Origin of the sequence: Streptomyces sp. NRRL B-1347 (assembly GCF_000720325.1) — a bacterium.
In the GTDB taxonomy this organism is placed as follows: Bacteria; Actinomycetota; Actinomycetes; order Streptomycetales; family Streptomycetaceae; genus Streptomyces.
The window spans coordinates 115343-169224 of record NZ_JOJM01000017.1; the positions used below are offsets into that span (position 1 = coordinate 115343).

The window sequence follows — 53882 nt, forward strand, 5'->3', positions numbered from 1 at the left end:
TGGCGCGGCGAGACGAACTGCATCAGATAGACGGTCGGCAGGGTCGGCGAAGCGGCCCGCACGCGTTGCAGCGAACGCGCCGAGAAGCTCATCACGCGGACCGGCGAGTGCTCCTCCGGAGAGGGCGCGTCCAGACCGAAGCGCTTCAGGAGGTGCAGCAGCCGCTCCTCGACCTGGCCCGCCCAGCGCGTGGGGTGCTTGGTCTCGATGGCGAGCTGGACGCGACGCCCGGAGGCGTGGTTTTCGGCCACGAGCTCCAGGAGGCGCTCCAGGGTGAGGACCGAGGTGTCCTCCGGAGCCGGTCCCTCCTCCCAGTCGGGGTCCTCGGCGTACGGGCCCTGCTCGCGGTTCTTCCAGGAGCCGAAGTCGAGCGCGGCCAGCTCGGCGAGCTCAAGGGCCGAGACGGCGCCGCGGCCGTTCGACGTGCGGTTGACGCGGCGGTCGTGGACGCAGACGAGGTGCCCGTCCGCGGTGAGCCGGACGTCGCATTCGAGGGCGTCCGCGCCGTCCTCGACGGCCTTCTTGTAGGCGGCCAGTGTGTGCTCCGGGGCGTCCTCGGAGGCCCCTCGGTGGGCGACGACCTGGATGAGGTGCTGTCGTGCGTGGGTCACCGCGTCATGGTGCCACCGTCCGGGGGCGGGGGCCCGCGGGGGCGGGGGCGGACGGGTCGGCTCTGGTCGGCTCTGGTCGGGGTGGGCCGGGGCGCGGCCTTTCTCAGCTTCCTCTCACGTTGCCTTCAGCTGGCTCTGTGACTCGGCTGTGAACCTTCGGATGAGCTTTCCGGAGCGCCCGGGGGCCTTCGGAGGGTGCACGAGGCCTTCCGGAGCCTTCCGAAGCTTTCCGAATGTGGCGGTTTCGCCCGCCGTGAACGCACAGCGTCGGCTTATGGTGACCTGACAGCCCATGGGAAAAGCTGACTGGGACAACTGAACGGTTGACCGGGTGTCCGACCTGTGCCGCCCCGGGCCGATCTCTGGCCGTGACCGAGTACGACAGCGTGGACCGAGGAGAAGAAAGCTGTGAGCACCGAGAACGAGGGCACTGAGGTCCCCCCGGCCCCGTCCGCACCTCCCGTGCCGGTGGACACTCCCGCTGCTCCCGCCCCCACCGCCGCCACGCCGCCCGGCCCTCCTGGACCGGAGGCGTCCGCGAGGCCGGAGCCCGAGCACGCGCCGCGGGACACCGCGCCCGCGCCGGAGCCGGCCCCGGCGCAGCCGCAGGCCCCCGCCGCGCCGCCAGCGCCCGCGCCCCAGGTCCCCGACCCGTACGCACACACGACGGGCACGCACACCACGGGCACGCACGCGACGGCCGCGCACCCCGCCGCGCACGCCCAGGCCCCGGCTCCCGCGTCCGTGGCCGCGTCCGGCGGCTCCTGGCCGCCGCCCCCGCCGCCCGCCGTGCCGTCGTACGCGCAGGGCGGAGGCTCCGGCTGGGGCACCTCCTGGACGGCCGAGCAGCCGTCGGCTCCCAAGCCGGGCGGTCGCCGTCGCGGCGGCCTGGTCGCGGCCGTGCTCGCGGCGGCCCTCGTCGCGGGCGGCGTGGGCGGCGGCATCGGCTACTGGGCGGCGGAGCGCAACGACGACAACAGCACGGACTCCACGACAGTCTCCGCGTCGGACGCCCCGGCCGACCTCAAGCGCGAGCCCGGCTCGGTCGCCGGCATCGCGGGCAAGGCGCTGCCGAGCGTGGTCACCCTGGAGGCCCAGAGCGGCAGCGGCGAGGGCGGCACGGGCACCGGCTTCGTGTACGACAAGGAAGGCCACATCCTCACCAACAACCACGTGGTGGCGTCGGCCGCCGAGGGCGGCAAGCTGTCGGCCACGTTCTCGAACGGCAAGAAGTACGACGCCGAAGTGGTCGGCCGCGCGCAGGGGTACGACGTGGCGGTCATCAAGCTCAAGAACAAGCCGTCGAACCTGCGTCCGCTCCCGCTCGCCGACTCCGACAAGGTCGCCGTCGGCGACTCCACCATCGCGATCGGGGCCCCCTTCGGCCTGTCCAACACGGTCACGACGGGCATCGTCAGCGCCAAGAACCGCCCGGTGACGTCCAGCGACGGCGCCAGCAGCAAGAGCTCGTACATGAGCGCCCTGCAGACCGACGCCTCCATCAACCCGGGCAACTCCGGCGGCCCCCTCCTGGACGCGGGCGGCGCCGTCATCGGCATCAACTCCGCCATCAAGCCCGCCGACAGCGGCGGCGGCCTCGGCGGCGGCCAGTCCGGCTCCATCGGCCTCGGCTTCGCCATCCCGGTGAACCAGGCGAAGAACGTGGCGCAGCAGTTGATCAAGACCGGCCAGGCCACGTACCCGATGATCGGCGCCTCGGTCTCCCTTGCCGACGCCTCGGGCGGCGCGGTGATCTCCGACCGCGGCGCCACCGGTTCGGGCCCCGCGGTCGAGCCGAACGGCCCCGCGGCCAAGGCGGGCCTGAAGTCCGGTGACGTCATCACGAAGCTCGACGACACGGTCATCGACAGCGGCCCGACCCTCATCGGCCAGATCTGGACCCACAAGCCCGGCGACACCGTCAAGATCACCTACGAGCGCGACGGCAAGGAGCGCACGGCCGACGTGACCTTGGGCGAGCGCAAGGGCGACAGCTGACCCGCTACTCTTGACCCCGCGCAAGCCCGCCCGATCACACGGCGGCAGCGCGGGGTGGGTTGCCCGAGCGGCCTAAGGGAACGGTCTTGAAAACCGTCGTGGCGCGAGTCACCGTGGGTTCAAATCCCACACCCACCGCGGCAAGTCAGCGCATGCGCTGGTGAGAAGGGGCGTTCCGGTTTCGGAGCGCCCCTTCGCGTGAACAGGCCCTGTCGCCGGGAGCTTTGGGTCCGCGGGCGAGGGCGCCCGATGCTCGTACCGGAGTGGGCGCACTCAGTCTGGTACCGCGTCTCGTCTTCCGCCCCGACTCGGGCGGTCCTACTCTCGGTGATGTAGTCGGCTGCCTGCGACGCAGGCGCCCTTGCGGTCCCAGTCCCCGGCCGTGTCAGGTACGCGCCTCCCCTTGAGGGCAGAGGGGTACCGCACCTACGAATCTCGCGTCCCGTTGAGTTCCCCTGAGGGCTGAGCGTCCATGACTGACGGAATCCGCAGGGCAGGCTTCGGGAATCAAGCCTTCGTAGTGATCGACCCGCAATGGCGTCCCGTACGGGAGCGGGCGGAGGACGTCCGGGACCGTGCCTACGAACTGGTGGACACGGCTCGGCGGCTGGTCGAGGAACGCCGTCGCCTGCTGGAGGAGAGTCATCGTCTGAGGCGCCGACGAGCCCGTCCCGCGGGGAGCGGTCCGCCGTGCGACGTGCGTGATCAAGAGCTGGTGCGGCCGGACCTCGCCGCGGTGGTCTCGCTGCGCGGGAGCGCGGTGTCGGTCAGACGCAGACGTCAGGTGCGCGATGCGCAGGGCGCCGACTGATGGTCGGCCGGAGCCGCGCCGACGGCAGCGCGCACGGCTCCGGCCCTGCCCTTCCGGCCTGTTCCGACCGGGGTCTTCTCCCGCAGGCCCCGGCGCCTGAAGGGCGACCGCGCCGATGCCGTGGTGGGGAGCCGCGGCATCGGCGCTCACGCGGCCGTCGCCGGTACCAGCGCCCACGCCCCGGCGGCGGCCGTCACGCATCCACTCCCGCAGCTTCATTGAAATGCGCGTCGGCGCCCATGAGAAGACGCGTGCTGCAAGATTCCCTCCGTTGTGCCTTGGGGCCGGGTGAGCGCCACGTACGCGTGGGGCACGCGCGCGTGGGGTCAGGCGTGGCCGGTCAGACGGGCCGCTGAGGCGATGGTGGAGCGGGCCTCCCGGAGGGTGAGCCCGACGCGCAGGGCCGCTTCGGTGAGGGGGCCGGTGAGGGCTTCGCCGAGGCCGTTCTCGTAGGCGCGGCAAGCGGCCCAGAACAGGCGGGTGTTGCGCTGCCCCTCGTGCGCGGCGAGGACGAACTGGACCAGGCCCTGGCCCTGTTGGACGGCCGCGCGCGGGGGTGCCGTCGCCGGGCGTCGGCGCAGCGGGGGCACGAGCAGCCGCAGGAGGGCCTCGGGGCACGCGGCCGGGGGCAGGTGGGCGGTGCCCGGCACGGTGCTGTACACGCCCTGCTCGGTGCGCGAGCCGGGGCCGACCAGATAGCCGCCCGCGCCGCGGATGTCGATGCCGGGGGCCAGGCGGCCGGCCGAGTTGGGCACGACGACGTCCGGTGGCCCGGACAGCCAGACGTGGCGGCCGCCGCTGGGGGTGGTGACGACGACCGTCTCCGGGATGGTGAACAGGTGCCGCAGCGCCAGCTCGCGCAGCGCGGCCGGGGCGTCGGCGCCGGTCTTGGTGTCCAGGTCGATGCCGATCAGGTGGTACGGCGGCAGGCCGCAGGCGATGCCGTAGCCCGAGGCCCAGGGAGCGGCGGCGAACAGCTCGCGGATGCGCACCGGGTCGGTGGACGCGTCGTACACGCCGTGCCCCGGGCGCCCGCACTCGCCGTGGCACGGCGAGGGGTGCGGGTCGTCGTGGTGCGGCGAGCGCAGCGCGGGGAGCTTGCCGCGGGACAGGGGGATGACGGCGAGCCCCCGCTCGGCGGCCGACAGGGCGTGGGCCAGCGCGAGCGTGGCGGTGTGGCGTTCGGCGGGGTGACGTGCCCGCGCGCGGGGTGCCTGGTCGTGGGCGCGCGGTGCCGGGGCCCGTGCTTCGTGGCCGGACGGATCGCGGCCGGACGGATCGCGGGCCCACGGATCGTGGGCGGCCGGTTGCTCGGCGGCGGGTTGTTCGGCGGCCGGTTCGTGGAGGCCGTCGTGAGTGGGGCGGTCGTCGGCATGACGGTCGTCGGCTTCGCGGTCGTCTGCTTCGTGGTCGTCTGCTTCGCGGTCATCGGCATGGCGGTCGCTGGGGGCCATGACTTCAGTTTCGTACTGACGTTCGATGAAGGGAAGAGGGGGAGGCCCGCGCGGCGGCCGAAGAGGGGCAGCGCCCCCTTTTGCCGGGGTTTTGGCGGAACGCTTCAGCCCGTGCGGCGTCTGGGATCAGCTGGGGCAAGGGTGCTGAGCTGGGGCGTTGATGGAGCGAAGCGGGTTTATCGACTTGTCCTCACGCTTGCGGGGGAATAGTGCCTTCCGGGGTAGTTCTGCGGGGATTCGGTGGGCAACTCTTGATGCGCGACGTCGTGCAGATGTCCAGGGCGGTCGGCCAACTGCCTTGGAACAAGCCGTATTTGAGGTGGGCCCGGCCGGGCCGGCGCCCACCACCCGTTCTGGAGGAAATAGACATGGCAAGCATCCGTACCGCCCGTGCCCTCGCCGCCGTCGCCGCCCTGCCGCTGGCCGCCGCCCTCTTCTCGGGTGTCGCGATGGCCGACAACGGCTCGTTCGCGGACAACGGATCGAACGCGGGTGTTGCGGTCGTCGACGGCAGCGGTGTCGGCGATGACAACAACGGCAACTCCTCGACCACCCAGCAGCAGGCGGTCGGCAACGGCGCCTCCAACCAGAGCAACACCGCTCAGGTGAACGGCTCCGCGTTCACGGAGATCGACCAGTCGAACGCCAACGTCGCCGTCAACTTCAGCGAACTGTGGTGAGCCGGGGCCTCGTTGGGGAGTGATCCTCGGGGCCTGCTCTGTGGGGTGATGTGACAGTTTGCGCGGCGGTGCCTCGGGCGTCGCCGCGCAGCTGCGTTCGCGGCCCAGTTCCCGCGGCACCTCCGCTCCGCGTCTTGACACCCGTACGAGAACTGACGGACAGTCAGAAATCAGCGCGTGGCGGCGGCGCATCCATGGGAACCGATGCGGCGGCTGCGGTGTACCGAATATGTCAGGAGCTCACGGGGGCGGTTGATCGGGGCGGCGGAGGGGACGACGGTGACGGGCAGCGCACGGAGCAGGGCGGAGACGGGGCCGGACGGATCCGACGGGTGGTACGGACGGCTGAAGGCGTACGAGGGCCGGTCCGCGGCCGAGTCCGGCCGCGGCAGGGACCCGGTCAACGCGCCGATGATCCGGCACTGGTGCGAGGCCCTCGGCGACACCAGTCCTGCGTACGAGGGGCCCGGCGCGATCGCCCCGCCGACCATGCTCCAGGCCTGGACGATGGGCGGACTCTCGGGCCACGCGGCCCGCTCCGACGCGTACGACGAGCTGCTGGCGCTGCTCGACGACGCCGGGTGCACCTCGGTGGTCGCCACCGACTGCGAGCAGGAGTATCTGCGCCCGCTGCGGCCCGGTGCCGAGATCACGTTCGACGCGGTGATCGAGTCGGTGTCGGACCGCAAGACGACCAAGCTCGGCGCGGGGTATTTCGTGACGACCCGGATGGACGTCCACGCGGACGGGGAGCTCGCGGGCACGCACCGCTTCCGGATCCTCAAGTACCGCCCCGCGAGGCGGAGACCGACGGCCCCGGCCGCCGCCCGGACGCCGGACGCGGACGCGGCCACCCGCCCCCGCCCGGTGGTGAACAGGGACAACGCCGGGTTCTGGGAGGGCGTGGCCCGGCACCGGCTGCTCATCCAGCGCTGCGGGGGCTGCGGCACGCTCCGCTTCCCCTGGCTGCCGGGCTGCGGTGCCTGCGGCTCCCCCGAGTGGGACACGGTCGAGGCGAGCGGCGAGGGCACGGTCTATTCGTACGTGGTGATGCACCACCCTCCGTTCCCCGCCTTCACGGCGTCGGACGGGGCTTCCGGAGGGGCCGCCGGCGGGGCTGGTCCGTACGCGGTGGTGCTCGTCGAGCTCGCTGAGGGCGTGCGGATCATCAGCAATGTGGTGGGCGTGCCGTACCGGGCCGTGCGGATCGGGATGCCGGTGCGGCTGGAGTTCCAGCGGGTGGACGAGGACTTGGAGCTGCCGGTGTTCCGGGTCCTGGAGGGGGCGGTCGTGGAGGCGGCGGGTGTTGCGGCCGTGGCAGCCGTGGCCGTGCCGGAAGGGGGTGCGGGCCGATGAGCCGCGCGGAGACGGGCCGTGCGGAGGGAGGCCGCGCGGGGGCGGGCCGCGCCGCAGGAGTGGGCCGCTTCCCGAAGGGCGCGGCCGCCGTGAAGGCCGGTGACGCGCTGCCGCCGCTGGAGATCCCGGTCACGCGCACACTGATCGTCGCGGGAGCCATCGCGTCCAGGGACTACCAGGACGTGCACCACGACGTGGAGCTCGCGAAGGAGAAGGGCTCCCCCGACATCTTCATGAACATCCTCACCACCAACGGCCTGGTGGGGCGCTACATCACCGACCACTTCGGACCGAGCGCCGTCCTCCGCACCGTGAGGATCAGGCTGGGCGCGCCCAACTACCCCGGGGACACGATGGTGTTGACGGGCTCGATAGAGGAGGTCGCCCGGACCCCGGAGGGCACCACGGCGACGGTCAGGGTCGTCGGCGCCAACGGCATAGGCAAGCACGTCACCGGCATGGTGACGGTGACCGTGCCCGCCGTGCCAGCCGTGCCAGCCGTGCCAGCCGCGCCCACCGTGCCCGCCGTGCCAGCCGCGCCCGCCGTGCCAGCCGCGCCCACCGTGCCGACCACGGCGGTCGAGGCGGACGGCACGGTCTCAGGCGGCACCGCCTCAGGCGGCACCGCCTCAGGTGGCGAGGCCTCAGCCGGCGAGGCCCCGACGGCGGCGGGAGGTGCGGCATGAGCGTGCGGACGCGGGACGACCTCGGCGGCAGGGCGGCGGTCGCCGGGATCGGCGCCACCGAGTTCTCCAAGGACTCCGGGCGCAGCGAGCTGACGCTGGCCGTGGAGGCGGTGCGGGCGGCGCTCGACGACGCGGGCCTCGCCCCGGCCGACGTCGACGGCCTGGTCACCTTCACGATGGACACCAGCCCGGAGATCACGGTCGCCCAGGCGGCGGGCATCGGCGAGCTCTCCTTCTTCTCCCGCGTGCACTACGGCGGCGGCGCGGCCTGCGCCACCGTGCAGCAGGCGGCGCTCGCGATAGCCGCGGGAGTGGCCGAAGTGGTCGTCTGCTACCGGGCGTTCAACGAGCGGTCCGGCCGCCGCTTCGGCGCCGGGGTGAGCCGTCGCGAGCCGTCGGCGGAGGGCGTGGCGCTCGGCTGGGCACTGCCGTTCGGGCTGCTCACCCCCGCGTCCTGGGTGGCGATGGCCGCGCAGCGCTATCTGCACGCCCATGGACTGACCCCGGAGGTCTTCGGCCACGTCGCGGTAACCGACCGGAAGTACGCGGCGACCAACCCGGCCGCGTACTTCCACGGCAGACCCATCACGCTGGAGGAGCACGCCGCCTCCCGCTGGATCGTGGAGCCGCTGCGGCTCCTGGACTGCTGCCAGGAGACGGACGGCGGGCAGGCCCTCGTCGTCACCAGCGTGGAGCGGGCCAGGGACCTGCCGAAGCCGCCCGCGGTGATCGCCGCCGCCGCGCAGGGCGCGGGCCGCGCCCAGGAGCAGATGACCAGCTACTACCGCGACGACCTCACGGGCCTGCCGGAAATGGGCGTCGTGGCACGGCAGTTGTGGCGCACCTCGGGGCTCGCCCCCGGTGATGTCGACGTCGGGATCCTCTACGACCACTTCACGCCGTTCGTGCTGATGCAGCTGGAGGAGTTCGGGTTCTGCGCGCCGGGCGAGGCGGCGGAGTTCGTCGCCAAGGAGCGGCTGCCGCTGAACACCCACGGCGGACAGCTGGGCGAGGCCTATCTCCACGGGATGAACGGCATAGCGGAGGCCGTGCGCCAGCTGCGCGGCACGGCGGTGAACCAGATACCCGGCGCCGGGCACGCCCTGGTCACGGCGGGCACCGGCGTCCCCACATCGGGGCTGATTCTGGCGGCGGACGGCTGAACGCGCGCGTGTCCCGGGCCCAGCACCCGCCCCGGCCCGTTCACTCGCCGTATGCGCCACCGGAAGACGATCACTGGCCTTGTCCTCGCCCTGTCCCTGGCGACGCTCGCCCTGGACACCTCGGCTCCCCTCGAGGGACCCGCGCGCCGGGCGGTCCCCGCGCACCCGGAGGGCCACGGCCCGGGCCGCCCCGGAGCGGCGGCGGAGCCCGATGTCTTCGAGGGCCGGGCCTTCGACACCTGTCTGACACCCCCGGCCGACACCATGCGGCGCTGGCTCGAATCGCCGTACCGCGCGGTGGGCGTCTACTACGCCGGGCGCGGCCGGGCCTGTCAGGACCAGCCGCAGCTGAGCCGGGCCTGGCTGACGGCGGTCGACGAGATGGGCTGGGGCGTGCTGCCGGTGTACGTCGGCTCGCAGTCCCCGTGCGTACGGGCCGGGAACAAGCAGCACGTCCGCATCGGAAGCGAGCCCGGACCCCAGGGCACCCGGGAGGGACACGACGCCGTCGTCAGGGCCGAGGCGCTCGGCATGGGACCGGACAGTCCGCTCTACCTGGACATGGAGGCGTACGCGCACCAGAACGAGAAATGCGCCACGGCCACGCTCGGCTTCGTACGGGCCTGGAGCCGCGAAGTGCGCAGCCACGGCTACGTACCGGGCTTCTACAGCAGTGCCGACTCCGGCGTAACGCACCTGGAGTCGGCGCGCCGGGCGGGGGTCGAGGACCTGCCGTCGATCATGTGGTTCGCCCGCTGGAACAACCGCCCCGACCTGTACGGCGAGCAGGCGCTGCCCTGGTCCGCCTGGCATCCGGCGCGCCGGATCCATCAGTACGCGGGCAACGTCACGGAGCGGTACGGCGGGCGCACCCTGCAGATCGACCGCAACCTGATGCACGCGCCGGTGGCCCGGCTCGGCTGAGCGGTGACGGGAGCGGAGCGGGCAAGCGGTTTCCGGTACCTCAGGGTCGAACCCTCAGGAGTGTGCTCCCCTTCCTCCACCTTCAGGAGGTGGGGCCACCTCCCCTCGTACAACCTGAGGCGGACATGGCTTCGGGACCTGCGGCCGATCCGCTGATGTAGGGGGCGCTTCTAGCGTGGAGCCATGACCGCATCCATGGTGTCCGTGTGCACCAGCGCATCGAAGGCCGCGACGCGGGGCGCGGGTCCTTCCGCCTACCCGTCGTTCGCCTCGTACGTCCGGGCCCGACAGCCCGTGCTGCTGCGCACCGCCCGCTCGCTGACGGCGAATCCGAGCGACGCCGAGGACCTGCTGCAGACGGCCCTGACCAAGACCTATGTGGCCTGGGACCGGATCGAGGACCACCGGGCGCTCGACGGGTATGTGCGCCGGGCCCTGCTGAACACGCGCACGTCGCAGTGGCGCAAGCGCAAGGTCGACGAGTTCGCCTGCGACGAGCTGCCCGAACCGGAGGCCGTGCCGGCCGGTGACCCGGCCGAGCAGCAGGCGCTGCACGACGCGATGTGGCGCGCGATCATGAAGCTGCCCGCGCGGCAGCGGGCCATGGTCGTCCTGCGCTACTACGAGGACCTGAGCGAGGCCCAGACGGCCGAGGTGCTCGGGGTGTCCATCGGCACGGTCAAGAGCGCGGTGTCGCGCGCGCTCGGCAAGCTCCGCGAGGACCCGGAGCTCACCCCGGTGCGCTGAGCGGCGGCCGCTGAGCAGTCGGCCGCCGTGGCGCAGGCCGCCGTAGCCCCGGGTGCCGGGTGCCGCGCTGTCGGGCGCGCTGTCGGCGGGGCACGCCGGGCGGGTGGCCGTCGTAGCTCAATTTGCCTTCTTGTGCGCTCGCGGTAGTGACATACCGCTCGGTATGCGGCGAGAATCTGGGGCTACCGCCAGGTAGAGCGCCGGGACCGCCCGGCCGCCTGCCGCCCGCCGACCGGGAGGACGCCGTGCTCAGCACCATGCAGGACGTACCGCTGACAGTGACCCGCATCCTCAACCACGGCACGACCGTGCACGGGACCTCGCAGGTCACCACCTGGACCGGCGACGGCGAGCCACAGCGCCGCAGCTTCCGGGAGATCGGTGCCCGCACCGCCCAGCTCGCCCACGCCCTGCGCGAGGACCTCGGGGTCGGCGAGGACGAACGCGTCGCGACCTTCATGTGGAACAACGCCGAGCACGTCGAGGCCTACTTCGCCGTGCCCTGCATGGGTGCCGTCCTGCACACCCTCAATCTGCGGCTGCCCGCCGACCAGCTCACCTGGATCGTGGGCCACGCGGCGGACCGCGTCATCATCGTCAACGGCTCCCTGCTCGGCCTGATCGCGCCGCTCCTGGACCGGATGCCGAGCGTCGAGCACCTCGTCGTCTCCGGCCCCGGCGACCGCTCCCTCGTCGACGGCGTGCGCGCCCGCGTCCACGAGTACGAGGACCTGATCGCGGACAGGCCGACCGCCTACGACTGGCCCGAGCTCGACGAACGCCGTGCCGCCGCCATGTGCTACACCTCCGGCACGACCGGCGACCCCAAGGGCGTCGTCTACTCCCACCGCTCCATCTACCTGCACTCCATGCAGGTCAACATGTCCCAGTCCATGGGCCTCACGGACGCCGACACCAGCCTCGTCGTCGTACCGCAGTTCCACGTCAACGCCTGGGGACTGCCGCACGCGACGTTCATGACGGGCGTCGGCATGCTGATGCCGGACCGCTTCCTCCAGCCCGCGCCGCTCGCCGAGATGATCGAGGCCGAGCGCCCCTCGCACGCCGCGGCCGTGCCCACCATCTGGCAGGGCCTGCTCGCCGAACTCACCGCGAACCCCCGTGACGTCAGCTGCATGCACCAGGTCACCATCGGCGGCGCGGCGTGTCCGCCCTCCCTGATGGAGGCCTTCGACCGGCTCGGGGTCCGGGTCTGCCACGCCTGGGGCATGACGGAGACCTCCCCGCTCGGCACGGTCTCGCGGCCGCCCGCGCACGCCGTGGGCACCGACGAGGAGTTCGCCTACCGCCTCACCCAGGGCCGCTTCCCCGCCGGGGTCGAGGGCCGCCTCATCGGCCCCGACGGCAGCAGGCTCCCCTGGGACGGTGAGTCCGCGGGCGAGCTGGAGGTCCGCGGCCCCTGGATCGCGGGCGCGTACTACGGCGGCGCGGGCGGCGAGGACATCAGGCCGGAGGACAAGTTCAGCGCCGACGGCTGGCTCAGGACCGGGGACGTCGGCGTCATCTCGGCGGACGGCTTCCTGACCCTCACCGACCGGGCGAAGGACGTCATCAAGTCCGGCGGAGAGTGGATCTCCTCCGTCGACCTGGAGAACGCCCTGATGTCGCATCCCGACGTCGCCGAGGCGGCCGTCGTCGCCGTCCCCGACGACAAGTGGGGCGAGCGCCCCCTGGCCACCGTCGTCCTCAAGGAGGAGGCCACCGCCGACTACGCGGCCCTGCGCGACTTCCTCGCCACCCGCGTCGCCAAGTGGCAGCTCCCGGAGCGCTGGGCCGTCGTCGCCGCGGTCCCGAAGACGAGCGTCGGCAAGTTCGACAAGAAGGTGCTGCGCAGGCAGTACGCGGCCGGAGAGCTGGACGTGACCCGGATCTGAGCCCGCCGCCCGCCGCCCTCGACCCCCTGGCCCCCGACCCCCTGGCCCGCGTCGGCGGCGTACCTGATGGAGGTCCATCACCACCAGGTTCGGCCGGGTCTGGGCGGCGAGCGTCACCGCGTCGGCGTCGCTCTCGGCCCGCGCGACCTGCATGCCGCGCCGCTCCAGGGTCGCGGTCAGGGCGAGGGCGATCTCCTCGTGCTCCTCGATGAGCAGGACCCGCGGCGGGTGCTGCTCGCTGTCGCGCGGCGCGAGGGCCTTCAGGAGCACGGCGGGGTCGGCGCCGTACGCCGCCTCGCGCGAGGCCTGGCCGAGCCCGGCCGTGACGAGCACCGGCACCTCGGCGGCGACGGCGGCCTGCCGCAGCGACTGCAGCGCGGTCCGGGTGATCGGGCCGGTCAGCGGGTCCACGAAGAGGGCCGCGGGGAACGCGGCGATCTGCGCGTCGACCTCCTCGCGCGAGTGCACGATGACGGGCCGGTAGCCGCGGTCGCTCAGGGCCTGCTGCGTGGTGACGTCGGGCGCGGGCCAGACGAGCAGCCGACGCGGGTTGTCCAGCGGCTCGGGCGGCAACTCGTCGTCCATGGGCTGCGGCTGGGGCCGGTTCGTCACCTCGACGGCGCCACCGGGGCCGTCCAGCGGCTCGGGGCCCTCGGCGGCGTTCTCGTCCGGAGCGCCGATCGCGTACGAGCGTCCGGTGCCCTCGGTGCCCGGCGAGAGCCGGGGCTGCGGCTTGGCCTGCGGCGCCTGCGGGTGCGGGCGCGCCGCGCTCTCCGGGCGCTCGTCGGCGCCCGGCTCGGGCGGCGTGCCCAGCTTGCGGCGGCGCCCCGAACCCCCCTGCGCGGGCTGCGCGGGGGCCTGCGGCGGCTTGGCCTGCGGCTGCTGTACGGGCGGCTGCGGCTGGCGCCCGAACGGCACGCCCTGGCCCAGCGTGCGCACGCTGATCGCGCGCCCCTGCGTCGAGTTCGGGTCGACGGGCGCGGCCTCGGCGGGCAGCGGCTGTGCGGCACGCGCGCGTGGATCACGTTCCGGCGGCAGGGCGGCCGAGGGCGTGCCGCCCGCGGGGGTCCCGTCGGCGGGCGTGCCGTCCGTGGGGACGCCCCCCGCCGGGGTGCCCGCGACGGGCACGGCCCGGGGCGGAGTCGTACCGCCCGCGGGGTCGGCCGCCGACGGGGCCTGCCGCGCGCGCCGACGCCCGGTCGGGGCCTGAGGGTGCGCCTGGGGGTGCGCCTGCGCGGGGAGCGCGGGAGACGGCTGTGCCTGCGCGGGGAGCGCGGGGGACTGCGTCGGGTGCGGCTGCGGCGGCGTGTGGTCGTCGGCGGGGTCCTGCGGCGCCACGGCGTGCTGCCCGGAGTCGTCCGGCCCCATGGGGTCGCCTTCCGGCGCGGGGGCGGGCCTGCCGCCCTGCGCCACGGCGCCGCGGGCCCGGCTCTGCGTGGGCACCCCGCCGCGCGCGGCGCCCTGCAAACCGGCCTGTACGCCCGCTGGAACGTTCACCGAGGCGCCGACCTGGGCGGGCCCCGCCTCCGTGGCGACAGCGCCGTGCGGATCCTGCTGGGCACCGGCCGAGCGCGCGCCTGCGAGCTGCCGCGCACCGCCCTGGGCGGCCTGTCCCGCGGCGTGTCCGGAGGCCTGGCCGTCGGCCTGCCCCGTGACCTGCTCGGCGCCGACCAGCGCCCCGCTGTCCGCGTCGCGGTCCGCCGCGGCCGGAGGCAGCGCGAACACACGGCTGTTGGACGCCTCTTCCGCCGCCGCCCGCTCCTGGGCAGCGGCCAGCGCGCGCCGGGCACGACGGCCTCCGGGGCGCGGTGCGTCAGGGGCGTCGCCCTGCCCGTCCCCGTACTCCGGAGCGGCCCCGGTCCCCGACGGCAGCGCCAACGCCTGCGGCTCGCCCGCCCGTCGGGCACGCCGCCCCGAAGGTCCCGCGTCGCCCTGGGGCGGCACCGGCTGGGACGGCACTCCCTGAGGAGGCACGGTCTGCCCGAGCGCCGCCGAACCGGCCGCGTGCTCGGCCGCCGTCATCACGGCACCCTCGGCGGGGCTCGGCCGTCCCCTGCGCCTACCGGTGCCTCCCGACGTGTCGCCGGACGTACCGGTCCCCGTGTCCCCGGGAGCGGGCGGGGCGAGCGGGGCGGGCTCCGCCGGGCCGTGCGCCACGGCACGCCGCCTGCGCCGCCCGGTGCCACCACCGGGACCGGCCTCCGCGGCACCGGGGGCCTCCGCGCCTCCGGTGTCATCGGAACCCGCCGCACCGGGAACGCCGCTGGGAGCACCACCGGGAACGCCGCTGTCCAGGAAGGAGTCCACCGAGGAGCGCCGCGCCCGTCGGCGCCCGCCCCCGGAGGGAGCGCCCGCCTGCTCGGGCACCACGGCACCGGTGCCCGCGGTGTCGCCGCCCTGCGCGGGGGCCTCGGGGGCGGCCGCCGGAGCCGTCCGCGAGGACACCTCCACGGAGGTCCCGGGAGTACCAGAAGTACCGGCAGCACTGGCAGTACCGGCAGCACCGGGAGCAACTCCGGAACCGTCCCCGACCGGCACTTCGAGTACGTACGCGCTGCCGCTCGTGCCCGGCACCTCGTGCGTCTGGAGCACGCCGCCGTGGGCCCGCACGATGCCCTGGACGACGGGCTCGTGGACGGGGTCGCCGCCGGTGTAGGGCCCGCGCACCTCGATGCGGACGACCTCGCCGCGCTGGGCCGCGGCGACGACGATCGTCGAGTCGACGTATCCGGCCGCGGCCTCGGGGCCGCCCGAAACCACGGCTCCCGCGCGCGTGTTGCCGGTGGCGTCGATTCCGGCCACGTCGGCGATCAGGTGCGCGAGGGCCGTCGCGAGCCGGTGCGCGTCCACCTGGACCGCGACCGGCGGCGCGTGCACGGCGAACTGGGCGCGGCCGGGCCCGATCAGCTCGACGGCCCCGTCGACGCCCGCCGCGACGACGGCGTCCAGCGGCACGACCGTGCGGGCCAGGTCCTCGTCGCCCGCCTCCAGGCGCTGGAAGCCCAGGACGTTGTCCACGAGGGTCGTCATGCGCGCGTACCCGGCCGACAGGTGGTGCAGGACCTGGTTGGCCTCGGGCCACAGCTGGCCCGCGTCGTCGGCGGCGAGGGCGGCCAGTTCGCGGCGCATCTCGTCGAGCGGCCCGCGCAGGGACCGGTCGAGGACGGCGACGAGCTGCTCGTGCCGGGCGGCGAGGGCGTCGTAGCGCTCCTGCTCCTGCTCGGCGAAGGCCTCGTAGCGGTCCTTCTCGCGCTCGGCGAGCGCCGCGTACCGCTCCTGCTCGGCCGCGAGTTCCTCCGCGCGGCGCTCCGCGGCCTCGCGCAGCTCCTCGGCGTGCTGGGCGAGCGCGGTCTCGTGCCGCTCGGCGAGCGCGTCGTACGGCCGCCGGTCGGTGAAGGTCATGACCGCGCCGACGAGCTGGTCGCCGTCGCGCACGGGTGCCGTCGTCAGGTCGACCGAGACCTTCTCGCCGCTCTTGGCCCACAGGACCTGGCCGCGCACGCGGTGCTTGCGCCCGGAGCGCAGCGTGTCCGCGAGCGGCGACTCGTCGTACGGGAAGGGCTCGCCGTCGGCGCGCGAGTGCAGGACCAGCGGGTGCAGTTCCTGCCCGCCGAGGTCGCTCGCGCGAAAGCCGAGTATCTGGGCGGCGGCGGGGTTGACCAGGACGACCCGGCCGTCGGTGTCCGTGCCGACGACGCCTTCGGCGGCGGCCCGCAGGATCATCTCGGTCTGCCGCTGCGAACGCGCCAGCTCGGCTTCCGTGTTGAGCGCCCCGGACAGGTCGCGGACGACGATCATCAGCATCTCGTCGCCGCTGTAGCTGGTGGAGCCGCCGTATCCGCCGTGGCCGTAGCGCTCGTCGTAGGCGTTCCTGCTGTCCTCGAGGCTGGAGCTGGTGACCTCGACGGGGAACTCGAATCCGTCCGTACGGCGGGCGATCATCCGCTTCGGCTTGGTCCGTCCGCGTTCGTCCGTGCTGTCCGGACGGCGCATGGAGCCGGGAATGAGCCGGGAGTCGAACTCCGGCAGCAGATCGAGCAGTCCGCGCCCCACGAGCGCGGTGCCGGGCGCCTCGAAGGCCTCGAGCGCGATGGCGTTCGCGTTCACGACGGTCCCGTTGGCGTTGACCAGCACCAGCGCGTCCGGGAGCGCGTCGAGTATGGCTGCGAGGCGAGCAGCGCCTCGGGATGGCCTGCTGCTCACGACGACGCTTCCTCCCTGGTTACCGCACCTTGCCGACCGCCCAGGCCATCTTGCCCCGCGGCCCGCGGCGTGTCACGGGAGGGAAGTCTACGGGGAGCGGTTGCGGGCGCGACGCCGGATGAGGGGGAGTGGGAGGGAGACTGCACGCAGAAGCTGTGAGGGCCTCGGTCGTCCCTGGTCACAGGACGGGCGTACGGCGCACTTCTTCAAGGCAGTTCATAAGGCACTTCATAAAGAAGGCGCCGCACGCCGTGGAATGAGTCGCTACGCGCGCGGGGACGGGCGTTACGCGCCGGTGGAGGGCAGGACCGGGACCAGGGTGTTCCACCGCGAGATCTGGCAGCCGTCGGTCCGCTTGAAGGAGGCGTCGACGGGCTGCCCCCGCCAGGTGCCCGTCACGTGGGCGGTCTGCGCGCCGCCGTACACCTGGGTGCACATGGCGTCGCGCGCCACCGGCCTGAAGGGGTCGGAGCCCTCGGCCGCGAGCCCGTCCAGGCGCTCGCACGCCTCGGCGGGTGACGGATGACTGCCGCCCGCGGGACCGCATGTCAGCTCGTACGTCTTGTGCGCCGCGGTTCCGTCGTTCTCGGAGTACGTGACCTTCAGGTGGTCCTGGGTGGCCGGGCCGAGGTGGTCCCGCGTGATCAGGTCGGCGGGGGCGGCGGCGGCCGGGGCGGCGAGGGCGCCGAGGGAGGCGGCGACGGAGGTGACGGTGGACGCGACGGCGGTGCGGAAGAGGCGGCGTTCGCTGAGGGGCTTCACGGGGGCTCTCCTGGGGTGTGCGGTTTCCACTCGCGCCGGCCCTGGGGGCAGGCGCCTACCGCCTCCTCTAACGCCCCCGGCCGTGCCGCGTTGCGGTGCCCCTCAGCGCTTTGCCCTTCGGGCCGCGTGACTAGTACCGTGGAGGCCGCGATTGGTGGCGTAGCCCCTGGCTGTGTCATCATCTGCACGCACACCCGCGCTCGCGGGGGTGTGAGGTTGGAGGCGTCGCCTAGTCCGGTCTATGGCGCCGCACTGCTAATGCGGTTTCGGGGTAACCCCCTGATCGAGGGTTCAAATCCCTCCGCCTCCGCACTGAGTACTGAAGCCCCGGTCCACTGGACCGGGGCTTCAGTGCTTCACACCGACTTCTTCCGCACCTTCGTGCGGTCGTCTTGCCGCCCTCTTGCCTAGCCCCGCCGCCCGGCGCCCCGTTCGCACGACCGGCCCACCCGCCGCCCACGGGTACGTTTTCGCAGGTCACAAGGGGTGAGGCCAATGGATTTCACATGGCGGCGGCAGTCATGTAATGTTCTTCCTGTCGCCGCGAGCGGGCCGAAAGGACCGGGAAGCGAAGACAAAAACATAACAAGCACTCGTAGCTTAACGGATAGAGCATCTGACTACGGATCAGAAGGTTGCAGGTTCGAATCCTGCCGAGTGCACATTGAAGCGAGAGGCCCCGGGCGATGAGTCCGGGGCCTCTCGCGTTGTGCGGGTCACACGGTCTTCACGGTGCCGCCGTCGATCACGTAGTCCGCGCCCGTGATGTTGCCCGCCACGTCCGAGAGCAGGAACGTGATCAGGGCCGCGACCTCGGTGGGCTCGGTGATGCGGTCCGTCGCCATGCCGAACGCCTGCGGGATCCGGGCGAGGAACTGGGCGTGGTCGGCGCCGGCCGCCGCGGCCACCGCGCCGCCGAAGCCGTTCGGGTCCTCCCAGATCGCGGTGCGCACGACACCGGGCGAGACGGTGTTGACGCGTACGCCCTGGGGGCCGAACTCCTCCGAGAGGGCCTTGCCGAAGGCGGTGAGCGCGGCCTTGGCGGTGCTGTAGGCGATCGGGCCCGAGCCGGGCAGGCGGGAGTTGATCGAGGAGACGTTCACGATGGCGCCCCGGCGCTCGACCAGGCCGGGCAGCGCGGCGCGGGCGGCGCGGATCGCGCTGAAGAGGTTGATGTCCAGGGCGGTCTGCCAGCGGGCGTCGTCGACGTCGAGGAAGCCGTCGACGCCGATGTCGTCGCCCGCGCCGACGTTGTTGACTAGGAAGTCGACGCCGTCCAGCTCGCGGAGGGCGTGCTCGACGAGTTCGGCCGGGCCCTGCGCGGTGCCGAGGTCCACGGCGTACGGCAGGGCGCCGGACTCCTTCAGCTCCGGGGTGATCGTGCGGGCGGCGCCGACCACGCGGACGCCTTCGGCGACGAGGGCGCGCGCGGTGGCGAGGCCGATGCCGCGGCTGGCTCCGGTGACGACGGCGGTCTTTCCGGTGAGGCGCAGGTCCATGAGGTGTCTTCCTTTGTATTTTTGACCTTGAGGTACAGAATTTGGGTGTGCGAGGGCCCGGCGGAAGAGGGCGTTGGGCTGCCGGGCGCGGAGTGGGTCAGAGGAGGTCGAGGACCGCTCGGATGGTGCGGTGCGTGCCGTCCGGGCCCTCCGCGACCCGTGCGGTCAGGCGCAGCCCGACGACCGTGTTCATGAGCAGGCTGCCGACGCACGCGGCGTCGCGGTCCGGGGCGATCTCGCCCGCGCGCTGCCCCTCCTCGACCAGGGCCTGAAGGGTGGACTCGGTGCGGGCGAACATCTCCCGGACCAGTTCGGTCGTGGTGCGGTCGGTGCCCGCGAGTTCGGCCGCCGCGTTCACGGCCATGCAGCCGCGCCGGTCGGGGTCTTCGAGGTCCAGGGTCACCAGGAGTTCGAGGGCGGCGCGGAGCCGCTCCTTGACCGGGCCCTCGCTCTCGAAGAGTTCGATGAGGCGGCTGGCCTGGGTGTCGCGGTAGCGGCGCAGGGCCCGCTCGAAGAGGGCGTGCTTGCTGCCGAAGGCGTTGTACAGGCTGCCCTTCCCGATGCCGAGCGCGTCGACGAGGTCCTGCGGCGTCGTGCCCGCGTACCCCTTGCGCCAGAAGACCTCCATCGCCTGGTCCACGGCGGTCTCCGGATCGAACTGTCTCGGCCGTCCCATGCGGAGCAGCCTAACAGCGTTTTGTACTTCAAGGTCAACAACCTTGTTGTCAGTGGCGTGCGTCATGCTCGATGCCATGACGTGGTGGTGCACGGGGGTGCGGTGGCACACCGAGGGCAGGCCGGCCCTCGGCTGGTACGCGCCCGGCCGGGAGCCGCGCGAGAGCGTGCTCGCGTACGGTGCCGCGCTGGCGTTCCGCGCCCGGGGCGGGCGGCGGTGCCTCGGGGTGCGGCGCGGCGGACGGTGGACGCCGTGCCCGGCGGGCGCGGGCGTGGCGGGGCGGGTCACGCGCGGGCAGTGCGAGGAGTGCGCCCGCGTCGACCGGGCACACTCGGTCGCGGCGGACACCTTCGCCGACGACCCGCGGCCGTATCACGTGTACGTGGCGTGGTTCGGCCCCGGCCTGGTGAAGGTCGGCATCACCGGGGTCGCGCGGGGCGGCACGCGACTCCTGGAACAGGGCGCGGTGGCGTACAGCTGGCTGGGGCGCGGCCCGCTGATGGCCGCGCGCCGCACCGAGGAGCTGCTGCGCACCGCGCTAGGCGTCCCGGACCGGATCCCGTACGCGCGCAAGCGGGCCCTGCGGGTGCGCCTGCCGTCCCCGGCCGAGCGGGCCCGCGAGCTGGCGGAGCTGCACCGGACGGCGAGCGGGCTCGGCGGGTGGCCCGATTCGCTGGAGCGGCTGCCGTACGCGTGCGTCGACCACGCGGGCGTGTTCGGGCTCGCCGGGGAGCCCGCGCAGATGACGGGCGTGGTGAGCGAGCTCGTGGACGGCGGAGTGGTCGCGGGCACGCTGGTCGGGGCCGCGGGGCCGGACCTCCATCTGGAGGTGGGGCCGGGGCCGGGGAGCGGGGGTGTGGTGGTCGTCGACGGGCGGGTGCTGAGCGGCTGGCGGCTGGAAGCGGTGGCGGGGGCTGCGGAGGTGACGGTTCCGGTGCGGGGGATACCTGCGGTGCAGGGCGGGTTGTTCTGAGCCCGGAGGGCGCGGCCCCTCCCTTTCGGCGGTCACCCGCGTCAGCGGTCACCCCCATCGGCCGCCACCCACCCCGGCGGCCTGCCCCAGCGATCCGCCCGCCCCCGGGCCCCCTTGCTGACCGGAAGGTCAAATCTGGCTGCCCGTTCGGCAAGGCGGGCTCGTGGAGGTGGACAGGGGGTTCGGCCGCCGGTGACGGTGGGTGGCATGACTGATCACGAGCTGACCCAGCAGGACATATCCGATGTCACCGGGCCCGTCGGGCCCGTCGGACCCTTCGAACCGCCCTACTACTCCGTCGTGTTCACCGCCCTGCGCACCGAAGGGGACAACGGCTACGCGGAGACGTCGCGGCGCATGGACGAACTGGTGGCGAAGGTCCCCGGTTTCCTCGGGGCCGACTCGGCGGGGACGCCCGGCGGGCTCGGGATCACCGTCGCGTACTTCCGTGACCTGGACGCGCTCAAGGAGTGGCGCGAGGACCCGGAGCACCAGGACGCGCGCGAGCGGGGCCGGGCCGAGTGGTACGAGCAGTTCGTGGTGCACGTGGGCAAGGTGGAGCGGAGTTACGGCGGGGCGCGGGAAGCGGAAGCGGAGGCGGTCGGCGGTGGCCGGTGAGGCAGGGGAGCGGCGGCACGGCCGGGAGGAAGGCGGCGAGGAGAGCCCGGGGAGGCCGGGCGAGACCGAGGCCGTGGTGGCGTTCTGGCGGCGGCTCGGACTGCCCGGACTCGTCGACGTACACACGCACTTCATGCCGGAGCGCGTCCTCGCGAAGGTGTGGGCGTACTTCGACGGGGCCGGGCCGCTGACGAAGCGGAAGTGGCCCATCAAGTACCGGCACGACGAGGAGCGAAGGATCGCCGTGCTGCGGGAGTTCGGGGTACTGGCCTTCACGGCGATGCTCTATCCGCACAAGCCGGGCATGGCGCGCTGGCTCAACGGCTGGGCGGCGGACTTCGCGGCCCGCACGCCGGACTGTCTGCACACGGCGACGCTGTTCCCCGAGCCCGGCGTCGACGGCTATGTGCGGGAGGCGGTGGAGGCCGGGGCCCGGGTGTTCAAGGCGCACGTACAGGTGGGGGCGTACGACCCGAACGACGCGCTGCTCGACCCGGCGTGGGGGCTGCTCGCCGAGGCCGGGACGCCGGTGGTGATGCACTGCGGCTCCGGGCCCGTGCCCGGCAAGCACACCGGACCCGAGCCGGTGGGGCGGCTGCTCGCGCGCCACCCCCGGCTGCGGCTCGTGGTGGCGCACATGGGGATGCCGGAGTACGCGGACTTCCTCGACCTGGCGGAGCGGTACGGGGAGGTGCGGCTCGACACGACGATGGCGTTCACGGACTTCAGCGAGCGGGACGCGCCGTTTCCGCGCGCGGAGCGGGGGCGGCTCGCGGCGCTCGGCGACCGGGTGCTGCTCGGGACGGACTTTCCCAACATCCCGTACGGGTACGGGCATCAGCTGGAGGCCCTGGAGCGGCTCGGCCTCGGAGACGCGTGGCTGAGGGGGGTGTGCCACGGGAACGGGGCGCGGCTGTTCGGCCTCGCATGAGGGCACTTCGCGGGTCCCCGCCGGGCCGGCCGCGGCGTTCTCAGGGAATTCACAGGTGGCCCCAAGCCCCCTCTCACGCCCCGTGCGGAAGCTGAGGGCATGACCACGACCTCGCCCCAGGGGCGTACCGAACTGCTCAGGCCGGACGGGAGCCCCGTCCGCGTGCTCGTCGTGGACGACGAGGTGTCGCTCACCGAGCTGCTGTCCATGGCACTGCGCTACGAGGGCTGGGAGATCCGCAGCGCCAGTGACGGCCTGGGGGCCGTGCGGGCCGCGCGGGCCTTCCGGCCGGACGTCGTCGTGCTCGACATGATGCTGGCCGACATGGACGGCCTGTCCGTGCTCGGCCGGGTGCGGCGGGAACTGCCGGAGGTGCCGGTGCTGTTCCTGACCGCCAAGGACGCCGTCGAGGACCGGATCGCCGGGCTCACGGCGGGCGGCGACGACTACGTCACCAAGCCGTTCGGCCTGGAGGAGGTCGTCGCCCGGCTGCGCGGACTGATCCGGCGGGCCGGGGCGGGTGCCGGACGGCGCAGCGAGTCCGTGCTCGCCGTCGGCGACCTCACCCTCGACGAGGACAGCCACGAGGTGACCCGCGGCGGGCAGTCCATCCACCTCACCGCCACCGAGTTCGAGCTGCTGCGGTATCTGATGCGCAACCCGCGGCGCGTGCTCAGCAAGGCACAGATCCTCGACCGGGTGTGGAGCTACGACTTCGGCGGCCAGGCCAACGTGGTCGAGCTGTACATCTCGTATCTGCGCCGGAAGATCGACGCCGGGCGCGAGCCGATGATCCACACCCGCCGGGGCGCGGGCTACCTGATCAAACCTGCCCCGGTAGCGGCGTGACGCCTCGGGCGCCGTGGGCAGCCGGGCCTGCCGGGCCCCGGCCCGGCTCCTGGCCCGGGCACTGTCGCGCTCCGCGCTCGTCCTCAAACGCCGGACGGGCTTGATTCTTCGCTCCGCGCTCGTCCTCGGACGCCGCTCGTCCTCGGACGCCGCTCGTCCTCGGATGCCGCTCGTCCTCGGGCGCCGGAGGGGCTTGGATCTTCGCTCCGTGCTCCCTCCGCACCCGGCTCGTCCGAAGGAGTGAGAGCCTCAGAAAATTTCTTGTACACCGTAAGTCAACTCCTCTACGGTGTATGACGCATTCGGCCTCATACACCGTAGAAGAGGAGCCGCCATGACGGCGACCACCGCCGAGCCCCCCGAGGCGGCCGCCGCGCCCCGGGACCGGCACCCGCAGCGCTGGCTGATCCTGGGCGTCATCTGCCTCGCCCAGCTCACGGTGCTGCTCGACAACACCGTCCTGAGCGTCGCCATCCCGTCGCTCACCCGCGAGCTCGACGCCACGTCGTCCGACATCCAGTGGATGATCAACGCGTACTCGCTCGTCCAGTCCGGCCTGCTGCTCACGGCGGGCAGCGCGGCGGACCGCTACGGCCGCAAGAAGATGCTGACCGCGGGCCTCGTCCTGTTCGGCGTCGGCTCGCTCGCGGCGGGCCTCGCGCAGTCCTCGACGCAACTCATCGCGGCCCGCGCCGGGATGGGCATCGGCGGCGCGCTCCTGATGACCACCACCCTCGCCGTCGTCGTGCAGATCTTCGACGAGGACGAGCGGGTGCGGGCCATCGGCCTGTGGGCGACCGTGAACTCCCTGGGCTTCGCGGCCGGGCCGCTGCTCGGCGGCTTCATGCTGAACCACTTCTGGTGGGGCTCGATCTTCCTGATCAACATCCCGGTGGCGCTGCTCGGCGTGATCGCGGTGGTCCGCCTGGTCCCCGAGTCCAAGAACCCGCAGGGCGACCGGCCCGACCTGGTCGGCGCGGTGCTCTCGACGATCGGCATGGCCTCGGTCGTGTACGCGATCATCTCGGGCCCCGAGCACGGCTGGACGTCGGCGCACGTCCTGGTCGCGGCGGGCGTCGGCCTGGGCGTCCTGGCCGTGTTCACGGTCTACGAGCTGCGGATCCCGTACCCGATGCTGGACATGCACTTCTTCCGGAACAGGCAGTTCGTGGGCGCGGTGACCGGCGCGATCCTGGTCGCCTTCGGCATGGGCGGCTCGCTCTACCTGCTCACCCAGCACCTCCAGTTCGTCCTCGGCTACGAACCCCTTGAGGCCGGTCTGCGGACCGCGCCGCTCGCGGTCGCCGTGGTCCTCCTGAACACGGTGGGCCTCGGCGCGTGGCTGCACGGCAAGCTGGGCACGCCCGGCACGATCCTGGCGGGCATGTCCATGATGGCGGGTGGGCTCGCGGTGATCGCGGTGTTCGGCGGCCACGCCTACTCGGGCATGTTCACCGGGCTCGTCCTGATGGGCGCGGGCATCTCGTTCTCCATGCCCGCGATGGCCAACGCGATCATGAGCGCGATCCCGCCGGAGAAGGCGGGCGTGGGCGCGGGCGTCAACGGCACGCTCGCGGAGTTCGGCAACGGCCTCGGCGTGGCGGTCCTCGGCGCCGTCCTCAACGCCCGCTTCGCGGCGCTCGTCGCGGTCTCCGCCACCTCCTTCCCCGCGGCCATGGCGGCGGCGGGCTCGGCGGGCGAACGGCAGCGCATCTCCGACGCGTTCGCCTCGGGCCTCGAGACCAGCCAGCTGGTGGGCGCCGCCGCGGTCTTCCTCGGCGGCGCCATCGCGGCGGCGCTGCTGTGGCGGGCCGAGCGGGCGGACGCGGAGAAGTCCGCACCGGCCGCCACGGACCCGGCGTCCGCATAGCTCCCTCGGGGAGGCGTCCGCATAGCATCGAAGGCGGGCGGGCCGGAGCGTTCCGGCCCGCCCGCCCGGACCCGCCGGGAACAGGACCCGTATCAGGAAGGTGCGCCATGGTGAAGGCAGCCGACCGCACGCAGCGACCGGCGCGCACGAGTGTCTGGCTGGCGAGCAGGGCACCCCGCGGCTCCGGCCGCAAGGGCGTCCAGCCGTCCGGCCTCGACCGGGACCGCATCACCGAGGCCACGGTCCGGCTCCTGGACGCGGAGGGGCTCGCCAAGTTCTCCATGCGCCGCCTCGCCGCGGAGCTGGAGGTCACCGCGATGTCCGTGTACTGGTACGTGGACACCAAGGACGACCTGCTCGAACTCGCCCTGGACTCGGTCTGTTCCGAGGTGCGCCTGCCCGACACCGAGACCGACCCGGCCGCGTGGCGCACCCAGCTGTGCGAACTGGCCCGGTCCTACCGGGCGTTGCTGATCCGCCACCCGTGGGTGTCGCCGCTGGTCGGCCAGTTCCTGAACATCGGCCCGAACTGGCTGCGGTACTCCCTCGCCGTGCAGCGCGCCGTGCAGAACACCGGGCTCGCGCCCCAGCAGCGCAACGGCGCGATCGCCGCGGTGTTCCAGTTCGTGTACGGCTACGGCACGATGGAGGGCCACTTCATCGCCCGCTGCAACGAGGCCGGGATGACGCTGGAGGAGTACTTCCGCGCCGCGGTCGGCACGGTGAACGAGGAGATGCCGGGCAACGAGACGGTGCGCAACGCCCGCGAGCTGATGAACTCCCGCACCGAGGCCACGGTCGTCGAGATGTGGGAGCGGGACTTCGAGACCGCGCTCGACCTCCTGATCGCGGGCATCGAAGGCCTGCTGTCCCGCTCCTGACGCCTCAGACACCCGGCTCCTGACGCCTCAGACACCCGGCTCCTGACGCCTCAGGCCCCCGGGCTCCTGACGCCTCAGACCCCCGGCAGCTCCGCGCCGCGCACCGCCTGGATGTCGAGCTCCACCCGCAGCGTCGTGCCGATCGCGGCGATCCCGGCCCGTACGACCTGGTTGTAGTTCATGGCGAAGTCCTCGCGCCGCAGCTCGGCGGTGGCGCGGAAGGCGGCGCGGGTGCCGCCCCACGGGTCGGCGCCGGTGCCGAGGTAGGTCAGGTCCAGGTCCACGGGCCGTACGACGCCGCGCATGGCGAGCTCGCCGCGCACGGTCCAGCGGTCGGCCCCCGCGGGCTCCAGGTCCGTCGACCGGTAGGTGAGCTCCGGGTGCGCCGCCGCGTCGAGGAAGTCCGTGCCCTTCAGGTGCTCGTCGCGCAGGCCGTTGCCCGTGTCGATGGAGGCGGCCCGGATCACGGCCTCCACGCGGGACTTCGCCAGGTCGTCGGCGACGTCCACGCGTCCGGAGAACTCGGTGAAGCGCCCGTGCACGCTGGAGATGCCCAGGTGCTGGGCGACCGCGCCCACGGAGGAGTGGGCGGGGTCGATCGTCCACGGCCCGGCGGGGGGCAGTTCGGCGCCGCCCGCGCGGGCGAGCACCACCTCGCCCACGTCGGCACGGCCGCTCGCGGTGACCAGGGCGGTGGCCGCGGCGGGCGCGTACCCGACGGCCGTCACGATGACCGTGTACGGCCCGGCCGCGAGCGCGGTGGCGTCCCGTACCGCGCCCTCCGCGTCCGCGTCCACGCGCAGTACCTGCGCCCCCGTCATGTCCGTGACGGTCACGACGGCGTGCGGTACGGCCCACCCGTCCCGTGTCCGGACGCGCGCGCTGATCCCCATCCCACAACTCCCGTTTGCTCTGTCGCTGCTTGCGGCGGGGGCGCGGCCCCCGTCCTGCCCAGGTCCGGTCCGGTCCGGGGCGGTGCCGGCCGGCCGTCCCCTGCCGTGGAAACGCCGGCACCGCCCTGGACCGGGGTCGGTCACTCGCCCGGGTGGGCGAGTTCGATCTCGTGCCCGTCGACGCCGTCCCCGGCGACGACGAGGGCGGTGGCCACCGGCGGGTACCCGGCGGCGATCACGGTGTACTCGCCGACGTCCAGGTCGGTGAAGGCGTACGCCCCGTCCGTCCCGGTGGTCGCGGCCGCCACGACGTTGCCCGCCGCGTCCACGAGGGTGACCCGCGCGTCGGCGAGCGGTCCTCCGGCGGCCCGCACGGTGCCGAGCACTCGCGCGCCGGGCCGCAGTTCGACCTCGACCCGGGTGACGCCCACGGCGGCGATCTCGACGGGGAGGGCCACGGGCCGGTGCCCCGCCGCGTTCACGGCGACGGTGACGGCGCCCGGCACGAGCTCGCCGAAGGCGAACGCGCCCTGCTCGTCGGAGGCCCCGGTGGCCAGCACGTCGCCGCGCACATCGGTCACCACGACCATCGCGCCGGACAGCGGCTGCTTGCCCTCGGCGGTCCTGACGACCCCGCCGAGCCCGCTGGTCCCGCTCAGGAGCACGTCGTACGCGAGCGGCTCGTCGCCGACCACGACGGTCGAGGCCTGCGGCTGGAAGCCGTCGGCGGCCGCGATGAGCACGTACGACCCGGCGCCCGGCGCGTCCACGGCGTACGAGCCGTCGGCCCGCGCCACCGAGCGCCCGAGCTGCTGCCCGCCGAGCGAGATCAGCGTGACCGCGGAGCCGGGCACGGGCGCGCTCTCGGCGCCGCGCACGAAGCCGCGCACGGGAATCCCCCCGCCAGCAGCAGCGATGACCGGCTCCTCAACAGCGGCGGGCACGGGCTCCTCGACGGCGACCGGAGCGGCCGAGGAGGAGGCCGCGGAGGCGACCGCAGCGGGGGCCGCGGCGGCGGACCGCAACGGCACCTCCTTGATGAACAGGGTGATCAGGAAGGCGAGGAAGGCGATGGGCGCCGCGATCAGGAAGACGTCGGCGATGCCGTGCCCGTACGCGCTCTCCATGACGGTGCGGAACGGCTCGGGCAGCTTGTCCAAGTCGGGGATGCCGCCACCGGCGGTTCCGCCGTGCCCGAACGCGGCACCCTGGGGGCCGAGATCGGCGATGCCGTCCTTCACGTAGTCGGTGATCCGCGTGGACATCACGGCACCGAGCGCGGACACCCCCATGGCCCCACCGAGCGACCGGAAGAACGTGACGACGGAGCTCGCGGCACCGATGTCCTGCGGGTCGACCTGGTTCTGCGTGCACAGCACCAGGTTCTGCATCATCATGCCGATGCCGAGACCCATCAGGGCCATGTAGACGGCGATGTGCCAGTACGGGGTGTCGTACCGCATGGTGCCGAGGAGCCCGAGCCCGGCAGTCAGCAGCACACCACCACTGACCAGCCAGGCCTTCCACTTCCCTGTCTTGGTGATGAGCTGCCCCGAAACGGTCGACGAGACGAAAAGGCCGCCGATCATCGGAATGGTGAGAACGCCCGACATGGTCGGCGACTCGCCCCGGGCCAGCTGGAAGTACTGGCTGAAGAACACGGTGCCCGCGAACATGGCGACACCCACGAACAGCGAGGCCGCCGAGGCGAGCGTGATGGTCCGGTTGCGGAACAGCCGCAGCGGGATGATCGGCTCGCTGGCCCGCGACTCCACGAGCAGGAAGAGCAGCCCGAGCAGGACCGCGCCGCCGACCATCACGTACGTCTGCCACGACATCCACTCGTACTTCTTGCCTGCGCCGCTGCCCGCGAAGGTGATCCAGATGAGCAGCAGCGAGACGGCGGCCGAGATCAGCAGCGCGCCGCTCCAGTCGACCTTCACGTCCCGCTTGACCACGGGCAGCTTCAAGGTCTTCTGGAGCACCACCAGGGCGATGACGGCGAACGGCACGCCCACGTAGAAGCACCAGCGCCAGCCGAGCCAGGAGGTGTCGGTGATGACGCCGCCGAGCAGCGGCCCGCCGACGGTGGCGACGGCGAAGGTGGCACCCAGGTAGCCGGAGTAGCGCCCCCGCTCCCGCGGGGCGATCATCGCGGCCATGACGATCTGCGCGAGCGCGGACAGACCGCCGACGCCGATGCCCTGCACGACGCGGCAGGCGATGAGCATGCCCGCGTTCTGCGAAAGCCCGGCCACGACGGACCCGAGTACGTAGATGACGAGGGCGATCTGAACGAGCGCCTTCTTGCTGAACAGGTCGGACAGCTTGCCCCACAGGGGGGTGCTGGCCGTCATGGACAGCAGCGCGGCGGTGACGACCCACGTGTAGGCGGACTGGCCGCCGCCGAGGTCGCCGATGATCTCGGGCAGGGCGTTGGAGACGATCGTCGACGACAGGATCGCGACGAACATGCCGAGCAGAAGGCCGGAGAGCGCCTCCATGATCTGGCGGTGAGTCATCGGCGCGCTGTCGTGCGGATGCCCTCCGTGCTTGGCATGGCTGCCCCGCACACCGGACGGTGTGGATGTTGCCATGGGGTTCCTTTTCCTGGTTCTTACGCGGGTGTACGGGTGGGTGCCGCGACGCGCGGCGCGGCGGACCTGCAGTCCCCGAAGCTGTCGCGGAGCCGGGCCATCAACGCGGTGAGCAGGCCGACTTCGTCGTCGGACCAGTCGCTGAGCCGCTCGGCGAGCAGCCGGGTCGTGCACTCGGAGAGCACTTCCATCTGCCGCTCACCGGCGGGGGTGAGGCGCAGGATGCGCGAGCGCTTGTCGGCGGGGTCGGGGGACCGGTCGATCCAGCCCCGCTCCGCGACGTGTGCCACGTGCCGGCTGGTCACCGACATGTCGACGGCGAGCAGCTCGGCGAGCCGCCCCATCCGCATCTCGCCGTAGCGGCTCAGCAGGGTCAGTACGGCCGCCGAGCCCGCGGGGCAGTCGTGCGGCAGGATCCGGGCGAGGTCGCGCTTGACGGCGCCGATGGCGCTGAGCTGGCGGGCCAGCTCCTCGTACTGACGCTGAGCGGCCACGGCACCCTCGCTTTCGTTGCTTAGGGCAACGATAAAAGCAGTTGGTTGCCACAGGCAAACTAAATCGCCCCCAGCCCCCTAAAACCCTGGCAAAGCTCAGCACCCCCCTCTGTAAAGTCCCCGGTCAGAGGGGGGTTGGGCGGAACACCCCGGATTCGCTAGGGTCCTGCCCCATGGCACACAACCCCCATGCCCCGCAGGGTCCCGAGGGCCAGCACGACCCGGCAGGCTCCACGCAGATGTTCCGCGCCTTCGTCGACGAGCCCCCGCAGGGCCGCTCCCGCCCGCAGCAGGCGCCCGCGGGCCCGCGCATCGGCCTGATCGTCGGTGTCGTGGCAGCGATCGTCATCGTGGCGGCCGTCGCCTGGCTGGCCCTGAAGTAGCTACCGCCAGTCCACATCCACGTCGCGCGTCTCCACGTGCATCCCCCAGGGAACGCGCCACGCGTCGACACAAACCGGCCAAGTCTTCCTGACGCTCTGCCCGCCCCGAATGGGTGCGGGCAACTTCACCGTCGACTCCACGGTCCCCCAGTCGACCCCGAGCGCCCCGATGACGTGCGTCCCGAACTCCACGGTCCCCGACCGCACGGCCGCCCCGCCCTTGTTCCGCAGGACCAGCGTCACGTCCTCACACCACCGCCGCGCCCCTGCCTCCCGCAAGGGCGCCCCCACCTCCAACACGGCGGGCCCCACCGGCCCCGGCGAACCGTGAGAGGGCCCGGGCCGCCCGGGCCTGTCCCTTCCGGAGGGCCTTCCTTCCCTTCCGGAGGAGGGCCGAGGCGCGGACGGAGAAGCGGACGCGGAAGGCACAGGAGCACGGGACTCACTAACACGCGGCGCGCGCTCCGCACCGGGAGGCGATGAGGGGGATTCCTTCCCGAGAACCTCCGGTCGAGGCTCCTTGGAACGACTCTTCGGGGGAGAGGGGAGCGGATCAAAGGAAACGCCCCCACGAGGCGGCACGGCTCTGGCGGAGGGAGAAGCGTCAGAGGCGACGTACCCGCCGCGCCCGCCACCTCCACACGAGACGACGACGAACCCCAGACACACCACGACAACCGGAAAACCCACGAGTCTCCGACGCATCGCGCAAGTGTGACTGACACGCCGTCAATTAGGAACCACCGGACCGCAGTCGCCCACGAAACGGGAGGGGACGTGCCGGTATGTCCGCCCGCAGCCACTTCAACGGGACTGCCCCGCGCGGGAGTCCGCCCCGCGCACATGACGGGCGAGGACGGACATACCGGCGCGGCCCCGCCGCACCACCGGCACAAGGCGCCGGGCGACGGCGGGAACCGGAATGCGAAAGCCCAGTCGACGGCAAGCCGGAAAGCAGAACCTCAGTCGGAGATGAGCCCTTCCCGAAGCTGGGCAAGGGTCCGGGTGAGCAGCCGGGACACGTGCATCTGCGAGATCCCGACCTCCTCCCCGATCTGCGACTGCGTCATGTTCGCGAAGAACCGCAGCATGATGATCCGCCGCTCCCGCGGCGGCAGCTTCGCCAGCAGCGGCTTCAGCGACTCCCGGTACTCCACGCCCTCCAGGGCGGTGTCCTCATAGCCGAGCCGGTCCGCGAGCGACCCCTCGCCGCCGTCGTCCTCGGGCGCGGGGGAGTCGAGCGAGGAGGCGGTGTACGCGTTCCCCACCGCGAGGCCGTCGACGACGTCCTCCTCCGAGACGCCGAGCACGGCCGCGAGCTCGGGCACGGTCGGCGACCGGTCGAGCCGCTGCGCGAGGTCGTCGCTCGCCTTGGTGAGCGCGAGCCGCAGCTCCTGCAGCCGCCGAGGCACCCGCACCGACCAACTCGTGTCCCGGAAGAACCGCTTGATCTCCCCGACCACGGTAGGCATCGCGAACGTCGGGAACTCGACCCCGCGCTCGCAGTCGAACCGGTCGATGGCCTTGATGAGCCCGATGGTCCCGACCTGGACGATGTCTTCCATCGGCTCGTTCCGGCTGCGGAAGCGCGCGGCCGCGTACCGCACGAGCGGCAGATTGAGCTCGATGAGGGTGTCTCTGACATACGCGCGCTCGGGGCTGTCCTGTTCGAGCGCGGCGAGCCGCAGAAAGAGGGAGCGGGACAGGGTGCGGGTGTCAATGGCCTCCGGCGCCGCCGCGACGGCGGGGGCCTCGGGAGCCGCCACGGCGGCGGTCTCCGGCCCCGGCGGAGTGGCCTCGGAACCCTGAAGCGCGTCGGGCGCCGACGCGCTCTCGCGGCCTTCGAGCGTGAGCGTGAGCACCTTCGAGCTGCCCTGGTCTGCGGACATGCCACCCCCTTGAGGTCGCGGACGGTCGCGGCCTGCGCCCCACCGAAGGAACGCAGCCTCCACCTGAATACCGGAGCCGGAGCTGCGGCAAACGCGGTTCCAGCAGAATGTCACATGTCGGCAACACGCTGTAGTGACTTGTCGACAAGTGAGGGTGACGTACCTGCAGGAAAGAGAGGGTCTCGGCCGACTTCGCCCAACTCCCCGTCGGCAACGGCCAAAAGGCCGCTCCACTCGATACGGTTACGCCTCGATCCGATTTGCGGATCGCAGCCGCGCGAAGCTTCTGGCCAACAGTCTTGACACATGCATCTGGGAGACGCCCAATTCCGCGCTGATCTGAGACTGGGTCAGATTACTGTAGTACCGCAGCAGCAGAATGCGCTGCTCCCGCTCGGGCAACTGCACGAGCAGATGCCGCACCAGGTCCCGGTGCTCGACCCCGTCCAGGGCGGGGTCCTCGTACCCGAGCCGGTCGAGGAGCCCCGGCAGCCCGTCGCCTTCCTGCGCGGCCTCCAGGGACGTCGCGTGGTACGAGCGCCCGGCCTCGATGCAGGCGAGGACCTCGTCCTCGCCGATCCGCAGCCGCTCGGCGATCTCGGCGGTCGTGGGGGACCGCCCGAAGGACGTGGTGAGGTCCTCCGTGGCCCCGGTGACCTGCACCCACAGCTCGTGCAGCCGCCGCGGCACATGCACCGTGCGCACGTTGTCGCGGAAGTACCGCTTGATCTCGCCCACCACGGTCGGCATGGCGAAGGTGGGGAACTGGACCCCCCGGTCCGGGTCGAACCGGTCGATGGCGTTGATGAGGCCGATGGTGCCGACCTGGACGACGTCCTCCATCGGCTCGCTGCGGCTGCGGAAGCGGGCGGCGGCGTACCGCACGAGGGGCAGGTTGGCCTCGATGAGCGCGGCGCGCACGCGGGCGTGTTCGGGGGTGCCCGGTTCGAGCCCCTTCAGCTGGGCGAACAGGACCTGGGTGAGGGCCCGCGTATCGGCGCCCCGGGTGCTCGTGGGCCCCTTCACGGGCGGCGCTTCGGGCGCAGAACTGGCCGGCAACGTCAACGCCACCCCTTCGAATCGGTCGACTCGATCAACTCGGTCAACTCATCCGTCAAAAGCGGTCATAGCATCACAAGACATGTGCACTGTGTGCAAGCACCCCATAACTCCGTGTTGAGGGTGGTGGGACGGTGTGCGGCACCGGGAAACACAAAGCGGCCCCGCACCGTTGAGGTGCGGGGCCGCTCGGGGAGTCCCGGCGGAGCCCGGAGGGGCTCGTCGAAGCGCGCGGTGGCGCGTGCGCGGAGGGCGCGTGCGCGAAGGGTGGCGCGCGCTCAGAACTCGTAGTCGGCGACGACCCACGTGGCGAACTCGCGCCAGAGCGCGACGCCCGCCTGGTGGGCCGGGTGCTCCAGGTAGCCCTTGAGCGCGTCGGTGTCGGCGACGGCGGAGTTGATGGCGTAGTCGTACGCGATGGGCCGCTCGGAGATGTTCCAGGCGCACTCCCAGAACGTCAGCTCCGGGATGAGGCCGCCGAGCTCCTCGAAGGCCTTGACGCCCGCGGCGACGCGCGGGTCGTCGCGCTCGACGCCGTCGTTCAGCTTGAACAGGACCAGATGGCGGATCATCAGGTGCTCCTAGTCGTCCTTGCCCCCGTTGGCGACCCACGTCATGAAGTCGCCGATGGCCTTGGCGGCGTCCGAGATGCCCTCGAAGCCGACCTGTACGTAGTCGGCGGCCTTGGCCGGATCGGTGATGATCACGTACAGGACGAACACCACAAGGACGAAGAGAATGAGCTTCTTTGGGTCCTTCACGCCGTGCCCTCCCCGTTTCCGCTCATCCCACGCCCCCGTCGCCCTCTGTCCTAGCCGCTGCCGCCTGTTGCCGGGCGAGTCTAACGTGGCGCTAACTCACCTGGTTTTTAAGGACCAATGACCCCCCTCGGAGGGGCCATTGGCCTGCGGTGTTCTCGCGGTGCCCGGCGCAGGATGGACATGAGCCCGCGGGATCTGGCAGGAATCCACGGGCCCGCGACCGGCCTCCACTGCGGGGTCCGCGCCGCCCACATCCCCCGATGGCGGCGCGGACTTGAGAGCGCTGGTCCTCATCGGGGGGAGCGGCTGTCCCCCCGTGCCGCTCCCCCCGGCCTAACGCCTTCCCTCCCGGCCTGTCGGGAACGGGCACGGCACGGAACAAAACGACGAAGGGCCCCGTCCTGAGGACGGGGCCCTTCGTGCGAAGAGCGGTAGCGGAGGGATTTGAACCCTCGGTGACTTGCGCCACACTCGCTTTCGAGGCGAGCTCCTTCGGCCGCTCGGACACGCTACCGAGAGAGATCCTAGCCCAAGGTGGCCCCTGGTCTGAAATCCGTTCCCGGACAGACTGCCGTCGCGCCCGGGAGGGGCCCGCTAGCGCCCCCGGAAGAAGTCGGTGAGCAGCCGCGCGCAGTCGTCGGCGAGGACGCCCTCGACGACCTCGGGGCGGTGGTTGAGCCGCCGGTCGCGCACGAGGTCCCACAGGGAGCCCGCGGCGCCCGCCTTCTCGTCGCGGGCGCCGTACACGACCCGGTCCACGCGGGACTGCACGAGCGCGCCCGCGCACATCACGCACGGCTCCAGGGTGACGACGAGGGTGCAGCCGGGCAGCCGCCAGGAGCCGAGCGCGGTGGCGGCCCGGCGCAGCGCGAGGACCTCCGCGTGCGCGGTGGGGTCGCCACCGGCCTCGCGCTCGTTGTGGCCGCGCGCGAGCACCGTCTCGCCGTCCGGGGAAAGGACGACGGCGCCGACGGGTACGTCACCGCCCCGGACGGCCAGTTCGGCCTCGTCCAGGGCGAGCCGCATCGGCGCCTGCCAGCGGTCCCGTACGGGATCGGGGAGAGGGTTCACACGAGGGGCCACACGACGAACCTTACGGATCACGCGGGCCGTGTCGCGCGGAGGTGGTCAGCGGACCGCTTCGAGCACCTCCGCGGCGCCCAGGACGTCGGCGATCTCGTTGAGGGCGTCGCCGCTCTCCAGGGCGAGCAGCTCCTTCTCCGATACGCCGAGGTCGCTGAGGATCTCCCGGTCCCCGAGCGGCCCCGAGGGCACGGCCTCGCTGCCGCCGTCCGCCTCGTCGTCGCCGGACTCGTCCTCGCCGTCCTCCGTGCCGTCGAGGTCGAGCGCGTCCAGGTCGTCCGGGCTTTCGTCCGGATCGCGTCCCAGCATCTCGTCGGTGAGCAGGATCTCGCCGTAGGCGCTGCGGGCGGCGGCGGCCGCGTCCGAGACGTAGATGCGCGGGTCGTCCTCGCCGTCCACGCGGACGACGCCGAACCACGCGTCTTCCTGCTCGATGAAGACGAGCACTGTTTCGTCGTCGGCCCCGCCCGCCTCGGCGGCGGCCTCACGGGCCAGGTCGGTCAGATCCGACAGGGTCTCCACATCGTCGAGCTCCGTGTCGCTCGCTTCCCACCCGTCTTCGGTGCGCGCGAGCAGTGCGGCGAAGTACACCGTGACTCTCCCACTGTTCATAGGCGCCGGTTGGGGATCCCCCCGGCGGACGTCGGGGGCGGGAATGCTGTGCCGAGCCCCGCCCACTCGGAATCGTGGCAGAAACAACGGCTTCAGGAGAGGTCTTCCGGCCGCTGTGTCCGCGTCGCGTTGCGAATCACATGCCGTTCCGGTGCCGCGGCCCCCTGCGACTACCAGCGGAACGTACGCATGCGCATCGCCTGTCGCAGCCGGGCCGCCCGTGCGCGGCGCGGCGTCACCCGGGCCCGCAGCTCGCGCGCCTCGGTCAGCTCGTGCAGGAACTGGGCACGCCGGCGGCGGCGCTCCGCGTCGGTCTCGCGCGCTTCCCTGTCGGGCATCGGCCACACCACCCCAGCTCGTACGACCACCTTCCCCCGGCGGGCCGGGTTGATGCCAACGGAGGGACGGGAAGGGCCCCGGCGGGCGGGTGGGGCCCGCGGGGGGACGGAGGGGGCGCTTCGCCCGGTTACTGTTGAACAATGCGGATCCACGTCGTCGACCACCCGCTGGTGGCGCACAAACTCACCACGCTGCGCGACAAGCGCACCGACTCCCCGACCTTCCGGCGCCTGGCCGACGAGCTGGTCACCCTGCTCGCGTACGAGGCCACCCGGGACGTGCGCACCGAGCAGGTCGACATCGAGACCCCGGTCGTCTCGACGACCGGCGTGAAGCTGTCGCACCCGCGGCCCCTGGTGGTGCCGATCCTGCGGGCCGGGCTCGGCATGCTCGACGGCATGGTGCGCCTGCTGCCCACCGCCGAGGTCGGCTTCCTCGGCATGATCCGCAACGAGGAGACGCTCCAGGCGTCCACGTACGCGACGCGCATGCCGGAGGACCTGTCCGGCCGCCAGGTCTACGTCCTCGACCCGATGCTCGCCACGGGCGGCACCCTGGTCGCGGCGATCCAGGAGCTGATCAAGCGCGGCGCGGACGACGTGACGGCCGTGGTGCTGCTCGCGGCCCCCGAGGGCGTCGAGATCATGGAGCGGGAGCTGGCGGGGACGCCGGTGACCGTGGTCACGGCCGCGGTGGACGAGCACCTGAACGACAACGGGTACATCGTGCCGGGCCTCGGCGACGCCGGGGACCGGATGTACGGGGCGGCCGAGTAGTCGGTGCCGCCTGCCGCCGGAAGGCGGCGCGCGCTCAGCAGTTCTTGCCGTCGTCCGACGACGGCCCGGAGGGCGCCGGTGAGGGCTTGGCGAGTGCCGCCAGGGCCTTGGCGGCGTCCTTCTCCTTCGTCAGGCCCTTGAACCCGGCGCCGAGGATCAGGTCGACCGTGTCGCCCTTGCGGCCGTCGGTGCGCTTCTCGGCGCCGGTGAGCTGCGTGGCGAGCACCGGCAGGGCGGTGTCCAGGGCGGAGCGGGGGCCGAGCACTATCCCGGGGCCCTTGACCTTCTTGTCGTACGCCTTCGTCGCGTTGTCGAACTTGGCGACGGTGAAGCCGCGCTTCTTCAGGTCGGTGGCGGTCTCCTCGGCCAGGCCCTTGCGGGGCGTGGCGTTGAAGACGTTCACGGTGATCCTGCGGGGCTCGGGCAGGGGTGCGGCCTTCTTCGCCGCGGTCTTCCGCTCCGGCTGCCGGGCGCAGTCGTCGGCACCGGCCGCGGCGGACGCCTCGTCGCCGCCCGTGAAGACGTCGATGAGCTGCAGGGTGCCCCAGCCGATCAGGCCGAACGCGGCGAGGGCCGCGACGGCCGCGAGCACGATCCTGCGGCGGCCGTTCGGGCGGCGCATTCGCGGATATTTGTCCCCCGTGATGCGGTATTCGCCGCCCATGCCGGGGGGAGTGAGCATGCTCATGGGCGCAGCGTAGTGCTGCCGGGGCGCGATGCCTACTAAATGATCATTACCGGACGCGCAGTCCAACCCGAAAGGGCCAATGCGGAATTGGGCCCCGTCGCGGGGGTCGGCCCGGGGTGGCTCAGCCCAGTTCGAGGACGCGGGCGTGCAGGACCTGGCGCTGCTGGAGCGCGGCGCGGACCGCGCGGTGCAGGCCGTCCTCCAGATACAGGTCGCCCTGCCACTTGACCACGTGGGCGAAGAGGTCGCCGTAGAACGTGGAGTCCTCGGCGAGCAGGGTCTCCAGGTCGAGCTGGCCCTTGGTCGTCACGAGCTGATCGAGGCGGACCGGGCGCGGCGCGACGTCCGCCCACTGCCGGGTGCTTTCCCGGCCGTGGTCGGGGTACGGCCGGCCGTTTCCGATGCGCTTGAAGATCACACGGAAAGCCTACCGGTCAAGGCTCTCCGGGCGCAGCCATGGCGGCCGAGTGCGACCCTGGGAAATGCCGCCCGAAAGCGGGGCAAAGCGGGAACTCTCCAGTCGGGAGCAGGGTTCGAAGTGAGCGACAGCCAGCCGACGCCGTCCACACCCGATGGCGGAAACCGCCCGAACGAGTCCGCGGCCGGTGCGTCCGCCGGCGCCGGAGCGGCCGCGGGGCCGCCTCCCGAGGTCGCTGAGATCGCCGCCGGGTACGCCTTCCAGGGGCCCGCGCTCGACCTCGGGGCCGTCCTGTGGGAGGGCCGGTGCCACCCGGGCGCGCAGGTGCGCATCCCGCTGGCGATGCTCAACCGGCACGGGCTCGTCGCCGGGGCGACCGGCACGGGCAAGACCAAGACCCTGCAACTCGTCGCCGAGCAGCTGGCCGCGCAGGGCGTGCCGGTCTTCCTCGCCGACATCAAGGGCGACGTCTCGGGCGTCTCCGCGCCCGGCGAGCCGGGCGACAAGGTCACCGCGCGGGCCGGCGAGGTCGGCCAGGACTGGGCGCCGCGGGGCTTCACCAGCGAGTTCTACGCGCTCGGCGGCATCGGCACGGGCATCCCCGTGCGGGCCACCGTGACCAGCTTCGGCCCGCTGCTCATGGCGAAGGTCCTCCAGCTCAACCAGACCCAGGAGCAGTCCCTCGGCCTGATCTTCCACTACGCCGACCAGAAGGGCCTCGAACTCGTCGACCTCAAGGACCTGCGGGCGGTCGTCACCTTCCTCACGTCGGCCGAGGGCAAGCCCGAGCTGAAGACCATCGGCGGCCTGTCGACCGCCACGGCCGGGGTCATCCTGCGGGCGCTCACCACGTTCGAGGCGCAGGGGATGGGGGACTTCTTCGGGGAGCCGGAGTTCGACACGAGCGAGTTCCTGCGGGTGGCCGGGGACGGGCAGGGCCTGGTGTCGGTCCTTGAGCTGCCCTCGGTCCAGGACAAGCCCGCGCTCTTCTCCACGTTCCTGATGTGGCTGCTCGCGGATCTGTACCACGACCTCCCGGAGGTCGGTGACCTGGACAGGCCCAAGCTCGTCTTCTTCTTCGACGAGGCGCACCTGCTGTTCAACGGGGCGTCCAAGGCGTTCCTGGACTCGATCACCCAGACCGTGCGGCTCATCCGCTCCAAGGGGGTCGGCGTCTTCTTCGTCACCCAGACGCCCAAGGACGTGCCCGCCGACGTGCTCGCCCAGCTCGGCAACCGCGTCCAGCACGCGCTGCGCGCCTTCACGCCCGAGGACCAGAAGGCCCTCAAGGCGACCGTGCGGACCTTCCCCACGTCCGCGTACGACCTGGAGGAGACCCTCACCGGCATCGGCACCGGCGAGGCCGTGGTCACCGTGCTCAGCGAGAAGGGCGCGCCGACGCCGGTCGCGGCGACGCGGCTGCGGGCGCCGCAGTCCCTGATGGGCCCGGTGCCCGCCGCGGACCTGGAGCGGGCGGTGCGGGGCTCGCAGCTCCACTCCCGGTACGCGGAGGCGGTGGACCGCCACTCGGCGTACGAACGCCTCCAGGAGGCCGCGGCCGCCGCTGCCGCGGCTCCTGCCGAGCCGCCCAAGGCCACCAAGGGCGGAAGCGGCGGCGGTGGCTCGGTCGTGGACCAGGTGGTCGGCAGCGGCATGTTCAAGTCGCTGCTGCGGTCCGTGGGGACGCAGCTGGGCCGGGAGATCTCCCGCTCGGTCTTCGGGACGGCCCGGCGGCGGCGCTGACCGGCCGGGCGACTGCTTCGGCTGCTTCGACTACTCCGACGCGGCCCGCTTGGCCGCCGCCTTCTGCTCCTGCTTGTACGCGCGGACCTTGTGCAGCGTCTCCGGGCCCGTGATGTCGGCCGCCGAGCGGTACACCTTCGCCTCGCCGTAGGACCCCGCGGCCTCCCGCCAGCCCGTGGGGCGGACGCCGAGCTGTTTGCCGAGGAGGGCGAGGAAGATCTGGGCCTTCTGCTTGCCGAAGCCGGGCAGGTCGGTGAGGCGGCCCAGGAGCTCCTTGCCGCTGCCCGCGTCCCGCCAGATCCCGGTGGCGTCCCCGTCGTAGTGCTCGACCAGGTACTGGCACAGCTTCTGCACGCGCCCGGCCATCGAGCCCGGGTAGCGGTGCACGGCCGGTTTCGCGGCCAGGAGCGCGGCGAACGCCTCGGGGTCGTACGCGGCGATCTCGTGCGCGTCGAGGTCGTCCGCGCCCAGCCGCAGGGCGATCGTGTACGGGCCCGCGAACGCCCACTCCATGGGGACCTGCTGGTCCAGGAGCATCCCGACGAGCGCGGCCAGCGGGCTGCGGCTGAGCAGTTCGTCGGCCTCCGCCTGCTGGGCCAGGTGCAGGGTGACGTCCTTGTCCATGGGGCGATCATCCCCCGTGGTTCCGCTCCGCGCAGTCCGGCCCGGCCGGACCGCCGCCGTCCGGTCGTCCGGTCGTCCGGTCGTCCGGTCGTCCGGGAGGTAAATCGGGTGCGGGGCGAGCCGTCCGCGGCCTACCCTCGGCCCATGTCCACGCCCCGCATCTCCTAGCCAGGTCACACGCCTTCACGTCACCCGTGTGTCCTTTCGCTGTTGCGGAGCGTATTTCCATGATTTCTGTACGTGATGTAGACCTTCGCGTGGGCGCCCGGACGTTGCTGTCCGGGGTGTCCTTCCACGTGGCGCCCGGCGACCGCGTCGGGCTCGTCGGGCGCAACGGCGCCGGCAAGACCACCCTCCTCAAGGCCCTCGCGGGGCAGGTGCCGTGTGCCGCGGGCACGGTGACGCGCACCGGTTCGCTGGGCGTGCTCGCCCAGGACCCGGCCGCCGCGGACCCCGCGGCCACCGTCACCGACCGGATCCTGTCCGCGCGCGGCCTCGACCGGGCGGTGCGCGCGCTGCGAGGCGCCGAGGCCGCCCTGGCGGCGGCGTCAGGGGCCGGGCCCGAGCGCGCGGCCCTGGCCGCGTACGCCCGCGCGGACGACGCCTTCCAGGCCCGCGGCGGCTACGCGGCCGAGGCCGAGGCCGCCCGGGTCGCGGCGGGGCTCGGGCTGCCCGAGCGGGTGCTCGCGCGGCCCGTGGGCGAGCTGTCCGGCGGGCAGCGGCGCCGCGTCGAACTGGCCCGCGTGCTGTTCGCGCGCCACGACGTGCTGCTGCTCGACGAGCCGACGAACCACCTGGACCGCGACTCCGTGGAGTGGCTGCGGGGGTATCTGACCGGATACCCGGGCGGTTCCGTGCTGATCAGCCACGACACCTCGCTGCTCGCCGACGTCGTGAACCGGGTGCTGCACCTCGACCCGGCCCGCGCCGCCGTCGACGTGCACAACACCACCTGGCACGCCTACCTCGACCAGCGCGCCGCCGCCGACCGGCGCCGCGCCCGCGAGCGCGCCAACGCCGAGCGCAAGGCGACCGCGCTGCGCACCCAGGCCGACAAGATGCGGGCGCGCGTCGCCACCGCGACCGCGGCCAAGAACATGGCCCGGCGCGCCGACCGCCTGCTCGCCGGGACGGAGCCCGTGCGCCGGGGCGAGAAGGTCGCCCGCATCCGGCTGCCCGAGCCCGCCCCGTGCGGACGCATGCCGCTCGGCGCCGTGAGTCTGGAGAAGTCGTACGGGGGCCTGGCCGTGCTCCGGGGCGTCGACCTCGCCGTGGACCGGGGCAGCAGGCTCGTCGTGCTCGGGTTCAACGGGGCCGGGAAGACCACCCTGCTGCGGCTGCTCGCGGGGCGCGAGCGGCCCGACGGCGGGCGCGTGGTGCACGGGCACGGCCTGCGGCTCGGGTACTTCGCGCAGGAGCACGACACCCTGGACACCGGGGCGAGCGTCCGGGAGAACCTGGCGGCGGCCGCACCCGGCCTGACCGACGGGGAGGTGCGGCGCGTGCTCGGCTCCTTCCTGTTCGGCGGCGACGACGCGGACAAGCCCGCGGGCGTGCTCTCCGGCGGTGAGAAGACCCGGCTCGCCCTCGCCGGGCTCGTGCACTCGGGCGCCAACGTGCTGCTCCTGGACGAGCCGACCAACAACCTCGACCCGGCGTCGCGCGACGAGGTGCTCGCCGCCGTGGGCACGTACCCGGGGGCGATCGTGATGGTCACCCACGACGAGGGCGCGCTCGACGCGCTGCGGCCCGACCGGGTGCTGCTGCTCCCCGACGGAACCGAGGACCTGTGGAACGGGGAGTACCGGGAGCTGGTCGCCCTGACCTGACGCGGCGAGGGCTAGGCTTCGGCCGCCGCTGTCCGCAGGGCCCCGACGAAGGCCCGCAGCACCGGCCCCTCCGGTGCCGTCGCGCGGACCGCCGCCCAGATCGAGCGCACCGGCTCCGGCCGCGCGACCCGGCGCACGACGACGTCCGGGCCCTCGTCCGGGACCCCGGCGAGGCCGAGGCCCGGCACCAGGGTCACGCCCACGCCCGCCGCCGCGAAGCCCCGCGCCGTCGCGTAGTCGCCGCTGTCGACGACGGAGTCCGGGGTGAAGCCCGCCGCCGCGCACGCGTCGAGCACCGCGTCCAGACAGGGGCCCGGCAGTTCGCTGCCCACCCAGGGCTCGCCCGCGAGGTCGGCCAGGTCGAGCACGTCCCGGCCGGCCAGGCGGTGGCCCGCGGGCAGGACCGCGCGGTAGCGGTCGTCGAGGAGGTGGACGAAGCGGACGCCGTCCACCGGCGGCGCGTCGTGGCGGCGCACCACGAGCGCCAGGTCCACGCGCCCCGCCTTCACCTGCGGCAGCGGGTCCTCGTCGAGCCGCAACTCCGTGTGCACGCCCGGGTGTTCCTGCCGCAGCCGGGCGAGGGCGGGCGCGACGAGCCGGGCGCCCGCCGTGGCGAAGTACCGCACCGAGATCCGCCCGGTGCGCCCGGACCGCAGATCGGCGAGCGCGGTCTCCGCCTCGGCGACGTGCCGCCCGACCGCCGCCGCGCAGTCCGCGAGCAGCCGCCCGGCGTCCGTGGGCCGCACGCCGCGCCCGGTCCTTTCGAGGAGGGTGACGCCCGCCTCCTTCTCCAGGGCCGCCATCTGCTGGCTGACCGCCGAGGGCGTGTAGCCCAGGTTCCGGGCCGCCGCGGTGACCGAGCCGCTGCTGACGACCGACCTCAGGATCTGCATGCGCCGCATGTCGAGCATGCGGTCAGCGTAAGCCACGAATGTAGAGCTGCTTAAGGCTGACTCCACATCTTTTCGCTTGTCTTATAGGTCGGGGCGGGGCACCGTCGACGTACACCCCCGTCGTCCCTTCCTGACCCTGGAGCCGTCGTGCGCGTCGCCGTCCTCGCCCTGCTGTGGGGTTCGAGCTTCCTGTGGATCAAACTCGCCCTCGACGGCGGGCTCGCGCCGCTGCACGTGACCGTGGTCCGCTGCGCGCTCGGCGCCGCCGTGCTGCTCGGGCTCGCCCGCGCCGCCCGTCAGCGGCTGCCGCGCGACCGCCGCACCTGGGGGCACCTGGTGGTGGCCGCGCTGTTCTGCAACGCGCTGCCGTTCCTGTTCTTCGGCATCGGCGAGCAGACCGTCGACTCGGGCGTCGCGGGCGTCATGAACGCCACGACCCCGCTGTGGTCCCTCGGCCTCGGCCTGCTCCTCCGCACGGACCGGGGGTTCGGCCCGTACCGGCTCGGCGGGCTCGCCCTCGGCTTCGCGGGTACGTCGCTGATCTTCGCGCCCTGGCACGAGGCGGGGCTCGTCGGCGGCGGCGCCCTGGTGCTGCTCGCCGCCGCCGTCAGCTACGCGGTCGCCTTCGCGTACATGGCCCGCCACCTCATCGGCCGCGGCACCGAACCGCTCGCCCTGTCCGCCGCCCAGCTCCTCGTGGCCACCGGCCTGACCGCGCTCGGGCTGCCCTTCACCACGGGGTCCGGCAGCGTGCCGAGCCCGACCGGGATCGTCGCCGTCGTTGTCCTGGGCGTTTTCGGCACCGGCCTCACCTTCCACCTCAACTCCCGCCTCATCGCCGACGAGGGCCCCACGGCGGCCGCGACCGTCGGCTATCTGCTGCCGGTGGTCTCGGTCGCCCTCGGGGCCCTCGTCCTGGGGGAGGAGCTGAGCGTGCGCGTGGTGGCGGGGATGGCCGTGGTGCTCGCCGGGGTCGGGCTCACCCGCTACCGGCCGAGCAGCGACCGCACCGCCGCCCGGTCCACTCCGTTCAGGGCGCGGACGGCGAGCGGAGTCAGCAGCACGAGCAGGACGCCGAGGCCGGAGACACCGGCGACCTGCCACGGCGACTCGATGTAGTACGCGTGGTGCTCGCCGCCCGAGGTGAAGTCGTAGACGCGGTAGCCCGGCCAGTCCAGGTAGCGCTCGAAGACCCAGGAGTACGCGGGGAAGAGGGCGACGGCCCAGCCGGTCACCCACAGCGTCACCGCCACGCAGAAGCTCGTGACGCGCCACGGGAACATCACGACCTGGAACAGCAGGGCCTTCCAGCCCGCCGCGTCGCCGAGCCGCGCCCACGCGCGGGCCCACGCGCCGCCCTCGCGCGGCGTCCGCGCGGCCGCCGGGTCCTCGACCGCGAGCCCGAGCCGGGCCCGCGCCCGGCGCCGCTCCACCGCGCCGAGGCCGCGCGCCCCGGCCAGCATCGCCGCGTACACCGGGAGGCCGAGCAGCGTGACGGCGAGGCCCGCGCCGAGCGAGAACAGCGTGACGGCGAAGACGAAACCGGCGATCGCGACGGGCAGGTTCGTGAGCGTGTACCCGAGCTCCCGGAAGGTGACCGCGGAGACGGGCGCCCGCCAGAAGCCGGGCCGCCCGGCGGACTCCGAGGTCGCGGCCGGGGCGGCGCAGGGGAGGGTCGTGGTCATGGCGGGCCTCGTGTTCGTCTGCGTGGTGGGGACGTGCCGTGCTGACGTCCTCAACCCTCCCCGCCCCGCGGCCGCGCCGACATGGGGCGGGATGGTGTCCCGGGGTGTACCTAGGCCCCCTCTTCCCCCTCGGGCGCGCCGACGTGACCGGCCCGCGCCGCCCGGGACACCGACGGCACGGCCGCTCCTAGGCGCGTGCCGCGGAGACCGCGACGTTCTCCAGGACGCCGAGCGCGTCCGGGACGAGCACGGCGGCGGAGTAGTACGTGCTCACGAGGTAGGAGATGACGGCCTGGTCGTTGATCCCCATGAACCGCACGTTGAGCCCGGGCTCGTACTCGTCCGGTATCCCGGTCTGGCGGAGCCCGACGACGCCCTCGTCCTCCTCGCCGGTGCGGACGGCGATGATGGACGAGGTCTGCCCGGCCGAGACGGGGATCTTGCCGCACGGCAGCAGCGGGACACCGCGCCAGGCCGGCACCTGGTGCCCGCCCAGGTCCGTGTGGCCGAAGTACAGGCCCCGCTTGTTGCACTCCCGCCCGAAGGCGGCGATGGCGCGCGGGTGCGCGTACAGGAACCGCGTCTGCCGCCGCATGCTCAGGAGTTCGTCGAGGTCGTCCGGGGTCGGCGGGCCGGAGTGGGTCTGGATGCGCTGCGCGTGGTCGGCGTTGTGCAGCAGGCCGAACTCCCGGTTGTTGACCAGCTCGTGCTCCTGCCGCTCGCGCAGCGCCTCGATGGTGAGGCGGAGCTGCTGCTCGACCTGGTCCATCGGGTCGTTGTAGAGGTCGGCGACGCGCGAGTGCACCTTGAGGATGGTCTGCGCGACGCTCAGCTCGTACTCGCGGGGCCGGAGTTCGTAGTCGACGAACGTGCCCGGCAGGAGCGGCTCGCCGGAGTGCCCGGAGGCCAGGTCGATGGCCGCCTCGCCGTGCTTGGTCTGCGGCAGGTCGCGCTCGGCGAGCCGCCGCCGCGCGTGCTCCCGCAGCGCCTCGTGCCGCCCGGCGACGGCCTCGTACTCCTGCCGCGAGAGCACGAGTGCGGTGGTGGCGGTCGCGGCGCGCGCGGTGAACTCCCACTCGCCCGCGTCCGCGGCCTCCGGCGCGAGCGCCCTGCCGCCGAAGAACCCGCCGTCGGCGACGACGCCGAGCGCGGTCTCCTCGCCGTACGGGCCGCGCCCGATCCGCTCCACCCGCCCGTGCGCGACGAGCACGACCTGGTCGACGGGGTGCCCGACCTCGGCGATGACCTGCCCGGGCTCGTACTCGCGCTGCGTGAACCGCGCGGCGAGCGCGTCCAGCGCGTCGGCCTCGTCGAAGCCGCGCAGCAGGCCGAGTTCGGCCAGCTCCTGCGGTACGACGCGGACGTCGGCCCCCTCCTGCACGAAGGTCACCCGGCCGTCGCCCACGGCGTACGCGAGGCGCCGGTTGACCCGGTACGTGCCGCCGCGCACCTCCGTCCACGGCAGCGACCGCAGCACCCAGCGGGAGCTGATGCCCTGCATCTGCGGCACGGTCTTGGTGGTCGTCGCCAGGTTCCGCGCGGCGGCGACCCCCAGGCTCAACTGGGCGCGCCCGCCCTCCTGTCCGGCCTCCGGCTGCTGCTCCGCTGCTGTCGACATCGCACGTCCCTTCGGGCTTCGGCACGACCTGCTGAGGCGCGACGAGCCAAACAACCGGCGCGAACCGGGTCAACGAGCGCCCTGGCCGCCGCGCGCGCCCGATGGCCGGTAAGCGGTGGTGTAAGGCGCGCCGTGACGTGTCGTGGCACGTCGAACGGCCGGGCCCCCGCCTCGGGCGCCACAAGGCCCCCGAGGGAATGGCTGTTTGGCATATCACTCGAACGTGTAGATCCAGCGGGTGTGAATCCAGGCTGGTGGTGGCAGACCCAGGCTCAGCTCACTCTCCCCGCGGCGGCCGCGCCGCCCCGACGATCGACCCATGCAGCGATTCACGAACAAGACGGCCCTGATCACCGGCGGCACCAGCGGCATGGGCCTCGCGACGGCACGGCGCCTCCTCGACGAGGGCGCGCACGTGGCCATCACCGGCCGGGACGAGGCGCGCCTGGCGAAGGCCGCGGCGGAACTCGGCGCCCCCGACCGCGTGCTCGCCGTCCGGGCGGACGCCAGCAGCCTGGCGGACCTGGACGCCCTGATGAGCGAGGTCAAGGCCTGGCGCGGCGGCCTGGACACGGTCTTCGCGAACGCGGGCGTCGGCGTCTTCAAGCCCGGCGCGGAGATCACCGAGGAGGACTTCGACCTGGCGGTGGACGTGAACTTCAAGGGCGTCTACTTCACCGTCCAGAAGGCCCTCCCGCTCCTGCGGGACGGCGGCTCCCTCGTCCTCAACGCCTCCTGGACCCTCCACCGGGGCCTCGCCGTGGCGTCGGTCTACTCCGCCACCAAGGCGGCCGTCCACAACCTGGCCCGCACCCTGGGCGCCGACCTCGCCCCCCGGGGCATCCGGGTCAACTCCGTCAGCCCCGGCTACATCGACACCCCCATGTACCGCGCGGCCAACCCGGACCCCGCCGCCGAGGCCGCCGTCACCGCCCAGGTCCCCCTCGCCGCCCTCGGCCGCGCCGACGAGGTCGCGGCCGCGGTCGCCTTCCTGGCCTCGTCCGACGCGTCGTACGTCACCGGGCAGGACCTGGTCGTCGACGGGGGGCTTGTGGGGTCGGTGCCCGCGTAGGCGGTCAGGCGGCGGTCAGGTCCCCGCGGGCGCGGGCAGCTCCAGGGTCGCGAGGCCGCCGCTTCCGCCGTCCGCGTCGTCGCCTTCGGTGCCGCCGGGACCCCCGGCGTTCGCCAGCGTGAGCCGCGCCCCGATGACCGCGGACTGGCCCTCGGCGATGGTGAGGCCGAGGCCGTGGCCGTGGCCGCGCTCGACGGCGCCGGTGCGGAAGCGCTGGGGGCCGTGGTCGAGGAGATCGGGCGGGAAGCCGGGGCCGTGGTCGCGTACGGCGATCGTCGTGCCGTCGACCGTGACGCGGACCGGGGGCGCGCCGTGGCGGTGGGCGTTGACGACCAGGTTCGTGAGCACGCGGTCGAGGCGGCGCGGGTCGGTCTCCGCGACCGGGTCGCCGCGCACCACGACCTCCGTGGCCAGGCCCGTGCGCCGCACGGACTCCGTCACCAGTTCGCCGAGCGGCACCTCCTGGAGGTCGGCCTCCTCCGCCCCGGCGTCGAGCCGGGAGATCTCCAGGAGGTCGTCCACCAGGCCGCGAAGCACCCGGACCCGGTCCTGGACCAGCTCGGTGGCCTCGCTCTCGGGGAGCAGGGACGCGGAGGTGACGAGCCCGGCGACCGGGGTGCGCAGCTCGTGGGCGACGTCGGCGGTGAAGCGCTGCTCGCCGCGCAGCCGCTCCTGCAGGGCGTCCGCCATGAGGTCGACGGCCGCGGAGATCTCGCCGATCTCGTCGCGGCCGCGGGCGCGGGTCCGCGCGTCGAGGTCGCCGCGCCTGATGCGCCGGGCCGTGCCCGCGACCCGGCGAAGCCGCCGCAGCACCAGCTCGGCGGCGAGCACGGTGAGGGGGACGACGACGGCGAGGATGGCGAGGGCTGCGTAGCGCATGTGCCGGTCGAGCGCCTGGAGGCTGCGCTGTTCGGCGCCCATGTCGACGCTGGCGCCGAGCGCGCTGCCGTCGACGTGCTCCGCGGCCCACATCCGCGGCCCCTGGAGCGGGTACCGGGTGTCGTACCAGGTGACGGCCGTGTCCCCGGCCGCCGCTTCGAGCCGTTCGAGCAGCTCGTCCGGCAGGTCGCCGCCGACCTCGTAGCCGGGGCCCGACGGGTCCCGCACGGGCTGCTCGCCCCGGAACTCGGCCTTGGCGGTGTCCAGTGCCTCGATCGCGTTGCCGCGGCCGATGCTCATGGCGCGGTCCTCGGTGGTGCGGTGCACCAGGATCCCGATGCCGAGGGCCGTGGCGCAGGTCGCCGCCGCGACCCCGGCGGCGACCTTCCAGCGCAGGGACCGCGGGTCGATGAGGCGCGGCACCACCCGGCCCGGCTCGCGTCCCACGTCAGCGCCGGAACTTGTAGCCGAAGCCACGGACGGTCTCGATGTGGTCGGCGCCGATCTTCTTGCGCAGCCGCTGCACCGCCAGGTCGACCACCCGGATGTCGCCGTCCCAGCCGTAGTCCCACACCTCGCGCAGCAGCGTGCGCCGCTGCAGGGCGATGCCCGGCGAGGCCACGAACTCCAGGAGCAGCCGCAGTTCGGTCGGGGTGAGCGCGAGGAGGCGGCCGTCGAGGCGGACCTCCAGGCCGCGGGTGTCGACGGTGAGGTCGCGGAAGGCGAGCACGCCGTCGTCGTCGGCCGGCTCGGCGCCGGGGGCCGGGGCGGCGGTGAAGGTGGCCCGGCGCAGCAGGGTGCGGATCCGCGCCACCAGGACGCCGGTGTCGACGGGCTTGACGACGTAGTCATCGGCGCCCGCCTCCAGGCCCGCCACCACGTCCAGGGCGTCGCCGCGCGCGGACATGATCAGGATGGGCGCCTGACTGGTCTCGCGGATCCTGCGGCACACGCTGATGCCGTCCAGGTGCGGCAGCATGATGTCGACGAGCAGCAGGTCGTGCGCCCCGTCCCGGAACATCTCAAGTCCCGTGAGGCCGTCGGGCGCCGCCGCCACCTCGTAGCCGTAGCGTTCGAGCGCCATGCCGACGGACCGGCGGATCGTCTCGTCGTCCTCGATCAGCAGGAGGCGTACGGCGGCCGCCGTGCCGTCGCCGTGCCGCTCACCGGTGCTCTGTTCGTGCCGTGATCCCATCAGGTCACCCGATCACAGTCGCAGCGAGGCTGCGACCGGCAGGTGGTCGCTGCCCGTGCGCGGCAGGGTCCAGGACGAGGCGGCCGTGACGCCCTTCACGAGGATCTGGTCGATCCGGGCCACCGGGAACGACGCGGGCCAGGTGAAGCCGAAGCCCGCGCCCGCCTCCTCCTGTGCCGAACTCAGCAGCGAGGTCACGGGCCGCAGCGCCCGGTCCCCCGTGGTGCCGTTGAGGTCCCCCACGACGACGACCCGCGGCAGCCGCTCGGCCCGGACGGCCTCGGCGAGGCGCGCGGCGGCCTCGTCGCGGCGCTCCGTCGCGAACCCCGTCCCCGGGCGCACCCGCACCGAGGCCAGATGGACGCCGTACACGGCGACGGGCCCCTTGGGCGTGACGACCGTGGCCCGCAGCGCCCGCGTCCACGGCATGATCGCCACCGGCCGCACGTCGCGCAGCGGGTGCTTGCTCCACAGGCCGACCGTGCCCTGCACCGAGTGGTACGGATACGAGCCGTCCAGGGCGCGGGCGTACACCGGCGCGGTGCGCGCGGACAGTTCCTCCAGGGCGAGCAGCCCGGCGCCGGACGCGGCGAGGTCGCGGGCGGTGCGGGCCGGGTCCGGGTTCGCCTCGCCGACGTTGTGGCTCACCACGGTGAGGTCCCCGCCGCCGGACCGCTTGTCGACGAGGAGCCCGCCGAACAGGGAGCACCAGACGACGGCCGGCACCAGGACGGCGACCCCGGCGGCCGCGGACCTGCGCACCGCCGCGAGCACGAGCAGCACGGGCACGCCCGCGCCGAGCCACGGCAGGAACGTCTCCAGGAGGCTGCCGACGCGCCCGGCTCCGTTCGGTACGAGGCCGTGCGCGGCCAGGAGCAGGGCGAGGAGCAGGGCGGCGACGACGAGCACCCGGCCGCGCCGCCACCTGCCGTGGACCGCGCGGGAGGGACGCCCGGCGGCCCCCGGCTCGCGGGGAGCGGTCTCCGCATCCGGCTCGCGGGTCACGGACCCCGTCGGGGCCCCCGTCCCCGCCCCCGTCCCCGTCTCCGTCTCCGCCTCTGTCTCCGTCTTCGGATCGAGCAGGCTCATGATCCGGCCCGCCCGTCACCACGGAGGGCGGCGGGAAGGTCCCGCTGTACGGCGTCGACGAGGCGTCCGCTGCTCTCCAGGGCGGCCTGGAGGCCCTCGGCGGGCGACGTGCCCGCGCGCTGGCCCAGGACGACGCCGAGGACGAGGTGGCGCGAGCCGCCAGAGCCCGCTTCGGCGGCCCACAGCAGATTGCCGCCCGCGGGCGTGCTGGATCCGGTCTTGAGGCCGATCACACCGGGCCGGTCGAGCAGCCGGTTGGTGTTGGCGACCGTGCCGGACCCGCCGGGCACGGTCGTCTCGCGCAGGGCGACCACGGACCGCAGCACGGGCTCCTTCATGGCCCGGTGGGCGAGCTTGAGCTGGTCGTCGGCGGTGCTGCGGGTGCTGGCCTCACGGCCGCTGGCGCCGGTGTACGTGGTCCGGTCCATGCCCAGTTCCGCGGCGGTCCGGTTCATCTTCGCGACGAACGCCTTCTGGCTGCCCGCGTCCCAACGGGCAAGGAGCCGGGCGACGTTGTTCCCGGAAGGCAGCAACAGCAGCTCCAGCAGCTTGCGCTGGCTGAGGCGCTGCCCTTCGCGGACCGGGGCGGTGGACTCGCTGAGCGAGTGGGCCTCGCGCGCGGCGGCCGCGTCGACGGTGATCGTGGGCCCTTCCCGTCCCTCCTTCAGGGGATGTTCCTTCAGGATCACGTACGCGGTCATGACCTTGGTGACGCTCGCGATCGGCACGGGTTCCCGGCCGCCCTTCCTGCCGAGGCTGCCGACGCCCTCGACGTCGATCCCGGCCTGCCCCTCCCGGGGCCAGGGCAGATCGAGGCGCCCGGCGGCCTCCGCGACCGCCACGGAGCCGTCGCGCGGGTCCCCCGAGCCGGGGCGGTCGCCTCCGGTGAGCCCCCACCAGCCGCCGACGGCCCCCGCCGCGACCACGACGGCCGACGCGCACACGGCCCCGCGCCGGGGCCGCCACGTCCACCCCGCCCCACCGATACGTATCCGACGACCCGCCACCGACGACCACCTCTCACAGCCGGACGCACACGGAACCCGTGTGCGCCCCACAGCCTGTGAGGCCCGCGCGTCCACCCGGTCAGGGCCGTGTGTCCGCGGCCGCGCGGACCTGTGTCATTCAGGTATCGGCCCCCGCGGCGGCGCCCGATGGGGCCGGACAACGTCGAAGGGCCCCGCTGCAAGCAGCGGGGCCCTTCGACATCGTGCCCGGTGAGGCACTGGCGGAGGATACGAGATTCGAACTCGTGAGGGGTTGCCCCCAACACGCTTTCCAAGCGTGCGCCCTAGGCCTCTAGGCGAATCCTCCGCCGCAAACAATACAAGACGTTGAGGAGTGCTCGCGAACTCGTTCCCGGGGGTGGGGATCGGCTACTGTGGGGGCCAGCCCCTCACGTGGCGCTATCTGACTGAACTCCCCCAGGGCCGGAAGGCAGCAAGGGTAGGTCGGCTCTGGCGGGTGCGTGAGGGGCGCTTTGCGTTCCGCGACCCTTGGTGCGGCTGGGCGGTCCGTGTTGTCAGTGGGCGCCATTAACCTCGTATGCGTGTCGTCTCTCGCGCTGTACCGCCGCTATCGCCCGGAGTCGTTCGCCGAGGTCATCGGGCAGGAGCATGTAACCGACCCGCTGCAGCAGGCGCTGCGGAACAACCGGGTCAATCACGCGTACCTGTTCAGCGGCCCGCGCGGCTGCGGCAAGACGACGAGCGCGCGCATCCTCGCCCGCTGTCTGAACTGTGAGCAAGGTCCCACCCCGACCCCCTGCGGCGAGTGCCAGTCCTGCCGCGACCTGGCGCGCAACGGCCCGGGATCGATCGACGTCATCGAGATCGACGCCGCCTCGCACGGTGGCGTGGACGACGCGCGCGACCTGCGCGAGAAGGCCTTCTTCGGGCCCGCGAGCAGCCGGTACAAGATCTACATCATCGACGAGGCCCACATGGTCACGTCGGCGGGGTTCAACGCCCTCCTGAAGGTCGTCGAGGAGCCCCCGGAGCATCTGAAGTTCATCTTCGCCACGACCGAGCCCGAGAAGGTCATCGGCACCATCCGGTCCCGCACCCACCACTACCCGTTCCGGCTCGTGCCCCCCGGCACCCTGCGGGACTACCTCTCCGAGGTGTGCGGCCGCGAGGACATCCCCGTGGCGGACGGAGTGCTGCCCCTCGTCGTGCGCGCGGGCGCCGGGTCCGTGCGTGACTCCATGTCCGTGATGGACCAGCTCCTCGCCGGCGCCCGCGAGGACGGTGTGACGTACGCCATGGCGACCGGCCTCCTCGGGTACACGGACGGGTCGCTCCTCGACTCCGTGGTCGAGGCGTTCGCCTCGGGGGACGGCGGGGCCGCCTTCGAGGTCGTCGACCGCGTCATCGAGGGCGGGAACGACCCCCGGCGGTTCGTCGCCGACCTCCTGGAGCGGTTGCGCGACCTCGTGATCCTCGCCGCCGTTCCCGACGCCGCGGAGAAGGGCCTCATCGACGCCCCCGCCGACGTGATCGAGCGCATGCAGGCGCAGGCCGGCGTGTTCGGCGCCGCCGAGCTCAGCCGCGCCGCCGACCTCGTCAACCAGGGGCTCACGGAGATGCGCGGCGCCACCTCGCCGCGGCTCCAGCTGGAGCTGATCTGCGCCCGTGTGCTGCTCCCCGCCGCGTACGACGACGAGCGGGCCGTCATGGCCCGCCTCGACCGCCTGGAGCGCGGCGGACACTTCATGGCGCAGGGCCCCGCCTCCGCGCCCCCCATGGGGTACGTCCCCGGGCCCGAGGCCCACGCGGGCGTGCAGCAGCCCGGCGTCGCCGTGCCGCCGCCCGGGCCGGTCGGCCCGCCCATCCCGCCCGGCGGCGGCCCGGCCGCCGCGCGTGCCGCGGTGCGGGGGGCTCCGGCGGGGGATGCCGCACCCGCCGATGCCGCGCCGGGGGCCACGGCGCCTCAGCCGCCGCCTTCGCAGGCAGCGGCGCCCGCGCCCGCACCGCAGGCCGCGCCGCCCGTCGCCCCGAACCCGCAGGTGCCCCAGGCCCCGGAGCCCGCCCCCGCCTCCGTCGAGAACCGGCCCGGCAGCTGGCCCACCGCCTCCGCGCCGGGCAGCGGCGCCCCCGCCGCGCCCCGGCCCGGCGGCTGGCCCACGGCCGCCGCAGCGGGCGGCGGTGCCCCCGCCTCTGCGCCCGCCTCCGCACCCGCGCCGAGCACGCCGTCCGCGCAGCCCGCTCCGCCCGCGACCCCGCAGGCCCCGGCCGCCCCGGCCCCCGCCCCGCAGGCCGCCGCGCCCGCGCCCACCGGCGGCCTCGACCCCCGCGCCCTCTGGCCGAACATCCTGGAGGCCGTCAAGAACCGCCGCCGCTTCACCTGGATCCTGCTCAGCCAGAACGCCCAGGTGGCGGGCTTCGACGGCACCACCCTCCAGCTCGGCTTCGTCAACGCCGGAGCCCGGGACAACTTCGCGAGCAGCGGCAGCGAAGAGGTCCTGCGCCAGGCGCTTTCCGAGCAGTTCGGCGTGCAGTGGAAGGTCGAGGCGATCGTCGACCCGTCCGGCGGCAGCGCGCCGCCGCCCGCCGCGAGCGGCTTCGGCGGCGGCCAGAGCGGTGGCTTCGGCGGCGGCCAGGCCGGTGGCTTCGGCGGCGGCCAGGCCGGTGGCTTCGGCGGCGCCCAGACCGCCCGCCCGGCCGCCCCGCCGCCC

At 73.3% G+C, this 53882-nt stretch carries 46 protein-coding genes, 5 tRNA genes, 1 other RNA gene and 3 pseudogenes (1 of these 55 cut by a window edge); 27 read left to right on the plus strand and 28 right to left on the minus strand.

Annotated features, from left to right (window positions below):
* On the minus strand, window positions 1–611 hold the 5' portion of the coding sequence (locus IG74_RS0117060) for a glycerophosphodiester phosphodiesterase (protein ID WP_030677116.1). 223 nt of this gene lie to the left of the window's left edge; only the first 611 of its 834 coding nucleotides appear in the window; it begins with the start codon at window positions 609–611; its stop codon lies off the left edge, out of view.
* Window positions 612–1019: 408 nt separating this feature from the next.
* On the opposite strand from IG74_RS0117060, the gene IG74_RS0117065 reads away from it, so the two are divergent.
* The 3 genes from IG74_RS0117065 (at window position 1020) to IG74_RS52105 (ending at window position 3420) form a co-directional block, all read left to right on the plus strand.
* Complete coding sequence (locus IG74_RS0117065) at window positions 1020–2609, plus strand: S1C family serine protease (RefSeq protein ID WP_030677118.1); 1590 nt, start codon at window positions 1020–1022, stop codon at window positions 2607–2609.
* 53 nt (window positions 2610–2662) lie between these two features.
* Window positions 2663–2747, plus strand: a tRNA-Ser gene (locus tag IG74_RS0117070).
* A gap of 334 nt (window positions 2748–3081) precedes the next feature.
* The gene (locus IG74_RS52105) at window positions 3082–3420 is read left to right on the plus strand and encodes a hypothetical protein (RefSeq protein WP_158857647.1); all 339 of its coding nucleotides are present in this window, start codon (window positions 3082–3084) and stop codon (window positions 3418–3420) included.
* Window positions 3421–3746: 326 nt separating this feature from the next.
* Here the strand turns inward: IG74_RS52105 and IG74_RS0117075 are convergent, their stop codons facing one another.
* Window positions 3747–4580 (minus strand): bifunctional DNA primase/polymerase, encoded by an 834-nt coding sequence (locus IG74_RS0117075; protein WP_051854965.1) that lies wholly within the window; start codon window positions 4578–4580, stop codon window positions 3747–3749.
* Window positions 4581–5242: 662 nt separating this feature from the next.
* Here IG74_RS0117075 and IG74_RS0117080 point away from each other — a divergent pair.
* The 7 genes and pseudogenes from IG74_RS0117080 (at window position 5243) to IG74_RS51015 (ending at window position 12325) form a co-directional block, all read left to right on the plus strand.
* Window positions 5243–5554, plus strand: coding sequence for a hypothetical protein (locus tag IG74_RS0117080; protein ID WP_030677121.1), 312 nt, complete (start codon window positions 5243–5245; stop codon window positions 5552–5554).
* Between the two features lie 279 nt (window positions 5555–5833).
* Window positions 5834–6910, plus strand: coding sequence for a bifunctional MaoC family dehydratase N-terminal/OB-fold nucleic acid binding domain-containing protein (locus IG74_RS0117085; protein ID WP_420709903.1), 1077 nt, complete (start codon window positions 5834–5836; stop codon window positions 6908–6910).
* 89 nt (window positions 6911–6999) lie between these two features.
* Window positions 7000–7401: pseudogene (locus IG74_RS45920) on the plus strand (MaoC family dehydratase); the annotation flags it as partial.
* 191 nt (window positions 7402–7592) lie between these two features.
* A complete protein-coding gene (locus tag IG74_RS0117095; RefSeq protein ID WP_030677127.1) occupies window positions 7593–8759 on the plus strand; it encodes a lipid-transfer protein in 1167 nt (388 codons plus the stop codon).
* Between the two features lie 51 nt (window positions 8760–8810).
* A complete protein-coding gene (locus IG74_RS0117100) occupies window positions 8811–9683 on the plus strand; it encodes a DUF1906 domain-containing protein (protein ID WP_030677129.1) in 873 nt (290 codons plus the stop codon).
* A 183-nt stretch (window positions 9684–9866) separates the two neighbouring features.
* The gene (locus IG74_RS0117105) at window positions 9867–10430 is read left to right on the plus strand and encodes a SigE family RNA polymerase sigma factor (RefSeq protein ID WP_030677132.1); all 564 of its coding nucleotides are present in this window, start codon (window positions 9867–9869) and stop codon (window positions 10428–10430) included.
* 245 nt (window positions 10431–10675) lie between these two features.
* Window positions 10676–12325 carry a long-chain fatty acid--CoA ligase gene (locus IG74_RS51015; RefSeq protein WP_030677133.1) on the plus strand — a complete coding sequence of 550 codons (1650 nt, stop codon included), beginning with the start codon at window positions 10676–10678 and terminating at the stop codon, window positions 12323–12325.
* A 48-nt stretch (window positions 12326–12373) separates the two neighbouring features.
* On the opposite strand, the pseudogene IG74_RS49405 reads toward IG74_RS51015, so the two are convergent.
* Both IG74_RS49405 and IG74_RS0117120 read right to left on the minus strand, forming a co-directional pair.
* Window positions 12374–16528 (minus strand): annotated as a pseudogene (locus tag IG74_RS49405) (PAS domain-containing protein); the annotation flags it as partial.
* A gap of 285 nt (window positions 16529–16813) precedes the next feature.
* Window positions 16814–17290, minus strand: coding sequence for an SSI family serine proteinase inhibitor (locus IG74_RS0117120; protein ID WP_030677135.1), 477 nt, complete (start codon window positions 17288–17290; stop codon window positions 16814–16816).
* A 218-nt stretch (window positions 17291–17508) separates the two neighbouring features.
* Here IG74_RS0117120 and IG74_RS0117125 point away from each other — a divergent pair.
* Together IG74_RS0117125 and IG74_RS0117130 are read left to right on the plus strand one after the other, a co-directional pair.
* Window positions 17509–17600 (plus strand) — tRNA-Ser (locus tag IG74_RS0117125).
* A 279-nt stretch (window positions 17601–17879) separates the two neighbouring features.
* Window positions 17880–17952 (plus strand) — tRNA-Arg (locus IG74_RS0117130).
* 54 nt (window positions 17953–18006) lie between these two features.
* Here IG74_RS0117130 and IG74_RS0117135 read toward each other — a convergent pair.
* Both IG74_RS0117135 and IG74_RS0117140 read right to left on the minus strand, forming a co-directional pair.
* On the minus strand, window positions 18007–18789 hold the full coding sequence (locus tag IG74_RS0117135) for an SDR family NAD(P)-dependent oxidoreductase (RefSeq protein ID WP_030677136.1): 783 nt from the start codon (window positions 18787–18789) through the stop codon (window positions 18007–18009).
* A gap of 97 nt (window positions 18790–18886) precedes the next feature.
* On the minus strand, window positions 18887–19465 hold the full coding sequence (locus IG74_RS0117140) for a TetR/AcrR family transcriptional regulator (RefSeq protein ID WP_030677137.1): 579 nt from the start codon (window positions 19463–19465) through the stop codon (window positions 18887–18889).
* A gap of 76 nt (window positions 19466–19541) precedes the next feature.
* Between IG74_RS0117140 and IG74_RS0117145 the strand changes: the two genes are divergently transcribed.
* The 6 genes from IG74_RS0117145 to IG74_RS0117170 all read left to right on the plus strand — a co-directional run bounded on the left by IG74_RS0117145 (window position 19542) and on the right by IG74_RS0117170 (window position 25587).
* Complete coding sequence (locus IG74_RS0117145; protein WP_030677138.1) at window positions 19542–20438, plus strand: DUF2797 domain-containing protein; 897 nt, start codon at window positions 19542–19544, stop codon at window positions 20436–20438.
* Window positions 20439–20645: 207 nt separating this feature from the next.
* A complete protein-coding gene (locus tag IG74_RS0117150; RefSeq protein WP_051854955.1) occupies window positions 20646–21056 on the plus strand; it encodes an antibiotic biosynthesis monooxygenase family protein in 411 nt (136 codons plus the stop codon).
* Between the two features lie 73 nt (window positions 21057–21129).
* Window positions 21130–21987, plus strand: coding sequence for an amidohydrolase family protein (locus IG74_RS0117155; protein ID WP_030677140.1), 858 nt, complete (start codon window positions 21130–21132; stop codon window positions 21985–21987).
* A gap of 99 nt (window positions 21988–22086) precedes the next feature.
* Window positions 22087–22836 carry a response regulator transcription factor gene (locus tag IG74_RS0117160; protein WP_030677144.1) on the plus strand — a complete coding sequence of 250 codons (750 nt, stop codon included), beginning with the start codon at window positions 22087–22089 and terminating at the stop codon, window positions 22834–22836.
* 334 nt (window positions 22837–23170) lie between these two features.
* On the plus strand, window positions 23171–24706 hold the full coding sequence (locus tag IG74_RS0117165; protein WP_030677149.1) for an MFS transporter: 1536 nt from the start codon (window positions 23171–23173) through the stop codon (window positions 24704–24706).
* Window positions 24707–24813: 107 nt separating this feature from the next.
* Window positions 24814–25587: a TetR/AcrR family transcriptional regulator gene (locus tag IG74_RS0117170; protein ID WP_030677151.1), complete on the plus strand. Its 774-nt coding sequence runs from the start codon at window positions 24814–24816 to the stop codon at window positions 25585–25587.
* A 74-nt stretch (window positions 25588–25661) separates the two neighbouring features.
* Here the strand turns inward: IG74_RS0117170 and IG74_RS0117175 are convergent, their stop codons facing one another.
* The 3 genes from IG74_RS0117175 to IG74_RS0117185 form a co-directional block, all read right to left on the minus strand.
* Window positions 25662–26480, minus strand: a complete 819-nt coding sequence (locus IG74_RS0117175) for a YceI family protein (protein ID WP_030677154.1) — start codon at window positions 26478–26480, stop codon at window positions 25662–25664.
* Window positions 26481–26620: 140 nt separating this feature from the next.
* Window positions 26621–29077 carry an MFS transporter gene (locus tag IG74_RS0117180; protein ID WP_030677156.1) on the minus strand — a complete coding sequence of 819 codons (2457 nt, stop codon included), beginning with the start codon at window positions 29075–29077 and terminating at the stop codon, window positions 26621–26623.
* Window positions 29078–29097: 20 nt separating this feature from the next.
* The gene (locus IG74_RS0117185) at window positions 29098–29571 is read right to left on the minus strand and encodes a MarR family winged helix-turn-helix transcriptional regulator (protein WP_030677158.1); all 474 of its coding nucleotides are present in this window, start codon (window positions 29569–29571) and stop codon (window positions 29098–29100) included.
* A 173-nt stretch (window positions 29572–29744) separates the two neighbouring features.
* Here IG74_RS0117185 and IG74_RS0117190 point away from each other — a divergent pair, with 173 nt between their 5' ends.
* Both IG74_RS0117190 and IG74_RS52110 read left to right on the plus strand, forming a co-directional pair.
* On the plus strand, window positions 29745–29954 hold the full coding sequence (locus tag IG74_RS0117190) for a hypothetical protein (protein WP_030677166.1): 210 nt from the start codon (window positions 29745–29747) through the stop codon (window positions 29952–29954).
* 109 nt (window positions 29955–30063) lie between these two features.
* On the plus strand, window positions 30064–30285 hold the full coding sequence (locus tag IG74_RS52110; protein WP_158857649.1) for a hypothetical protein: 222 nt from the start codon (window positions 30064–30066) through the stop codon (window positions 30283–30285).
* A gap of 631 nt (window positions 30286–30916) precedes the next feature.
* On the opposite strand, the gene IG74_RS0117200 is transcribed toward IG74_RS52110, so the two are convergent.
* The 8 genes from IG74_RS0117200 to IG74_RS52750 form a co-directional block, all read right to left on the minus strand.
* On the minus strand, window positions 30917–31843 hold the full coding sequence (locus tag IG74_RS0117200) for an RNA polymerase sigma factor SigF (protein ID WP_030677173.1): 927 nt from the start codon (window positions 31841–31843) through the stop codon (window positions 30917–30919).
* A gap of 243 nt (window positions 31844–32086) precedes the next feature.
* On the minus strand, window positions 32087–32914 hold the full coding sequence (locus IG74_RS0117205; RefSeq protein WP_078868826.1) for an RNA polymerase sigma factor SigF: 828 nt from the start codon (window positions 32912–32914) through the stop codon (window positions 32087–32089).
* A gap of 266 nt (window positions 32915–33180) precedes the next feature.
* Window positions 33181–33474, minus strand: a complete 294-nt coding sequence (locus IG74_RS0117210; RefSeq protein WP_030677179.1) for a Dabb family protein — start codon at window positions 33472–33474, stop codon at window positions 33181–33183.
* Window positions 33475–33483: 9 nt separating this feature from the next.
* Window positions 33484–33663: a hypothetical protein gene (locus tag IG74_RS0117215; protein ID WP_030677182.1), complete on the minus strand. Its 180-nt coding sequence runs from the start codon at window positions 33661–33663 to the stop codon at window positions 33484–33486.
* Window positions 33664–34092: 429 nt separating this feature from the next.
* Window positions 34093–34177, minus strand: a tRNA-Ser gene (locus tag IG74_RS0117225).
* Window positions 34178–34257: 80 nt separating this feature from the next.
* On the minus strand, window positions 34258–34689 hold the full coding sequence (gene tadA, locus IG74_RS0117230) for a tRNA adenosine(34) deaminase TadA (RefSeq protein ID WP_030677183.1): 432 nt from the start codon (window positions 34687–34689) through the stop codon (window positions 34258–34260).
* Window positions 34690–34791: 102 nt separating this feature from the next.
* Window positions 34792–35337 (minus strand): hypothetical protein, encoded by a 546-nt coding sequence (locus tag IG74_RS0117235; RefSeq protein ID WP_030677185.1) that lies wholly within the window; start codon window positions 35335–35337, stop codon window positions 34792–34794.
* A 191-nt stretch (window positions 35338–35528) separates the two neighbouring features.
* Window positions 35529–35696 carry a hypothetical protein gene (locus IG74_RS52750; RefSeq protein ID WP_199818839.1) on the minus strand — a complete coding sequence of 56 codons (168 nt, stop codon included), beginning with the start codon at window positions 35694–35696 and terminating at the stop codon, window positions 35529–35531.
* 141 nt (window positions 35697–35837) lie between these two features.
* Between IG74_RS52750 and upp the strand changes: the two genes are divergently transcribed.
* Window positions 35838–36473 carry a uracil phosphoribosyltransferase gene (gene upp, locus IG74_RS0117245; RefSeq protein WP_030677187.1) on the plus strand — a complete coding sequence of 212 codons (636 nt, stop codon included), beginning with the start codon at window positions 35838–35840 and terminating at the stop codon, window positions 36471–36473.
* A 34-nt stretch (window positions 36474–36507) separates the two neighbouring features.
* Here upp and IG74_RS0117250 read toward each other — a convergent pair whose 3' ends face one another.
* Entirely contained in the window at window positions 36508–37161 is a 654-nt protein-coding gene (locus IG74_RS0117250; protein ID WP_030677189.1) for a LytR C-terminal domain-containing protein, read from the minus strand.
* 121 nt (window positions 37162–37282) lie between these two features.
* Window positions 37283–37579 (minus strand): type II toxin-antitoxin system VapB family antitoxin, encoded by a 297-nt coding sequence (locus IG74_RS0117255; RefSeq protein ID WP_003955420.1) that lies wholly within the window; start codon window positions 37577–37579, stop codon window positions 37283–37285.
* Window positions 37580–37819: 240 nt separating this feature from the next.
* Between IG74_RS0117255 and IG74_RS0117260 the strand changes: the two genes are divergently transcribed.
* Window positions 37820–39322: a helicase HerA-like domain-containing protein gene (locus IG74_RS0117260; protein WP_234334355.1), complete on the plus strand. Its 1503-nt coding sequence runs from the start codon at window positions 37820–37822 to the stop codon at window positions 39320–39322.
* Between the two features lie 30 nt (window positions 39323–39352).
* On the opposite strand, the gene IG74_RS0117265 is transcribed toward IG74_RS0117260, so the two are convergent.
* Window positions 39353–39946, minus strand: coding sequence for an HhH-GPD-type base excision DNA repair protein (locus IG74_RS0117265; RefSeq protein WP_030677195.1), 594 nt, complete (start codon window positions 39944–39946; stop codon window positions 39353–39355).
* A gap of 227 nt (window positions 39947–40173) precedes the next feature.
* On the opposite strand from IG74_RS0117265, the gene IG74_RS0117270 reads away from it, so the two are divergent.
* Window positions 40174–41775 (plus strand): ABC-F family ATP-binding cassette domain-containing protein, encoded by a 1602-nt coding sequence (locus IG74_RS0117270; RefSeq protein WP_030677197.1) that lies wholly within the window; start codon window positions 40174–40176, stop codon window positions 41773–41775.
* Between the two features lie 11 nt (window positions 41776–41786).
* On the opposite strand, the gene IG74_RS0117275 is transcribed toward IG74_RS0117270, so the two are convergent.
* The gene (locus IG74_RS0117275) at window positions 41787–42686 is read right to left on the minus strand and encodes a LysR family transcriptional regulator (RefSeq protein WP_030677199.1); all 900 of its coding nucleotides are present in this window, start codon (window positions 42684–42686) and stop codon (window positions 41787–41789) included.
* 129 nt (window positions 42687–42815) lie between these two features.
* Between IG74_RS0117275 and IG74_RS0117280 the strand changes: the two genes are divergently transcribed.
* A complete protein-coding gene (locus IG74_RS0117280; RefSeq protein ID WP_051854957.1) occupies window positions 42816–43787 on the plus strand; it encodes a DMT family transporter in 972 nt (323 codons plus the stop codon).
* On the opposite strand, the pseudogene IG74_RS53430 reads toward IG74_RS0117280, so the two are convergent.
* Window positions 43724–44353: pseudogene (locus IG74_RS53430) on the minus strand (sensor domain-containing protein); the annotation flags it as partial. The gene IG74_RS0117280 and the pseudogene IG74_RS53430 sit on opposite strands and share 64 nt — an antisense overlap.
* Window positions 44354–44540: 187 nt before the next feature.
* Window positions 44541–45971: a family 2B encapsulin nanocompartment shell protein gene (locus IG74_RS0117290; RefSeq protein ID WP_030677206.1), complete on the minus strand. Its 1431-nt coding sequence runs from the start codon at window positions 45969–45971 to the stop codon at window positions 44541–44543.
* 319 nt (window positions 45972–46290) lie between these two features.
* Between IG74_RS0117290 and IG74_RS0117295 the strand changes: the two genes are divergently transcribed.
* Window positions 46291–47043: an SDR family oxidoreductase gene (locus tag IG74_RS0117295; protein WP_030677208.1), complete on the plus strand. Its 753-nt coding sequence runs from the start codon at window positions 46291–46293 to the stop codon at window positions 47041–47043.
* Between the two features lie 15 nt (window positions 47044–47058).
* On the opposite strand, the gene IG74_RS0117300 is transcribed toward IG74_RS0117295, so the two are convergent.
* The 5 genes from IG74_RS0117300 to IG74_RS0117320 form a co-directional block, all read right to left on the minus strand.
* Window positions 47059–48369 (minus strand): sensor histidine kinase, encoded by a 1311-nt coding sequence (locus tag IG74_RS0117300; RefSeq protein WP_063761254.1) that lies wholly within the window; start codon window positions 48367–48369, stop codon window positions 47059–47061.
* Window position 48370: 1 nt separating this feature from the next.
* Entirely contained in the window at window positions 48371–49117 is a 747-nt protein-coding gene (cseB, locus tag IG74_RS0117305) for a two-component system response regulator CseB (RefSeq protein ID WP_051854958.1), read from the minus strand.
* Between the two features lie 12 nt (window positions 49118–49129).
* Entirely contained in the window at window positions 49130–50206 is a 1077-nt protein-coding gene (locus tag IG74_RS0117310) for an endonuclease/exonuclease/phosphatase family protein (protein ID WP_107058953.1), read from the minus strand.
* Complete coding sequence (locus IG74_RS0117315; protein WP_107058954.1) at window positions 50203–51150, minus strand: D-alanyl-D-alanine carboxypeptidase family protein; 948 nt, start codon at window positions 51148–51150, stop codon at window positions 50203–50205. Before IG74_RS0117315 ends, IG74_RS0117310 begins: the two co-directional genes overlap by 4 nt.
* A gap of 282 nt (window positions 51151–51432) precedes the next feature.
* A tRNA-Ser gene (locus IG74_RS0117320) sits at window positions 51433–51520 on the minus strand.
* Window positions 51521–51593: 73 nt separating this feature from the next.
* On the opposite strand from IG74_RS0117320, the gene ffs reads away from it, so the two are divergent.
* Both ffs and IG74_RS0117325 read left to right on the plus strand, forming a co-directional pair.
* Window positions 51594–51692, plus strand: an RNA gene (gene ffs / locus IG74_RS48725) — signal recognition particle sRNA small type.
* A gap of 63 nt (window positions 51693–51755) precedes the next feature.
* A partial coding sequence (locus IG74_RS0117325; protein ID WP_030677222.1) for a DNA polymerase III subunit gamma and tau occupies window positions 51756–53882 on the plus strand: 2127 nt, incomplete at its 3' end.

Coding starts and splice junctions, on each gene's coding strand:
- IG74_RS0117270 (WP_030677197.1), top strand. CDS start 40,174: ATGATTTCTGTACGTGATGTAGACCTTCGCGTGGGCGCCCGGACGTTG.
- IG74_RS0117200 (WP_030677173.1), bottom strand. CDS start 31,843: ATGTCCGCAGACCAGGGCAGCTCGAAGGTGCTCACGCTCACGCTCGAA.
- IG74_RS0117100 (WP_030677129.1), top strand. CDS start 8,811: ATGCGCCACCGGAAGACGATCACTGGCCTTGTCCTCGCCCTGTCCCTG.
- IG74_RS0117150 (WP_051854955.1), top strand. CDS start 20,646: ATGACTGATCACGAGCTGACCCAGCAGGACATATCCGATGTCACCGGG.
- IG74_RS0117290 (WP_030677206.1), bottom strand. CDS start 45,971: ATGTCGACAGCAGCGGAGCAGCAGCCGGAGGCCGGACAGGAGGGCGGG.
- IG74_RS0117080 (WP_030677121.1), top strand. CDS start 5,243: ATGGCAAGCATCCGTACCGCCCGTGCCCTCGCCGCCGTCGCCGCCCTG.
- IG74_RS52105 (WP_158857647.1), top strand. CDS start 3,082: ATGACTGACGGAATCCGCAGGGCAGGCTTCGGGAATCAAGCCTTCGTA.
- IG74_RS0117275 (WP_030677199.1), bottom strand. CDS start 42,686: ATGCTCGACATGCGGCGCATGCAGATCCTGAGGTCGGTCGTCAGCAGC.
- IG74_RS0117210 (WP_030677179.1), bottom strand. CDS start 33,474: ATGATCCGCCATCTGGTCCTGTTCAAGCTGAACGACGGCGTCGAGCGC.
- IG74_RS0117265 (WP_030677195.1), bottom strand. CDS start 39,946: ATGGACAAGGACGTCACCCTGCACCTGGCCCAGCAGGCGGAGGCCGAC.
- IG74_RS0117105 (WP_030677132.1), top strand. CDS start 9,867: ATGACCGCATCCATGGTGTCCGTGTGCACCAGCGCATCGAAGGCCGCG.
- IG74_RS0117180 (WP_030677156.1), bottom strand. CDS start 29,077: ATGGCAACATCCACACCGTCCGGTGTGCGGGGCAGCCATGCCAAGCAC.
- tadA (WP_030677183.1), bottom strand. CDS start 34,689: ATGCGGCTCGCCCTGGACGAGGCCGAACTGGCCGTCCGGGGCGGTGAC.
- IG74_RS0117170 (WP_030677151.1), top strand. CDS start 24,814: ATGGTGAAGGCAGCCGACCGCACGCAGCGACCGGCGCGCACGAGTGTC.
- IG74_RS0117095 (WP_030677127.1), top strand. CDS start 7,593: ATGAGCGTGCGGACGCGGGACGACCTCGGCGGCAGGGCGGCGGTCGCC.
- cseB (WP_051854958.1), bottom strand. CDS start 49,117: ATGGGATCACGGCACGAACAGAGCACCGGTGAGCGGCACGGCGACGGC.
- IG74_RS0117165 (WP_030677149.1), top strand. CDS start 23,171: ATGACGGCGACCACCGCCGAGCCCCCCGAGGCGGCCGCCGCGCCCCGG.
- upp (WP_030677187.1), top strand. CDS start 35,838: ATGCGGATCCACGTCGTCGACCACCCGCTGGTGGCGCACAAACTCACC.
- IG74_RS0117145 (WP_030677138.1), top strand. CDS start 19,542: ATGACGTGGTGGTGCACGGGGGTGCGGTGGCACACCGAGGGCAGGCCG.
- IG74_RS0117135 (WP_030677136.1), bottom strand. CDS start 18,789: ATGGACCTGCGCCTCACCGGAAAGACCGCCGTCGTCACCGGAGCCAGC.
- IG74_RS0117310 (WP_107058953.1), bottom strand. CDS start 50,206: ATGAGCCTGCTCGATCCGAAGACGGAGACAGAGGCGGAGACGGAGACG.
- IG74_RS0117295 (WP_030677208.1), top strand. CDS start 46,291: ATGCAGCGATTCACGAACAAGACGGCCCTGATCACCGGCGGCACCAGC.
- IG74_RS0117250 (WP_030677189.1), bottom strand. CDS start 37,161: ATGAGCATGCTCACTCCCCCCGGCATGGGCGGCGAATACCGCATCACG.
- IG74_RS0117190 (WP_030677166.1), top strand. CDS start 29,745: ATGGCACACAACCCCCATGCCCCGCAGGGTCCCGAGGGCCAGCACGAC.
- IG74_RS52110 (WP_158857649.1), top strand. CDS start 30,064: ATGGGTGCGGGCAACTTCACCGTCGACTCCACGGTCCCCCAGTCGACC.
- IG74_RS0117175 (WP_030677154.1), bottom strand. CDS start 26,480: ATGGGGATCAGCGCGCGCGTCCGGACACGGGACGGGTGGGCCGTACCG.
- IG74_RS52750 (WP_199818839.1), bottom strand. CDS start 35,696: ATGCCCGACAGGGAAGCGCGCGAGACCGACGCGGAGCGCCGCCGCCGG.
- IG74_RS0117160 (WP_030677144.1), top strand. CDS start 22,087: ATGACCACGACCTCGCCCCAGGGGCGTACCGAACTGCTCAGGCCGGAC.
- IG74_RS0117140 (WP_030677137.1), bottom strand. CDS start 19,465: ATGGGACGGCCGAGACAGTTCGATCCGGAGACCGCCGTGGACCAGGCG.